This window comes from Pseudomonas sp. JC1203 (genome assembly GCF_056175065.1).
In genome coordinates, this window is record NZ_JBWCAM010000002.1 from 1 (window position 1) to 55944 (window position 55944).

At 66.9% G+C, this 55944-nt stretch carries 52 protein-coding genes, 1 tRNA gene and 1 riboswitch (1 of these 54 only partly in view); of the genes, 31 read left to right on the forward strand and 22 right to left on the reverse strand.

What is annotated here, in order from left to right; all coding sequences use genetic code 11:
• Positions 1–288: 288 nt before the first annotated feature.
• The 3 genes from selA to AC0SZ7_RS03240 all read left to right on the forward strand — a co-directional run bounded on the left by selA (position 289) and on the right by AC0SZ7_RS03240 (position 3696).
• A complete protein-coding gene (selA, locus tag AC0SZ7_RS03230; protein ID WP_475503381.1) occupies positions 289–1680 on the forward strand; it encodes an L-seryl-tRNA(Sec) selenium transferase in 1392 nt (463 codons plus the stop codon).
• Entirely contained in the window at positions 1677–3590 is a 1914-nt protein-coding gene (gene selB / locus AC0SZ7_RS03235) for a selenocysteine-specific translation elongation factor (protein ID WP_475502985.1), read from the forward strand. Before selA ends, selB begins: the two co-directional genes overlap by 4 nt.
• Before the next feature lie 10 nt (positions 3591–3600).
• Positions 3601–3696: transfer RNA gene (locus tag AC0SZ7_RS03240), tRNA-Sec, on the forward strand.
• Positions 3697–3838: 142 nt separating this feature from the next.
• Here the strand turns inward: AC0SZ7_RS03240 and AC0SZ7_RS03245 are convergent.
• From AC0SZ7_RS03245 to leuC, 9 genes are all read right to left on the reverse strand, one after another.
• Complete coding sequence (locus AC0SZ7_RS03245) at positions 3839–4798, reverse strand: D-isomer specific 2-hydroxyacid dehydrogenase family protein (protein ID WP_475502986.1); 960 nt, start codon at positions 4796–4798, stop codon at positions 3839–3841.
• Positions 4795–5940 (reverse strand): acyl-CoA dehydrogenase family protein, encoded by a 1146-nt coding sequence (locus AC0SZ7_RS03250; RefSeq protein WP_475502987.1) that lies wholly within the window; start codon positions 5938–5940, stop codon positions 4795–4797. Before AC0SZ7_RS03250 ends, AC0SZ7_RS03245 begins: the two co-directional genes overlap by 4 nt.
• Positions 5937–7289 carry an LLM class flavin-dependent oxidoreductase gene (locus AC0SZ7_RS03255; RefSeq protein WP_475502988.1) on the reverse strand — a complete coding sequence of 451 codons (1353 nt, stop codon included), beginning with the start codon at positions 7287–7289 and terminating at the stop codon, positions 5937–5939. Before AC0SZ7_RS03255 ends, AC0SZ7_RS03250 begins: the two co-directional genes overlap by 4 nt.
• Positions 7290–7309: 20 nt before the next feature.
• The gene (locus tag AC0SZ7_RS03260; protein ID WP_475502989.1) at positions 7310–8266 is read right to left on the reverse strand and encodes an ABC transporter substrate-binding protein; all 957 of its coding nucleotides are present in this window, start codon (positions 8264–8266) and stop codon (positions 7310–7312) included.
• A gap of 211 nt (positions 8267–8477) precedes the next feature.
• Positions 8478–10061 carry a rhodanese-related sulfurtransferase gene (locus tag AC0SZ7_RS03265; RefSeq protein WP_475502990.1) on the reverse strand — a complete coding sequence of 528 codons (1584 nt, stop codon included), beginning with the start codon at positions 10059–10061 and terminating at the stop codon, positions 8478–8480.
• Complete coding sequence (locus AC0SZ7_RS03270) at positions 10058–10666, reverse strand: cysteine dioxygenase family protein (RefSeq protein WP_475502991.1); 609 nt, start codon at positions 10664–10666, stop codon at positions 10058–10060. Before AC0SZ7_RS03270 ends, AC0SZ7_RS03265 begins: the two co-directional genes overlap by 4 nt.
• A 14-nt stretch (positions 10667–10680) precedes the next feature.
• Positions 10681–11751: an LLM class flavin-dependent oxidoreductase gene (locus AC0SZ7_RS03275; RefSeq protein WP_475502992.1), complete on the reverse strand. Its 1071-nt coding sequence runs from the start codon at positions 11749–11751 to the stop codon at positions 10681–10683.
• 207 nt (positions 11752–11958) lie between these two features.
• Positions 11959–12564, reverse strand: a complete 606-nt coding sequence (gene leuD, locus AC0SZ7_RS03280) for a 3-isopropylmalate dehydratase small subunit (protein ID WP_475502993.1) — start codon at positions 12562–12564, stop codon at positions 11959–11961.
• 3 nt (positions 12565–12567) lie between these two features.
• Positions 12568–13989, reverse strand: a complete 1422-nt coding sequence (leuC, locus tag AC0SZ7_RS03285) for a 3-isopropylmalate dehydratase large subunit (RefSeq protein WP_475502994.1) — start codon at positions 13987–13989, stop codon at positions 12568–12570.
• 703 nt (positions 13990–14692) lie between these two features.
• Here leuC and AC0SZ7_RS03290 point away from each other — a divergent pair.
• Positions 14693–15619 (forward strand): site-specific integrase, encoded by a 927-nt coding sequence (locus AC0SZ7_RS03290; RefSeq protein ID WP_475502995.1) that lies wholly within the window; start codon positions 14693–14695, stop codon positions 15617–15619.
• A 195-nt stretch (positions 15620–15814) separates the two neighbouring features.
• On the opposite strand, the gene AC0SZ7_RS03295 is transcribed toward AC0SZ7_RS03290, so the two are convergent.
• Positions 15815–17926 (reverse strand): TonB-dependent receptor, encoded by a 2112-nt coding sequence (locus AC0SZ7_RS03295; protein ID WP_475502996.1) that lies wholly within the window; start codon positions 17924–17926, stop codon positions 15815–15817.
• A 109-nt stretch (positions 17927–18035) separates the two neighbouring features.
• A riboswitch (cobalamin riboswitch) is annotated at positions 18036–18241 on the reverse strand.
• 138 nt (positions 18242–18379) lie between these two features.
• Between AC0SZ7_RS03295 and AC0SZ7_RS03300 the strand changes: the two genes are divergently transcribed.
• On the forward strand, positions 18380–19369 hold the full coding sequence (locus AC0SZ7_RS03300; RefSeq protein WP_475502997.1) for a DNA-binding protein: 990 nt from the start codon (positions 18380–18382) through the stop codon (positions 19367–19369).
• Between the two features lie 7 nt (positions 19370–19376).
• Here the strand turns inward: AC0SZ7_RS03300 and AC0SZ7_RS03305 are convergent, their stop codons facing one another.
• Positions 19377–19808, reverse strand: coding sequence for a hypothetical protein (locus AC0SZ7_RS03305; RefSeq protein ID WP_475502998.1), 432 nt, complete (start codon positions 19806–19808; stop codon positions 19377–19379).
• Positions 19809–19944: 136 nt separating this feature from the next.
• On the opposite strand from AC0SZ7_RS03305, the gene AC0SZ7_RS03310 reads away from it, so the two are divergent.
• The 5 genes from AC0SZ7_RS03310 to AC0SZ7_RS03330 all read left to right on the forward strand — a co-directional run bounded on the left by AC0SZ7_RS03310 (position 19945) and on the right by AC0SZ7_RS03330 (position 25256).
• Positions 19945–20640: a fumarylacetoacetate hydrolase family protein gene (locus tag AC0SZ7_RS03310; protein WP_475502999.1), complete on the forward strand. Its 696-nt coding sequence runs from the start codon at positions 19945–19947 to the stop codon at positions 20638–20640.
• Positions 20641–20698: 58 nt separating this feature from the next.
• Positions 20699–21616 (forward strand): helix-turn-helix transcriptional regulator, encoded by a 918-nt coding sequence (locus tag AC0SZ7_RS03315; RefSeq protein ID WP_475503000.1) that lies wholly within the window; start codon positions 20699–20701, stop codon positions 21614–21616.
• Positions 21617–21676: 60 nt separating this feature from the next.
• On the forward strand, positions 21677–22636 hold the full coding sequence (locus tag AC0SZ7_RS03320; protein WP_475503001.1) for an alpha/beta fold hydrolase: 960 nt from the start codon (positions 21677–21679) through the stop codon (positions 22634–22636).
• Positions 22637–22898: 262 nt separating this feature from the next.
• The gene (locus tag AC0SZ7_RS03325; RefSeq protein ID WP_475503002.1) at positions 22899–24215 is read left to right on the forward strand and encodes an OprD family porin; all 1317 of its coding nucleotides are present in this window, start codon (positions 22899–22901) and stop codon (positions 24213–24215) included.
• A gap of 135 nt (positions 24216–24350) precedes the next feature.
• On the forward strand, positions 24351–25256 hold the full coding sequence (locus tag AC0SZ7_RS03330; RefSeq protein WP_475503003.1) for a LysR family transcriptional regulator: 906 nt from the start codon (positions 24351–24353) through the stop codon (positions 25254–25256).
• On the opposite strand, the gene AC0SZ7_RS03335 is transcribed toward AC0SZ7_RS03330, so the two are convergent.
• The 5 genes from AC0SZ7_RS03335 to AC0SZ7_RS03355 all read right to left on the reverse strand — a co-directional run bounded on the left by AC0SZ7_RS03335 (position 25228) and on the right by AC0SZ7_RS03355 (position 30464).
• Positions 25228–26643: an efflux transporter outer membrane subunit gene (locus tag AC0SZ7_RS03335; RefSeq protein WP_475503004.1), complete on the reverse strand. Its 1416-nt coding sequence runs from the start codon at positions 26641–26643 to the stop codon at positions 25228–25230. The two genes, AC0SZ7_RS03330 and AC0SZ7_RS03335, sit on opposite strands and share 29 nt — an antisense overlap.
• On the reverse strand, positions 26640–27695 hold the full coding sequence (locus AC0SZ7_RS03340) for an HlyD family secretion protein (protein WP_475503005.1): 1056 nt from the start codon (positions 27693–27695) through the stop codon (positions 26640–26642). Before AC0SZ7_RS03340 ends, AC0SZ7_RS03335 begins: the two co-directional genes overlap by 4 nt.
• A gap of 20 nt (positions 27696–27715) precedes the next feature.
• Positions 27716–29260, reverse strand: coding sequence for an MFS transporter (locus tag AC0SZ7_RS03345; RefSeq protein ID WP_475503006.1), 1545 nt, complete (start codon positions 29258–29260; stop codon positions 27716–27718).
• Between the two features lie 104 nt (positions 29261–29364).
• Complete coding sequence (locus tag AC0SZ7_RS03350) at positions 29365–29778, reverse strand: DoxX family protein (RefSeq protein ID WP_475503007.1); 414 nt, start codon at positions 29776–29778, stop codon at positions 29365–29367.
• A gap of 89 nt (positions 29779–29867) precedes the next feature.
• Entirely contained in the window at positions 29868–30464 is a 597-nt protein-coding gene (locus AC0SZ7_RS03355) for a HAMP domain-containing protein (protein WP_475503008.1), read from the reverse strand.
• Positions 30465–30615: 151 nt separating this feature from the next.
• Here AC0SZ7_RS03355 and AC0SZ7_RS03360 point away from each other — a divergent pair, with 151 nt between their 5' ends.
• The 4 genes from AC0SZ7_RS03360 (at position 30616) to AC0SZ7_RS03375 (ending at position 33094) form a co-directional block, all read left to right on the forward strand.
• Positions 30616–31659 (forward strand): hypothetical protein, encoded by a 1044-nt coding sequence (locus AC0SZ7_RS03360; RefSeq protein ID WP_475503009.1) that lies wholly within the window; start codon positions 30616–30618, stop codon positions 31657–31659.
• Complete coding sequence (locus AC0SZ7_RS03365; RefSeq protein ID WP_475503010.1) at positions 31649–32266, forward strand: trimeric intracellular cation channel family protein; 618 nt, start codon at positions 31649–31651, stop codon at positions 32264–32266. Before AC0SZ7_RS03360 ends, AC0SZ7_RS03365 begins: the two co-directional genes overlap by 11 nt.
• Before the next feature lie 187 nt (positions 32267–32453).
• On the forward strand, positions 32454–32684 hold the full coding sequence (gene vapB, locus AC0SZ7_RS03370) for a type II toxin-antitoxin system VapB family antitoxin (RefSeq protein WP_475503011.1): 231 nt from the start codon (positions 32454–32456) through the stop codon (positions 32682–32684).
• Positions 32681–33094 carry a type II toxin-antitoxin system VapC family toxin gene (locus AC0SZ7_RS03375; protein WP_475503012.1) on the forward strand — a complete coding sequence of 138 codons (414 nt, stop codon included), beginning with the start codon at positions 32681–32683 and terminating at the stop codon, positions 33092–33094. The genes vapB and AC0SZ7_RS03375 overlap by 4 nt, the downstream gene beginning before the upstream one ends.
• A 3-nt stretch (positions 33095–33097) precedes the next feature.
• On the opposite strand, the gene AC0SZ7_RS03380 is transcribed toward AC0SZ7_RS03375, so the two are convergent.
• Both AC0SZ7_RS03380 and gspG read right to left on the reverse strand, forming a co-directional pair.
• Positions 33098–34285: a type II secretion system F family protein gene (locus AC0SZ7_RS03380; protein ID WP_475503013.1), complete on the reverse strand. Its 1188-nt coding sequence runs from the start codon at positions 34283–34285 to the stop codon at positions 33098–33100.
• Positions 34286–34297: 12 nt separating this feature from the next.
• Positions 34298–34732, reverse strand: coding sequence for a type II secretion system major pseudopilin GspG (gene gspG / locus AC0SZ7_RS03385; protein WP_475503014.1), 435 nt, complete (start codon positions 34730–34732; stop codon positions 34298–34300).
• A gap of 189 nt (positions 34733–34921) precedes the next feature.
• Between gspG and AC0SZ7_RS03390 the strand changes: the two genes are divergently transcribed.
• The 15 genes from AC0SZ7_RS03390 to AC0SZ7_RS03460 all read left to right on the forward strand — a co-directional run bounded on the left by AC0SZ7_RS03390 (position 34922) and on the right by AC0SZ7_RS03460 (position 46131).
• Positions 34922–35542 (forward strand): transglycosylase SLT domain-containing protein, encoded by a 621-nt coding sequence (locus AC0SZ7_RS03390; protein WP_475503015.1) that lies wholly within the window; start codon positions 34922–34924, stop codon positions 35540–35542.
• Positions 35543–35684: 142 nt separating this feature from the next.
• Complete coding sequence (locus AC0SZ7_RS03395; protein ID WP_475503016.1) at positions 35685–36356, forward strand: SCO family protein; 672 nt, start codon at positions 35685–35687, stop codon at positions 36354–36356.
• 196 nt (positions 36357–36552) lie between these two features.
• Positions 36553–37086 carry a response regulator gene (locus AC0SZ7_RS03400; RefSeq protein ID WP_475503017.1) on the forward strand — a complete coding sequence of 178 codons (534 nt, stop codon included), beginning with the start codon at positions 36553–36555 and terminating at the stop codon, positions 37084–37086.
• Between the two features lie 83 nt (positions 37087–37169).
• Positions 37170–38876, forward strand: a complete 1707-nt coding sequence (locus tag AC0SZ7_RS03405; RefSeq protein WP_475503018.1) for a GspE/PulE family protein — start codon at positions 37170–37172, stop codon at positions 38874–38876.
• The gene (locus tag AC0SZ7_RS03410; protein WP_475503019.1) at positions 38857–39645 is read left to right on the forward strand and encodes a hypothetical protein; all 789 of its coding nucleotides are present in this window, start codon (positions 38857–38859) and stop codon (positions 39643–39645) included. The genes AC0SZ7_RS03405 and AC0SZ7_RS03410 overlap by 20 nt, the downstream gene beginning before the upstream one ends.
• A gap of 1 nt (position 39646) precedes the next feature.
• Positions 39647–40198 (forward strand): PilN domain-containing protein, encoded by a 552-nt coding sequence (locus tag AC0SZ7_RS03415; RefSeq protein WP_475503020.1) that lies wholly within the window; start codon positions 39647–39649, stop codon positions 40196–40198.
• A complete protein-coding gene (locus tag AC0SZ7_RS03420) occupies positions 40185–40724 on the forward strand; it encodes a GspMb/PilO family protein (protein ID WP_475503021.1) in 540 nt (179 codons plus the stop codon). Before AC0SZ7_RS03415 ends, AC0SZ7_RS03420 begins: the two co-directional genes overlap by 14 nt.
• Positions 40724–41224, forward strand: a complete 501-nt coding sequence (locus AC0SZ7_RS03425; RefSeq protein ID WP_475503022.1) for a hypothetical protein — start codon at positions 40724–40726, stop codon at positions 41222–41224. Before AC0SZ7_RS03420 ends, AC0SZ7_RS03425 begins: the two co-directional genes overlap by 1 nt.
• Positions 41221–43074, forward strand: a complete 1854-nt coding sequence (locus AC0SZ7_RS03430; protein WP_475503023.1) for a secretin N-terminal domain-containing protein — start codon at positions 41221–41223, stop codon at positions 43072–43074. Before AC0SZ7_RS03425 ends, AC0SZ7_RS03430 begins: the two co-directional genes overlap by 4 nt.
• A gap of 3 nt (positions 43075–43077) precedes the next feature.
• Positions 43078–43551, forward strand: a complete 474-nt coding sequence (locus AC0SZ7_RS03435) for a type II secretion system protein (protein WP_475503024.1) — start codon at positions 43078–43080, stop codon at positions 43549–43551.
• A gap of 4 nt (positions 43552–43555) precedes the next feature.
• Positions 43556–43930: a type II secretion system protein gene (locus AC0SZ7_RS03440; RefSeq protein ID WP_475503025.1), complete on the forward strand. Its 375-nt coding sequence runs from the start codon at positions 43556–43558 to the stop codon at positions 43928–43930.
• Positions 43905–44447, forward strand: coding sequence for a type II secretion system protein (locus AC0SZ7_RS03445; protein ID WP_475503026.1), 543 nt, complete (start codon positions 43905–43907; stop codon positions 44445–44447). The genes AC0SZ7_RS03440 and AC0SZ7_RS03445 overlap by 26 nt, the downstream gene beginning before the upstream one ends.
• Complete coding sequence (csgE, locus tag AC0SZ7_RS03450; protein ID WP_475503027.1) at positions 44444–44836, forward strand: curli production assembly/transport protein CsgE; 393 nt, start codon at positions 44444–44446, stop codon at positions 44834–44836. Before AC0SZ7_RS03445 ends, csgE begins: the two co-directional genes overlap by 4 nt.
• Positions 44833–45240, forward strand: coding sequence for a curli assembly protein CsgF (locus tag AC0SZ7_RS03455; RefSeq protein WP_475503028.1), 408 nt, complete (start codon positions 44833–44835; stop codon positions 45238–45240). The genes csgE and AC0SZ7_RS03455 overlap by 4 nt, the downstream gene beginning before the upstream one ends.
• A 30-nt stretch (positions 45241–45270) precedes the next feature.
• Positions 45271–46131, forward strand: a complete 861-nt coding sequence (locus tag AC0SZ7_RS03460; protein ID WP_475503029.1) for a CsgG/HfaB family protein — start codon at positions 45271–45273, stop codon at positions 46129–46131.
• Positions 46132–46495: 364 nt separating this feature from the next.
• On the opposite strand, the gene AC0SZ7_RS03465 is transcribed toward AC0SZ7_RS03460, so the two are convergent.
• From AC0SZ7_RS03465 to AC0SZ7_RS03480, 4 genes are read right to left on the reverse strand one after another with little or no spacing between them, the layout of a single operon-like run.
• The gene (locus tag AC0SZ7_RS03465; protein WP_475503030.1) at positions 46496–47944 is read right to left on the reverse strand and encodes a curlin; all 1449 of its coding nucleotides are present in this window, start codon (positions 47942–47944) and stop codon (positions 46496–46498) included.
• 31 nt (positions 47945–47975) lie between these two features.
• A complete protein-coding gene (locus AC0SZ7_RS03470) occupies positions 47976–48434 on the reverse strand; it encodes a curlin (RefSeq protein ID WP_475503031.1) in 459 nt (152 codons plus the stop codon).
• A gap of 56 nt (positions 48435–48490) precedes the next feature.
• Positions 48491–50740 (reverse strand): Ig-like domain-containing protein, encoded by a 2250-nt coding sequence (locus AC0SZ7_RS03475; RefSeq protein WP_475503032.1) that lies wholly within the window; start codon positions 50738–50740, stop codon positions 48491–48493.
• Between the two features lie 35 nt (positions 50741–50775).
• Positions 50776–52122: a hypothetical protein gene (locus AC0SZ7_RS03480; RefSeq protein WP_475503033.1), complete on the reverse strand. Its 1347-nt coding sequence runs from the start codon at positions 52120–52122 to the stop codon at positions 50776–50778.
• Positions 52123–52363: 241 nt separating this feature from the next.
• On the opposite strand from AC0SZ7_RS03480, the gene AC0SZ7_RS03485 reads away from it, so the two are divergent.
• A complete protein-coding gene (locus tag AC0SZ7_RS03485) occupies positions 52364–53809 on the forward strand; it encodes a sensor histidine kinase (protein WP_475503034.1) in 1446 nt (481 codons plus the stop codon).
• A gap of 630 nt (positions 53810–54439) precedes the next feature.
• On the forward strand, positions 54440–55944 hold the 5' portion of the coding sequence (locus AC0SZ7_RS03490; RefSeq protein ID WP_475503035.1) for a multicopper oxidase domain-containing protein. The gene runs 1300 nt beyond the window's last position; the window shows 1505 of its 2805 coding nt (coding positions 1–1505); the start codon lies at positions 54440–54442; the stop codon falls past the right edge of the window.

Consider the following 55944-nt stretch of genomic DNA (forward strand, 5'->3'; position numbering starts at 1 on the left):
ATGTTCGAGGTCGGCTCGTTCAACTGTTCGGGCTTGTAGCCAGAGCGGAGAGGTGAATGGCGGTTCTGCTGCTACACGTGCTTATCAACACTGCTGCCGAACAACCTGCCATTCACCGCTCTCACCTTAGATTCTATTCCCTTCTCTAGACACAAGCTGCCGCAGGCTGCGTCCCCTAACCCCGCCGTTCCTGATGTTGCGCGGCGCCCCGGACGCGGCCTGGTGGCCGCTGCTACGCGCATCCTGGCTTCACCGGCTACGCTGTTGGGGTATTCACACCGGAGCCCCCTGATGCCACCGCGCCTGCCCTCGGTCGATAGCCTGTTGCGCCACGCTGCCTGCCTGCCTTTGCTCGACCGCTACGGCCGCCCAGCCACCCTGCAGGCGTTGCGCGGGCTGCTGGATGACGTGCGCCAGGGCGAGCCAACGCAGGCAGCGGAGCAAATGCCGGAGGTGCTGTTGGGCCGCGTCAGCGAGCGGCTGCACGTGCAGCATCAAAGCCGCATTCTCCGGGTGTTCAACCTCACCGGCACGGTGCTGCACACCAACCTGGGGCGGGCGCTGTTGCCCGAGGTCGCGATCGAGGCCGTACAGACGGCGGCGCGCTACCCGTTGAACCTGGAGTTCGACCTGGCCACCGGCAAGCGCGGCGACCGTGACGACCTGATCGAAGGCCTGATTCGCGAGCTGACCGGCGCCGAGGCGGTGACGGTGGTCAACAACAATGCCGCCGCCGTGCTGCTGGCCCTCAACAGCCTGGGGGCGCGCAAGGAAGGCATCATTTCGCGCGGCGAGCTGATCGAGATCGGCGGCGCCTTTCGTATCCCCGACATCATGGCCCGCGCCGGGGTTAAGCTGCACGAGGTGGGCACCACCAACCGCACCCACGCCCGCGACTACGAGGCCGCCATCAACCCGCGCAGCGGCCTGGTGATGCGCGTTCACACCAGCAACTACAGCATCCAGGGCTTTACCGCCCAGGTGCCCACCGCCGAACTGGCGCAGCTTGCCCACCAGCACGGCCTGCCGCTGCTGGAAGACCTGGGCAGCGGCAGCCTGCTGGACCTGACCCGCTGGGGCCTGCCCGCCGAACCCACAGTGCGCCAGGCCCTGGCCGACGGCGCCGACATCGTCACCTTCAGCGGCGACAAGCTGCTGGGCGGCCCACAGGCGGGGCTGGTCGTGGGCCGCAAGGACCTGGTCGCGAAGATCAAGAAGAACCCGCTCAAACGCGCGCTACGGGTCGACAAGCTGACCCTGGCGGCGCTGGAGGCGGTGCTGGGCCTGTACCGCGACCCCGACCGCCTGGCCGAGCGCTTGCCCAGCCTGCAGCTGTTGACCCGTGCACCTGAACAACTGCAGGCCCAGGCCGAGCGCCTGCTGCCTGCCGTGGCCCAGGCGGTGGGGCAGGGTTGGGCGGTGTCTGCCGTGCCCGCGCTGGGCATGATCGGCAGCGGCAGCCAGCCGGTGGCGCGCCTGCCGGGGGCGGCGTTGTGCCTGCGCCCGCAGGTGTCCAGGCGCCTGCGTGGGCGCCAGTTGCTTGAGCTGGAAGCGCGCCTGCGCGGCCTGCCGATTCCGGTGCTGGGGCGCCTGGACGATGACGCCCTGTGGCTGGACGTGCGCCAGCTGGACGATGAGCCGGCGTTCCTGGCGCAGCTGCCCGGGTGGGCCGCACCGTGATTATCGGCACCGCCGGCCACATCGACCACGGCAAGACCGCGCTGCTGGCGGCCCTCACCGGGCAGCCCGGCGACCGCCGCCGCGAAGAGCGCGAGCGCGGCATCACCATCGACCTGGGCTACCAGTACGCGGCGCTGGAGCGTGATGCGCCGCTGACCGGCTTCATCGACGTGCCGGGCCACGAGCGCTTCGTCCACAACATGCTCGCCGGCGCCCAGGGGGTCGACCTGGTGCTGCTGGTGGTGGCCGCCGACGACGGCTACATGCCGCAAACCCTGGAGCACCTGGCCATCGTCCAGCTGCTGGGCATTCCCCAGGCGCTGGTGGCCATCACCAAATGCGACCGGGTGCCGTTGGCGCGGGTGCGCGAGGTGCAGGGCCAGGTCGACCGGCTGTTGGCCGATGGGCCCTACGCGGCGGCGCGACGCATCCCGGTGTCCAGCGTCACCGGGGCTGGCATCGACACGCTGCTGAAGACCCTGGTGATGATGCAGCGCGAGATGCGCCAGGCTCGCGACACCGGTGGCTTTCGCCTGGCCATCGACCGCGCGTTCACGGTGCAGGGCGCCGGCATCGTGGTCACTGGCACGGCCATCGCCGGCCAGGTGCAGGTGGGTGATGCGCTGCTGCTGGGCGCCGAAGGCCGGCCGGTGAAGGTGCGCGGCCTGCACGCGCAAAACCAGGCGGCCGCACAGGCAGTGGCCGGCCAGCGGGTGGCGCTGAACCTCACCGGCGAGCGCCTGGCGCTGGAGCACATTCACCGCGGCGATTGGCTGGTGCCCGAATGGTTGTTCGCGCCCAGCCAGCGCATTGACATCGAACTGCAGCTGCTGGCCAGCGAAGCCAGGCCGTTCGAGCATTTCAGCCCGGTGCACGTGCACCTGGGCACCCAGGACGTCACCGCGCGGGTGGCGCTGCTGGAAGGCAGCAGCCTGGCCCCCGGCGGCAGCATGCTGGCGCAGCTGCTGCTGAACGCGCCCCTGCAACCGGTGCGTGGCGACCGCCTGGTGCTGCGCGACCAGAGCGCCCAGCGAACCCTGGGCGGCGGCCGGGTGCTGGACCCGTTCGCACCGTCACGCCAGCGCCGCAGCCCTGCAAGGCTTGCGCAGTTGCAGGTGCTGGCCAGCGCCACCAGCCTTGAAGGCGCCTTGCCGATGTTGCTGGCCCACAACGGCAGCGGCCTCGACCCGCAGCGCCTGGAGCGCCAGTTCAACCGCCAGCGCCAGACCTGGCGGCTGCCGCCCGGGGTGCGGGTGGTGGCCACGCGGCAGGGGCCGCTGCTCTTCAACGAACAGCGCTGGCAATCGCTGAAGGTAGCGCTGCTGGCGCACCTGGAGCGGTTTCACGAACTGGAGCCCGACCAGATGGGCCCCGACCGCGACCGGCTACGGCGCTTCGCGGCGCTGCCGGTGGAGCGCCCGGCGTACATCAGCCTGCTGGAGGAATTGCTCAACGAAGGGGCGGTACTGGCCAGCGGGCCGTGGTTGCACCTGCCCCGCCACCAGCCGCAATTGAACGCTGCGGACGATGCCTTGTGGCAGCACCTGCGGCCGTTGCTGGACGCGGGCGGCATGGACCCGCCGTGGGTGCGCGAGCTGGCCAGCGCCAGCGGTCACGACGACGCCAGCGTGCGCCTGCTGCTGCGCAAACTGGCGCGCCTGGGCCAGGTGCACCAGGTGGTCAAGGACCTGTTCTACCCGGACACCACGTTGCGGCAAATGGCGGCTATGCTGAGGCAACTGCAGGCGCAGGGGCCGGATATTCAGGTCACGGCATTCCGTGACCGGGTGGGCCTGGGCCGCAAGCGCAGCATTCAGGTGCTGGAATTCTTTGATCGCATCGGCCTGACCCGCAGGCTGGGCGAGCACCGCCGTCTGCGCCTGGAGAACCCCTTGGCGCAGGACGGCTGAGCCGTTTACAGGAAGGCAATCGCGCCCGGTGGCGCGGCCGGGCTTCAAACCCGGTTGGGGACGGCAGCCGTTCCCGGGCAGGTTCGACTCCGGCTGCCTTCCGCCATTTTCGTGTGGGCCCTGGGACGCAGCCTTCGGCAGCTGCTACGGGGGGATTTGGGTGGGGCTTGGACGCGGCCTTTGGCCGCTGCTACGGGGCTTCTCGTAGCAGCGGCCGCAGGCCGCGTCCGCAGGCAACGCGGTGTTGGTCAATACCCGCGTGCGCGGTCGGCAAGGTTGTGCAGGGGTTGCTCGTTGAGGAAACGGTCCAGGTTGTCCAGCAGGATGTCGGCGATCGCCTCGGCGCCCCGGGTGGAAATGGCCGAGGTGTGCGGCGACAGGCGCACCTTGGGGTGGCTGTAGAGGCGGTGGCCCTCGGGCAGCGGCTCGGGCTCGGTGACATCAAGCGTGGCGAAGCCCAGCGGCCCGTGGTCCAGGGCGTGCAGCAGCGCTTCCTGGTCCAGCAGCCCGCCACGGGCGATGTTGATCAGGTGCAGCCCGGGCTTGGCGCTGGCCAGTACCTGAGCGTTGATCAGGTGGCGGGTGTCGGGTGTCAGCGGCGCCGCCACCACCAGGTGGTCAGCCTCGGCGAACAACTGGTGAATGTCACGCGCCGCCTCCACGCCATCGACGCCCAAGGGCGTGTCGCTCTGGCGCAGGGCAATCACCCGTAGGCCCAGGGCCTGGGCTTTGTGCGCCAGGGCCGTGCCAATGGAGCCGAAACCAAGAATGCCCAGGGTCTGGCCCTTCACCGGCGTCAGCGCGGTGAACTGCCAGTCGGCGTTGTTCACCCAAATATCGGGCAGGTGCTTGTTGCGGGCGAAGATCGCCGCCAGGGCAAATTCGGCAATGGGGTCGCTGGCACTGCCGCGCGCGGTGGTCACCGGCAGGCCGTCGAACAGCCACGCCGGGTAGAAGTCGATGCCCGACGAGGCCAGCTGAATCCAGCGCAGGCCATAGGGCCAGCCCGGCGGCGGGGTGTCGGGCGCCTGGTAGCCGCGCACATTGATGGGCCGGCCCATGAGGATGCGCGCCTCGGGCGGCAGGTCGCTGGGCACCCCCACCGGCACTTCTATCACCTTCACGCCGGGGTGGGTCTTGGCCAGGCGCTCGCGTAAGGCCTGGTTGAACGGCGCGTCCAGCTGGCTGGCGATGACCAGGTCGCTCATGGCGTGACTCCTGTACTAAAAGCGGCGAAGGCGGCCTTGCCGACGCCGGTGAAAATGGCGTCGTTCTGCGGCGTGTGCACGCGGCTGCAGAGCACGTCGCGGTAGTGCCGCTGCAGCGGGTTGTGGCGCGACAGGCCGGGGTTGCCCGAGGCCTGAATGGCCAGTTCCACGGCGCGGATGGCGTTGTCGGTAACCAGGTACTTGATCTGCGCCGCGTGCTGCGGCGCGGTCAGGCCCTGGGCGGCGGCGTCCAGCAGGCTGCGGTTGTTGAACAGCAGGGTATCGATCTGGCCCACGGTTTCCTGGAAGCGCGGCAGGCTCGACAGCGGCGCGCCAAGGTTGGACGGGGTGCGCTCGGTGAGCCACTGCACCAGCCAGTCGCGGGCCGCCTGCGCCACGCCGTCGTACACGGCGGACAGCAGCACGGCCATCCACAGCAGGCCCTGCGCGTCTAGCTCAGCCGCAGGCGCGCTGGCCGGGCTGACGCTGACGGCGTGGTCCAGCGGCACCAGCACGTTGTCGAAGGTGACCTCGTGGCTGCAGGTGGCGCGCATGCCCAGGTGGTCCCAGGTGTCGACGATGGCAATGCCGGGAGTGTCGCGGTGCACCAGCCAGGCGCCCACCAGCGGGTCGGCGTCGTCACTGCGTGCCCACACGCTGTACCAGGCCAGGCCGTGGCTGCCGGTGGAGTAGATTTTGGTGCCGCTCAGGCGCCAGCCTTCCGGCGTGCGCCGGGCGATGGTCGCCGGCAGGCCGCCGCGCGCCGGCGTGCCCAGGTCGGGCTCCACGCGCAGGGCATTGATCAGCGCGCCGTTGCGCACCGCGTCCTCGCTGACCTGTTGGCGCAACGCCTCGGGCCAGTGGCTGAACGGCAGCCGCGCATGCTGCAGGTATTGCATCACCAGGATCAGCGCCGTGGACGGCTCGCCACGGGCCACGGCGGCGATCACGTCGCGCGCCTGGGCCAGGGTGGCGCCGCCACCGCCGTAGGCCTTGGGCACGGTAAAACCCAGCAGGCCGTGGCGGTGCAGCAGGGCGAAGTTGGCCGCCGGGAACTGCCCGGTGCGGTCGTGCAGTTCGGCGCTGGCCGCCAGTTGCGCGGTCAGCGCCGGCAGCAGGGTGCGGTAGCTGAATTCGCTCATGCCAGTTCTTCCTCGGCGGGCGCCTTGGCAGCGTACGGCGCGGCGTTGCGGTTGGCCGGCACGGCCAGGCCCAGGTGCTCGCGCAGGGTGGAGCCGGTGTAGGCGTCGCGGAACAGCCCGCGCTGCACCAGCACCGGCACCACCAGTTCGGTGAAATACTGCAAGCCATCGGGCAGCACCGAGTTGATGATGAAACCATCGGCGGCGCCGGCCTTGAACCAGTGTTCGATGTGGTCGGCAACCTGCGCAGGCGTGCCGACGAAGTCACGTTTGGGCCGCGAGAAATACAGCGCCACCTCGCGCAGGGTCCAGTCGTTCTCGCGTGCCAGTTCGATGATGCGCTCGCTGCTGCCCTTGTGGCTGTTGGCGCCCAGGTGGCCGACGTCGGGGAACGGCGCGTCCAGTGGGTACTGGCTGAAATCGTGGTCGTTGAACGGGCGGCCGAGGGCGACGATGGCGTCCTCGATGCTCACCAGTTCCACGGCCTGCTGGTAGCGGCTTTCCACCTCGGCCTCGTCGCGGCCAACGATGGGGCGAATGCCGGGCAGAATCGCCAGCTTGTGCGGGTCACGGCCAGCCTCGGTGGCGCGGCGCTTGAGGTCCTGGTAGTAGGCGCTGGCCTGCTCGAAGTTCTCGCCGTGGACGAAGATCGCGTCGGCGTTGCCGGCCGCGAAGTTGCGGCCGTCTTCCGAGGTGCCGGCCTGGAAAATCGGCGGCTGGCCCTGGGGCGAGCGGGCGATGTTCAGCGGGCCCTTCACCGCGAAGAACTCGCCCTTGTGGCCCAGGGTGTGCAACTTGGCCGGGTCGAAGAATTCACCGGTCTGCTTGTCGTAGGTGAAGGCGTCGTCTTCCCAGCTGTCCCACAGGCCCTTGACCACGTCCACGTGCTCGCGGGCGATGCGGTAGCGGGTGGCGTGCGCCGGGTGCTCGGGCTTGCCGAAGTTGTCGGCGGTGCCGCTCAGCCACGAGGTCACCACGTTCCAGCCGGCGCGGCCGCCGCTGAGCTGGTCCAGCGAGGCGAACTGGCGCGCCACCTGGAAGGGTTCGGTGTAGCTGACGGTGACAGTGGCCACCAGGCCGATGTGCTGGGTGGTGGCCGCCAGCGCCGAAAGAATGGTCAGCGGCTCGAAGCGGTTGAGGTAATGCGGGCTGGATTTTTCGTGGATATGCAGGCTGTCGGCGATAAAGGCAAAGTCGAATTTCGCCGCTTCCGCCAGCTGCGCCTGCTGCTTGTAGAAGGCAAAACTGGTGCTGGCGTTGGGCAGCGCCTTGGGGTGGCGCCATTCGCCCCAGCCGTGGCCGACGCCGTGGATCATGGCACCGAGTTTGAGTTGGCGTTGCTGGGTCATGGTCATACTCCTTTGATCAATCACTGGGCGCTGGCGGCTATGGGGGTGCTGGCGTTGAAGCTTTCGTCGAAGCCGTTGGACACGTCCACCGGCTTGGTGAGGATGCCTTCGCTGCGGTACAGGTCGGCGGTCTGCTGCAGGCCCTTGATGACCTGGGCGTCGATGGGCACGCGTTCCATGTGGGTGTTCTGCGCGGCGGCCAGCTGGATCTCCAGCGGCAGGCCGGTGACCTTGGCCATGGCGGCGGCGTACTCGCGCGGGTGGCCGTTGGCCCACTGCCAGGCGCGGTCGACGCGGGCGACGAAGTCCTGCAGTTGCACGCGCTTGTCGGCGATGGCCTGGCTGGTGGCGGCCAGGTACAGGTGGTTGCTGAGCAACGTGGCGCCGCTGACCAGCACGCGCTCCTGGCCGCTGGCGGTGGCCACGGTGGTGTACGGGTCCCAGGTGGACCAGGCGTCGACGCTGCCGTTTTCCAGCACCACGCGCGACTCGCTGGGCAGCAGGAAGGCGAAGGTCACGTCGCTGGTTTCAAGCCCGGCTTCGTGCAGGGCCTTGATCACCAGCAGGTGGCCGATGGAGCCCTTGGTGGTGACGATGCGCTTGCCCTTGAGGTCGCCCACCTGCTTGATGGGCGAGTCCTTGGGCACCAGCAGGGCGGTGGTGAAGCGGCCGTCCATGTGGGTGATGCTCACCACTTTCAGCGGCGCACCGGCGCCCAGGGCGAACACGTAGGGCGCATCGCCCAGGGCGCCGACGTCAACGGCGCCTGCGTTCAACGCCTCGCCCAAGGGGGCGGCGGCTGGGAATTCGGAAAAGTCGATGGTGTAGGGCACATGCTCAAGCTCACCGGACACTTGCAGCAGGGCCTTGATGGTGGATTTCTGGTTGGCGACCTTAAGCGGTTGCAGGTCGGCGCCGTGGGCCAGGGTGGCGGCCAGGCACAGCAGGGCGGTGGACAGCAGGCGAGGGAAGGGCATGTGGGTGCTCCATAGGGCGTGTAGCAGCGGCCGCGAGTGTGGGAGCGGGGGGGGGCGCCCCGGCGGGGGGGGGGGGCAGCCGCGCCGGGGCCCCCCCCCCCACCATCGGGGGTGTAGCAGCGGCCGCGAGTGTGGGAGCTGGCTTGCCAGCGAGCTGTTGAGGCCGAAAAGCTCGCTGGCAAGCCAGCTCCCACATTTATTGCAGGGTTTTTTAGATCACATAGAAGCCATGGGTGCCGTCGCGGGCCAGCTGCGCCACCAGGCCGAACTCCCAGTCCAGGTACGCCTGCATGGCTTCGCGCGGGGCGTCGGTGCCTTCGTAGGGGCGGCGGTAGCGGTCGATGCGCGGCGACGCCAGGTGGCCTTCGCCGCTGTCGGTGGGCAGGCCCGCCGCCAACCAGCTGGCGGTGCCGTCGCGCAGCACGAACACCGCCTTGCCGGTCAGCGCCTGCACCTGGCTGACGGCGAAACGTGCCAACAGGCTGCTGCCGCAGGTGAGCACGTAGCGCTCGGCGGCCGGGACCTTCTTCAGCACGTTGGCAAGGTCTGCACGCAAGGCCCACCAGGCGCCGGGAATGTGCTGCTTCACATGGTTGGCGCTGGTGGTGAAGTCCAGCAGTTGGGTGTCGCCCTGGGTCAGCCAGTCGGCCAGGGTGTCCGGGCTGATGACTTCATAGGACGGCACCGCCGGCACCGCCGGTTTCCACGCACCGCGCTCGGTGAAGGCGCTGGCGTCGACACCGTCCAGCACCTGTACGTCCCATCCCAATTGGGCCAGCCACGAAGCGCTCATGTTGGCGCGCACGCCGTCGTCGTCCACCAGCACGATGCGCGCCCCGCGCACGCTGGCGTAATGGTCGGTTTCCTGCACCAACTGGCCGCCAGGGGTGGAGCGGGCGCCGGGCAGGTGCGCGGCCTCGAATTCCTGGGGGGTACGCACGTCGAACAGGTAGCTGGTACGGCCTGCCTCGGCCTGCCATTGCTGCCAGTCGGCGAGGCTCGCGCGCTTGACCCCGGCCTTGTCGGCCACGCGGCGGGCGTCGGCGCTGGCGACCTGGCGGGTGTCCTCGCTGGTGGCAGCGAATTGGCGGGCCTGGCCGTGGTCCAGGGTTTGCCCGGCCAACAGCCAGCCGATGGTGCCGTTGCGCAACGCCGAGATCGGGTTGGGCAGGCCGGCGTTGACCAGCGACTGGGTGCCGATGATGCTGCGGGTGCGCCCGGCGCAGTTGACGATGATGCGGGTGGCCGGGTCCGGCGCCAGTTCACGGGCGCGCAGCACCAGTTCGGCGCCCGGCACGCTGATGCCGGTGGGAATGCTCATGGTCTGGTATTCGTCGAAGCGCCGCGCGTCCAGCACCACCACGTCGGCCTGGCGGTCGAGCAACGCCTTGACCTCTTCGGCGGCCAGCGATGGCGTATGGCGCTCGTGCTCCACCAGTTCGCCAAAGGCCTTGCTGGGCACGTTGACGTCGATGAACAGCTCGCCGCCGGCGTCGCGCCAGCCCTGCAGGCCGCCTTCCAGCAGCGCCACGTCGGTGTAGCCCAGCTGCGCCAGGCGCTCCACGGCCCGTTGCGCCAGGCCCTCGCCGTCGTCGTAGACGGTAATGGCAGTGTTCAGCCGTGGAATGCGTGGGTAAACCTCCACCTCCAGTTTCGACAGCGGAATGTTGGCCGCGAACAGCGGGTGCGCCTGGGCAAACGGCGCCTCTTCACGCACGTCCACCAGCGCCACTTCCTGGCGTTGCAGCAGGGCGTGGCGAATGTCGGCGAAGGAACGAGTCAGGGGGTGGCTCATAGGCTGTGGTTCTCTTTGGAAAGGTCCCAGATGTTGGGTAGCGTGGTGTTCGAGTAGCCGGAAATGAACAGTTTTTCAGTGCCGTCGGGCTGGTACACGGCGCGGTGCACGGCGCCGATGTTGGCGCCGTACACGTGAATGCTGATGGATACCTGGTCGGCAAACGCGTTGCTCACCTGGTGAATATCGCCAACGCGTGGCGACAACGGCTCGACGTCGCCGGGCAGCAGGCGGATCGGCGCGCCGTCGGGCACCAGTGCGCCATTGTCGGTGCGGCGGTAGTTCTGCGAATCTTCGGCACCGCGCAGCATGCCGATCAGGCCCCACACGCGGTGGTCATGAATCGGCGTGCGCTGGCCCGGGCCCCAGACGAAGCTGACCACCGAGAAGCGTTGGCGCGAGTCGGCGTGCAGCAGGAACTGTTGGTAGCGTTCCGGCGACGGCTGCGCGTATTCCTCGGGCAGCCAGTCATCGAAACTCACCAGTTGCTGCAGCAGTTGGCCGCCACGGTGCAGCTTGTCGCCTTCGCGCGGGTCGCTGTCGAGCAATTCGGCCAGGGCGCCGATAAAGGCACGCAGGCGTTCGGGGTGACGAACCTGGGACATCTTCACTCCTTGCTTCAAGCCACCTGTGCTTGACGTTGGGCCACCAGCTGGCGGGTCAGCGGGATCAGTTTCCGGCCGTAGTCGATGGCGTCCTCCAGCGGGTCGAAGCCACGGATAAGGAAGGTGGTAATGCCCAGGTCGTAGTAGTCCAGCAGCGCTTCGGCCACCTGTTCCGGGGTGCCCACCAGCGAGGTGGAGTTGCCCTGCGCGCCCAGCAGGCCGGCGATGCCGGTCCACAGCCGCTTGTCCAGGCGCGAGCCTTTGGCGGCAGCGGCCAGCAGGCGGCGCGAGCCTTCGTTCGGTGGCTCGCGACGCACGAAGCCGCGCTGCTCGGCCAGGGCAGTGGCCTGGGCCAGGATGCTCTCGGCGCGGGCCCAGGCTTTTTCCTCGGTTTCGGCCAGGATAGGCCGCAGCGACAGGCTGAAGCGCACGGTACGGCCGTGCTTGGCGGCTTCGGCACGCACCTGGGTCACCACCTCTTTCACCTGTTCGTAGGTCTCGCCCCACAGGGCATAGACGTCGGCGTGTTTGCCCGCCACGGCGATGGCCGCAGGCGACGAGCCGCCGAAGTACAGGGGAATGGGTTGCGCGGTTTTCACCGCCGAATGGGCGCCTTCGAATTCGTAGTATTCACCCTTGAAGTCGAACGGCTTGTCAGCGCTCCATTCCTGGCGCAGCACGCTCAGGTATTCGTCGGTGCGCGCGTAGCGCTGGTCCTTGCCGATGAAGCTGCCGTCGGCGCGCATTTCCTTGTCGTCACCGCCGGTGATGATGTGCACGGCGGTGCGGCCACCGTTCAGCACGTCGAGCGTGGCGAACTGGCGGGCGGCGAGGGTAGGGGCGGCGAAGCCGGGGCGGTGGGCAATCAGGAATTGCAGTTTTTTGGTCACGCTGGCGGCGTGACTGGCAATCAGCGTGCTGTCGGGGCTGTTGGAGTGGAAGGCCACCAAGGCGCGGTCAAAGCCGGCTTCTTCATGGGCGCGGGCGACCTTCTCGATGTATTCGGCCTGCAGGACCGGGCCGCTGGCCGGGTGGATTTCAGAACTGTGGTGACCGCCGATGTAGCCGATGAACTCGATGCTCATGGGTGCTTCCTTTATGGATAGAGCGTTATCAAGGGCCTCCGCCTGGCGTGGGGTCGGTCGTTGATGAAGAACATAAAGGTAGGATGCGGCGCTGTGAAATTCGATTTACTTCTAAGGTAATTATTAAATATAGGAATTTAACGGAGAATGGATATTACATTTGTGCATATTCAGCGGCAGCCCTGACGCTGCCAGGGCCGCCCGGGTTCACAGCCAGGGGTTTTCCTCCAGGTGCCGCTGCTCGAACGCACGGATTTGCTCGGCCCGCTGCAGGGTAGTGCCGATGGCATCGAGGCCCAGCAGCAACGCCTGTTTCTTCAGCCCGTCAATGGCAAAGGCAATGACCGCGCCGTCGGCCAGGCGGATTTCCTGGCGCGGCAGGTCGACGCTCAAGGTGGCGCTGGCAGGGTTGCCGGCAGCGCTGGCAACCTGCGCCAGCTGCGCCTCATCCAGCTCGATGGTGAGCACGCCGTTGCGCTGGCAGTTGTCCTGGAAAATGCCGGCGAAGCTGCTGCCGATCAGCGCGCGGATGCCGCGTTGCATCAGGCCCCACACTGCGTGTTCGCGGCTGGAGCCGCAGCCGAAGTTGGCGCCGGTGATCAGGAAGCTTGCCTGTTCCCAGGCCGGCTGGTTCAGCACGAAGTCGGGGTTGGGCGCCCCCGAGGGCAACAGCCGCAGGTCGAAGAACAGCCCATGGGCCAGGCCGTTGCGGTCGATGCCCTTGAGAAACTGCTTGGGCATGATCACGTCGGTGTCGATGTTGGCGGCCAGCAGCGGCGCGGCGCTGCCGGTGACGATAGCGAAAGGTTGCATGGTTCAGGCCTCCGGGGCACAGGTGCGAACGTCGGTGAGGTGGCCGGCGATGGCGGCGGCCGCGACCATGGCCGGGCTCATCAGGTGGGTGCGGGCGCCGGCGCCCTGGCGGCCTTCGAAGTTGCGGTTGGTGCTGGAAGCGCAGCGGTCGCCGGCGGCCAGTACGTCGTCGTTCATGGCCAGGCACATGGAGCAGCCCGACTGCCGCCATTCAAAACCGGCCTGCTGGAAAATCGCCGCCAGGCCTTCGGCCTCGGCCTGTTCACGCACCAGGGTCGAGCCGGGCACGATCATCGCCCGTACGTGGGCGGCCACGCGCTTGCCGCGCACCACCCGCGCGGCGTCGCGCAGGTCTTCGATGCGGGCGTTGGTGCACGAGCCGATGAAGGCGTGGTTGATGCGCACCTCATTCAATGCCATGCCGGGCGCAAGGTCCATGTAGGCGAGGGCGCGTTGCAGGCCCTGGCGCAGGATGGGGTCGGGCTCGCGCGCCGGGTCCGGCACGTGGCCGGCGATGGGCGCGGCCTGGTCGGGGCTGGTGCCCCAGGTGACCATCGGGGTCAGGCTGCCGGCATCGATATGCACTTCGCGGTCGAACACGGCGTCGGCGTCGCTGTGCAGCAGCCGCCATTTGCTCAGCGCGGCGTGCCATTGCGCGCCCTTGGGCGCGCGCGGCTTGTCGGCCAGGTAGGCGAACACCTTGTCGTCGGGTGCCATGAACGCGCCGCGCGCGCCGGCTTCCACGGCCATGTTGCAGATGGTCATGCGCGCTTCCACGCTGAGGGCGTCGATGCCGGCGCCGGCGAATTCGATGGCATAGCCGGTGGCGCCCGAGGCGCCTATACGCGCGATCAGGGCCATGATGATGTCCTTGGACACCACGCCCGGGCGTAGCTGCCCGTCGACGGTGACGCGCAGGGTTTTCAGGCGCTTGTATACCAGGGTCTGGGTGGCCAGCAGGTGCTCGATTTCCGAGGTGCCGATGCCGAAGCCGAACGCACCCAGCGCGCCGTAGGTGGTGGTGTGGCTGTCGCCGGCGGCCACCACCATGCCGGGCAGGATGAAGCCCTGTTCGGGCGCCACCACGTGCTCGATGCCCTGGCGGCGGTCGAGCACGTCGAACAGCTCGATGCCGAAGTCACGGCAGTTCTCGGTGAAGTAGGCCACTTGCCGCGCGCCACCGGCGTCGGGCATGGCGGCGGTGCGCAGCGGCGCGGTGGGGTTGACGTGGTCCACCACCGCCAGCGTCGCCTGCGGGCGCCAGGCCCTGCGGCCGGCCTGGCGCAGGCCGCTGAAGGCCTGGGGGCTGGTGTATTCATTGGCGACCTGGCGGTCTATATACAGCAGCACGTGGCCCTGGTCGTCCAGGGTGCAGACGGTGTGGCTGTCGATGTGTTTCTGGTACAGGGTGCGTGGGGTGCTCATGGGCAAGGCTCGTGGCGGTGCGGTGGCGTCCAGCATATTGCGTGGGTTTTTTGCATCAATGGCCCTTGGGGAATGGCAAAGACCACGAAACGTGGCCAATCCTGCGCGCCGCCAGGATTCGCTGCGGTGTGCCAGGGACAGCGCGGTGCCTTGGACGCGGCCTGCGGCAGCTGCTACAGGAACCGTGTTGCCTGCATCGCGATCAACGAGGTGCGCGCGGCCCCGTAGCAGCTGCCGCAGGCTGCGTCCGGATTCGCTGCGGTGTGCCAGGGACAGCGTGGCGCCTTGGACGCGGCCTGCTGCCGCTGCTACAGAAACCGTGTTGCCTGCATCGCGATCAACGAGGTGCGCGCGGCCCCGTAGCAGCTGCCGCAAGCTGCGTCCGGATTCGCTGCGGTGTGCCAGGGACAGCGTGGTGCCTTGGACGCGGCCTGCGGCAGCTGCTACAGGAACCGTGTTGCTTGCATCGCGATCAACGAGGTGCGCGCGGCCCCGTAGCAGCTGCCGCAGGCTGCGTCCGGATTCGCTGCGGTGTGCCAGGGACAGCGCGGTGCCTTGGACGCGGCCTGCGGCAGCTGCTACAGAAACCGTGTTGCCTGCATCGCGATCAACGAGGTGCGCGCGGCCCCGTAGCAGCTGCCGCAGGCTGCGTCCGCGCCGCACAGGTATACTGCCGAGCTGTCCCCACTCACAGGCCCACCCCATGGTTTCCGAGGTTGACCGCTACATCGCCGCCGGCACCCGCGAAAACACCCGGCGCAGCTACCAGTCGGCCATCGAGCACTTTGAGGTCACCTGGGGCGGCTTCCTGCCGGCCACCAGCGATGCCATCGCGCGTTACCTGGCGGACTTCGCCGGCAAGCTGTCGCTCAACACCTTGCGCCTGCGCCTGGCCGCGCTGGCCCAGTGGCACGGCAGCCAGGGCTTCCCCGACCCGACCAAGAGCCCGCAGGTGAAGCAGGTGATGAAGGGCATCCGCACCCTGCACCCGCAACAGGAAAAGCAGGCCGCGCCGCTGCAGCTGCTGGGCCTTGAGCGCTGTGTGCGCTGGCTGGACGGGCAAATCAACGACGCGCTGGCGGCCGCCGACGGCAAGCGCCTGCTGCGCTGCCGGCGCGACAAGGCGTTGATCCTGGTGGGCTTCTGGCGCGCGTTCCGCAGCGAAGAGCTGTGCCGGCTGGACGTGCAATTCATCCAGGCACGGCGCGGCGAGGGCCTGCAGATTTTCCTGCCCTGGAGCAAGGGCGACCGCGACAACCGTGGCAGCACCTACGCCGTACCGGCGCTGGAACGGCTGTGCCCGGTGGACGCCTACTGCGACTGGCTGGAAACTGCCGGCATTGCCCATGGCCCGGTGTTCCGTGGCATCGACCGCTGGGGGCGGCTGGGCGACAGCGCCTTGCACCCGTACAGCGTGATGCACCTGTTGCGCGAAGCGTTGATGGGCGCGGGGCTCGATGGCGAGGCCTACAGCAGCCACTCCCTGCGCCGTGGTTTCGCCAACTGGGCCAGCCAGAGCGGCTGGGACCAAAAGTCATTGATGAGTTATGTGGGCTGGAAAGACAGCAAGTCGGCGCTGCGCTACGTGGATGCGCGGGCCGATTTCCGCTTGCCGCCGGCGGGTATTTGAAGCACAGGTGGGGTGGCCGGACGCAGCCTTCGGCAGCTGCTACGCGAATGCGGATACCCCATGGACCGCGTCGCCTGCATCGCGGCCAAGGCCGGCTCCTGCCACGTACGGCGTAGGAGCCGACTTTAGTCGCGATGCAGGCGACACCATTTCAAGACAGTTGCTGCTACAAGGCTGTATCCCGGGCCACCACCGTCAGAACCGATAATCGGCCGTGACGAAGAATGACCGCGGCTGGCCCATCTGCCATTGCGCCCCGTCATTCTGCTGCGACACCGCATAGCGCCGGTCCAGCAGGTTGTTCAACTGCAACCCCAGGCGCACATCCGGCAGCGCCTGCCAGCCCAGGTTCGCATCCACCACCGTATACCCCGGCACCTGCGCGGTGTTGGCGGTATTGGCGTAACGCGCGTCCACGTAGCGCAGGCCTGCGCCGGCGTCGATGCGCTCGGTGAGGGCCTTGCTCAGCCACAGGTTCGCCGTGCGCCGTGGCACGTCGGTGGGGCGGTTGCCGGCGCGCGACAGCACCTGGCCATTCACCGCTTCGTCAAAATCGTCATAGCGGGCGCGCACCAGCGCGGCGTTGGCCGACAGCTGCCAATGGTCTGCCAGCGCCAGTTCCAGGCTGGCTTCCAGGCCGTTCGAGGACTGTTGGCCCACCTGCAAGGTGTCGCGGGTGATGGGGTCGGTGGTCAGTAGCTTGTTCTTGACGATGTGGTAGGCGGCCAGCGTCCACGCACCGCGCCCGTCCCAGAATTGCTGCTTGAGGCCCACCTCGGTCTGCTTCGCCCGGGCCAGGTCCAGCTGCTGCTGGCTGGGGTTCATGCTGATCAGGTCACTGACGCCGTCCTGGCTGGTGGAGTACTGGCCATACAGCGACAGTTGGTCCGTCAGCGCAAACACCAGCCCGGCGCGCCAGTTGCCGCCGGCCAGGCTGCGGTCGCTGCGAGTGTCGGCGCGCAGGTCGTCACGCTGGATATGGTTCTGGTCGCGGCGCACACCGGTCACCAGCGCCCAGCGCTCGGACAGTTGCAGGCGGTTTTCGGCGAACAGCGCGAAGGTCTGCGTGGTGCTCTGGCTCAGCGCCTGGAACGGCGATTGGCTGTGGAAGTAGCCAGGCGCCGGCGCCCACGGGTCGAGGTAGTCGCCGCCGACATCGGTGTAGGGGGAATTGTTGGCCAGGCCGAAGCGGATGCGGTTGTATTCGGCGCCCACCACGGTCTTGCTGGCCAGGCCGAACAGGCTGTGGTTGAAGGTGAAGGCCTGGCGGTCGCCCAGTTGTTCTTCGTGGTGCTTGATTTCCAGGTAACTGCCGCGCAGCAGTTGGCCCTGGCTGCTGTCCCAGCTATAGCTTTCGGCGTTGCGCCAGTGGCGGCGGCTCTTGATGTAGTACAGCTCGTTGCTGGCACTGACGGCGTCGCTCAGGGTCCAGTCGGTGGTCAGGCGCGTCCACTGGTCGTCGTAGTGCTGCACGGCGTTGCGCACGTTGTAGTTCTTGTCGCGCAGGCTGTCGCGGTAGTGGCCGTCGATCAGCGGCGTGCCCAGGTAGTTCATGGGCCGGCTGTCGCCCTGCTCATGGGCCAGGGTGACGCTCAGGTCGTCGCTGGCTTGCCAGCGCAGGGCGCCGCTGAAGGCCAGGCTTGAGGACTGGCCACGGTCTACCCAGCCGTTGCTGCTTTGCTGGTCCAGGGTCAGCCGGTAGCTGAGGCGCTCGCCCAGCGAACCGCCGCTGTCAAAGGCGGTCTGCTGGCGGTCGTCGCTGCCGTAACCCACGCGCAGGTGGTTGCTGATGGCGCCCTCGAAAGGCTTTTTCGGCACCACGTTGATCACCGCGCCAGTGGCGCCTTCGCCATACAGCACCGAGGCCGGGCCGCGGATTACGTCGATGCGCTCGACCATCCACGGGTCCACGGGGAAGGTCTGGGTGCCGGCGCCGGTGTACAGGCGCGCGCCGTCGAACAGGGTCATCACCGACTCATGGCCACTGAAGCCGCGCGCGGACAACGCGGTGTTGCCGTTGCCCGGCGCGGCGATGCTGGTGATGCCGGGGGCACGGGTAACCGCTTCCTGCACGGTGAGGTTGTTGCGGCCGTCGATGGCGGCCTCGTCGAGGCTGCTGATGCTGGCAGGGGTCTGCAGCGGTGTCAGGTTCAGGCGTGAACCGGCCGTGCCGGGCGTGGCCAGCGGGGTGTCGGCGCGTTCGCTGATGGTGGTCGCCGGTAGCGCCAGTTCATCGGCGTGGGCAGGCAAGGGCAAAAACAACGCCAGGCACGGGGCCAGGCTGTGAAGCAGGGAAGTACGGGACATGCTGTTCCAACTACAAGTCAGGAAAAGATGAACCCGGAGGGACACGCATGGCAAATCGCGGGCGCAAACGCCCACGGAAACCGGCCTGCGCCCGCCCACCGCGGGTTGCCAATCGAAGCGTTTGCAGGCCGGTCTCCGGGCTTGCGAGGGTCATGAACGCGTCGCCTTCCCATGCGGTGTGCACAGTGGCATATCAACGTGTTCGCTCGCTTACCGTTGCGGGGGCAGCGCCGGACTGATCACCAAAGTGACGCACCGGCTTCCCGTTTCACCCTGAGCACGGCGGCTGAGGGCACCTGAAACTGGCGCGCATTCGACCACCGATGTGGATCCAGGTCAATGTCTCAAAGCTGATACGGTGATATTGCCAAGCTCGGTGGTATATCCCAAGCACCGTGGTATATTGCGCGCCATTACAGAATACATACCGCAGTACACTTCACAGGAGCAGGCATGGCACGGGGCGGGATCAACAAGGCAGTGGTGCAAAAGGCGCGTGAGGCGCTGCTGGCCCGGGGCGAAAACCCCACCATCGACGCCGTGCGCGTGGCGCTGGGGAACACCGGTTCGAAGACCACCATCCACCGGTACCTCAAGGAGCTGGAGGAAACCGACCAGCGCCGCCAGGCCCCGCGCGAACACCTGACCCAGGAGCTGGGCGAGCTGGTAGGCCGCCTGGCCTTGCGCCTGAAAGAGGAGGGTGACGAGTACGTGCAGCAGGCTCAGGCCCGCTTCGACCTGCAAAAAGCCGTGCTTGAAGCCGACCTGGCCGAGGCCGCCAAGGCCCACGCCGCCCTGCAACAGCAGTTCGAGATTCAGGCCGAGGCGCTGGCCAGCGAGTCGGAACAGTTGGCCACCTGCCGCACCACCCTGCAGGCCGAGCACACCCGTAACGCGCGGCTGGGCCAGGAATGCAGCGACCTGCAACTGCGCGTGCAGGAAAAGGACGAGCACATCCGCTCGCTGGAAGACAAGCACCAGCACGCCCGTGACGCCCTGGAGCATTACCGCCAGGCCGTGAAAGAGCAGCGCGACCAGGATCAGCGTCGCCACGAAGGCCAGGTGCAGCAGGTGCAGGTGGAAGTGCGGCAGTTGCAGCAGAGCCTGATCGTCAAGCAGGACGAGCTGATGCGCCTTAACCGCGATAACGAACGCATGCTGGTGGAGGCGCGCCAGGCGCGCAAGGATCAGGACAACGCCGCCCAGGCCCTGGCCGACAAGGCCGCCGAAAGCACTGCGCTGGCCAGCCAGTTGGCCCAGGCCTTGGGCGTGCGCGAGGCGCTGGACCGGCAGATTGCCGTGTTCCGCGAAGAGCAGGCGGCGCAGGTTCAGGCCACCAAGGCCCAGGTACTGCGCGAGGCGCACCTGGAGCAGCAGCTGCAACAGGCCAACGCCACCCTGGCGCAATGGCGCGCCGACCGCGCGGCGGCCAGCGCCGAGTAACGCGTTTTCAGTCTTCGCTGGGCGTGTGGCCGGGGCCTACCGGCTGCAGGCCGCTGCGCAGGATGCGCTGTACCCGCTGCATCTTCTCCAGCGAGCCAGGCACGCCGTTGCTCATGTCGATCATGGCCTTGCCGCACAGCTTGGCCCGAAAGCCGTCCAGCTTGCTGAATTCCTGGCCCGAGACGTTAATGATGTTCATGGCCCAGGCCAGAATGTTCTCGCCCGGGTTCGGGCCGTTGAGGATGCCATTGAACATGTATTCCATGGCCTGGCGGTACTGGCCCTGGGTGCGGATGGCGGCGCAGTCGATGTCGGTGCCGGCGAAAGTCTGCACCATCAGGCGGCGCATGGTGTCGTCCAGCGGCTCGGGTTCGTTGCCGTCGTCCTCGAACACACGGGCGTTGCGCAGGGGGACGACGTTGTCGGTGTAATCGGTCATAGGTACTCCTTGTCATGACGCAGGTGGCGCAGTATGCGCCATTGCGTTGCCCAGTCCAAAATTCGCGCCGTTCTGTGCAAGCCAGCCGGGGTGCCGGCAGGCAGACTGGTGGCCTTTGAAACAGGAGTGCTGCCCCATGACCGACTACGTGATACCCCAGCCGCCCGCCGCCAGCGTTGCCATTGCCGGTGACAGCCGCCGCTTCCCCATTCGCCGGGTGTTCTGCGTGGGCCGCAACTATTCCGAGCACGCGCGGGAGATGGGCCATGACCCGGACCGCGAACCGCCGTTCTTCTTCTGCAAGCCTGCCGACGCCGTGGTGCCGGCTGAAGGCGTGATTGCCTACCCGCCATTGACCGCCGACCTGCACCACGAAATTGAACTGGTGGTGGCCATCGCCGAAGGCGGCGTCGACATCGCCCCCGAGCAGGCCCTGGGCCACGTCTGGGGCTACGGCGTAGGCCTGGACCTGACCCGCCGCGACCTGCAGGCCCAGGCCAAGAAGCAGGGCCGGCCCTGGGACTGGGCCAAGGGCTTCGACGAATCCGCGCCGTGCACCGCGCTGCTTCCAGCGGCCAGCCTGGGCCACCCGGCCAGCGGCGCCATCTGGCTGAAGGTCAACGGCGAGGAGCGCCAGCGCGGCGACCTGGCGGACCAGATCTGGGCGGTGCCGGACGTGATCGCCTATCTGTCGCGCTCGGTGGCATTGCAGCCCGGCGACCTGATTTTCACCGGCACCCCGGCCGGCGTCGGCGCCTTGCAGCCCGGTGACCAGGTCAGTGCCGGCATCGACGGCGTGGCGCAGTTCGAGTTGCGCATCGGCAAGCGCTGACAGCCGGCGCGCCGCGCTTTAGACTGGCGGCGTCTTTCCGGTCTTCGAGGTTGCTGCCATGCCGTCCCTGTCCCGCGTGCCCACCTATGGCATGCAGCAGCGCAGCAACCGCGAGGATTTCTACATCCGCGACAAGCAGGAGCGCGAGGCACTCACCGCGCCGCACCGCCACGAATACTTCCAGATCCAGGTCAACCTGGGTGGCGACACCGTGCAGCACATCGGCGGCGCGGTGCGGCCGTTTCCGCGCAACGCCCTGAGCTTTATCCTGCCGCACCGCCTGCATTTGATCCCGCACCCCGAGCACGGCAACTTCATGCTCATCAACTTCGCCCAGAGCTTCCTGCTGCCGCACCTGGCCTGCGACCCGCTGGACCTGGAAGACGTGCCCCTGGGCCAGGCGCCGGAGCTGGCGCCGTTCCAATGCCAGGAGCACCTGGACTTCATCCTCGACGACGAGGCCTTTGCCGAGATAGAAAGCGTGTTGATACGCCTGCGCGAACTGGACCGCACCCGTGACTTCGGCACCACCACGCTGCTGCGCGCAGGCCTGTTGCAGCTGATTGGCGTGGTCAGCCAGCGCTTCGCCACGGCCTTGCAGCAGTTGGCCTGCGACCGCGCCGCGCGCCGTGGCCGTCGCGACGCGCTGGCGCGGGTCACCGCCTATATTCGCGAGCACATCGCCAACCCCGAGCTGACGCTGAAGGACGCGGCCGCCGCCGCTTTCCTGTCGCCCAATTACCTTACGCACCTGCTGCGCAAGGACACCGGCAGCACCTTCAGCGAACTGGTGCTGGAACGGCGCATGCGCCTGGCGCGCACCCACCTGCTCAACGGCGACGAGCCCATCAGCCACGTCGCCCAGCGCTGCGGCTTTGCCGACGAGGCGTATTTCTCGCGGCGCTTCCGCCAGACCCAGGGCCTGCCACCGGGCCAATTCCGCCGGCAGCAGCGCGAGCATAGCGGCCATCAATGATGGTTAGCGTTGTGGCTGTGCTTTGCTAGGGTGTTGGAAACGGTCAGACGAGCATGGACGATGAAGGCCACACAGCAACGTACTTTGGCAGTCAATGGCATCACCCTGAGCGTGCACGTGGCCGGCCCCGAGCACGGCCGGCCGGTGTGGCTGCTGCACGGTTTTCCCGAATGCTGGTACTCCTGGCGGGCGCAGATCGCGCCACTGGTGGCGGCCGGCTACCAGGTGTGGGTGCCGGAGATGCGCGGCTACGGCGCCAGTTCCGCGCCCCAGGCAGTGGCGGCCTACGACCTGCTGACCCTATGCGCCGACATCCAGGGCGCCATGGACCTGGTGGGGCACACCCGGGCGTGCGTGGTGGGCCACGACTGGGGCGCGCCCGTGGCCTGGCACCTGGCGCTGCTGGAACCTGAACGCGTGCAGGCGGTGGTGGCCTTGTCGGTGCCTTATGCGGGCCGCCCGAAGCAGCCGGCGATAGAGCTGATACGCGCGCACTTCAAGGACCGCTTCAACTACATCCTGTACTTCCAGAACCCGGGGGTAGCCGAAGCGGAACTGGACGCCGACATCGCCCACACCTTGCGTATGTTCATGCAGGGCGGCGATAGCGGTGACCTGATCCTCAAGGAAAAACCCGCCAGCGCCACGCTGTTCGAAGGCATCAACCAGCCCGACCGGCTGCCGGCCTGGTGCAGCGCCGAAGCGTTCGAAGTGTACGTGCAGACGTTCGCCGGCCGTGGCTTTCACGGCGCGCTGAACTGGTACCGCAATTTCGAACGCAACTGGCAGCGCACCGAGCTCCTGGCCGAGGCCAACGTAGAGCAGCCGGCGCTGTTCCTGCTCGGCGAACTGGACCCGGTGGGGGTGCTGGAGGCGCACACGCTGCTGCGCATGCCCAAGCGCGTACCCAGGCTTGAGCAGCATATCGTCAAGCAGTGCGGGCACTGGATACAGAGCGAACAGCCCGGCATCGTCAACGGCCATTTGTTGCGCTTTCTGGCGAGCCATTATCCTGTATGACATGCACCTGTGGGAGCTGGCTTGCCAGCGAGCTTTTGGGCTACAACAGCTCGCTGGCAAGCCAGCTCCCACAATGAAGATTAATTTAACCTCACAACCCGTTGATCCATAACGCTTTGCCCAAAGCCGCGAACACCCTGCATATGCCTTTTCCCTAGCCACTTATGACCCCGCCCGGCATATCATTAGGCCAACTTCGTATTTTTGAACCAAAACGTACATTCCTACACTCCGCCGTCCCTGACCCCACCAAGGACGTCCGATGTACCGTCAAGCCTTTCCCCTGGCCCTCAGCGCCGCCCTGTTCAGCCAGCCCCTGTGGGCCGATGGTTTCCTCGATGACAGCAAGGCCGACCTGACCCTGCGCAACTTCTTCATCAACAACGACAACCGCAGCGGCACGGCCACGCCGTCCAAACAGCAGGAGTGGGGCCAGGGCTTTATCCTCAATTACGCCTCGGGCTTTACCGACGGCCCGGTGGGCTTCGGCCTAGACGCCCTGGGCATGCTCGGCCTGCGCCTGGATTCGGGTAAGGGCCAGGCCTACAACAGCGGCAGCAGCGGTGGCGGTATCGTCTTCCCCAGTGGCAGCGACGGCCGCGCGGTGAACGACTTCGCCAGCCTGGGCCTGACCGCCAAGCTGCGCTTCTCGAAAACCGAAGTGCGCCATGGCACCCTGCAGCCGCACCTGCCGGTGATCGGCATCAACGATGGCCGCCTGCTGCCGCAGACGTTCCAGGGCACCCAGGTGACCAGCCGCGAGTTTGACAACCTGACCCTGGTCGGCGGCAAGATCACCTCGGTGAAGGGCCGCAATTCCAGCAACCAGGCGTCACTGTCGATTGCCGGCGCCAACAGCCTTACCGGCCAGCGCAGCAACGCCTTCTACTACGCTGGCGCCGACTACAAGCTGGACCCGCACACCACCGCGCAGTACTACTTCGCCAACCTCGACGACTTCTACAACCAGCACTTCGTTGGCCTGACCCACAGCACCAAGCTGCCGCGCGGCACCCTGCAGACCGACCTGCGCGGCTTCATCAGCAGCAGCCAGGGCGAGAACGCCAGCGCGGCGGGGCGGGTGGCCGGCTATAAATCCAGCGGCGCCGTGGGCAGCAACGGCGAGGTCGACAACCGCACGTGGAGCGCGCTGTTCACCTACACCCTGGGCAGCCAGTCCCTGGCGGCGGGGTACCAGCGCGTCAACGGCAGCAGCGACTTCCCGTTCATCAACCAGGGCGACGGCAACGCGCCGTACCTGATCACCAGCCGCCAGATTGGCCGCTTCCAGCACGCCGGCGAGCGCACCTGGCTGGCCCAGTACAGCTACGACTTCGCCGGCCTGGGCCTGTCGGGGCTGAGCGCCTCGGTGGTCTACCTCAACGGTGACCACGTCCAGGCGGCCAGCACAGGCGGCGAATGGGAGCGCGACCTGGCGGTGAACTACGTGGTCAACCAGGGCCGGTTCAAGGGCGTGGGCTTCAGCTGGCTGAACGCCGCGTTCCGCACCGAAGTGACCGGCCAGCGCAGCCAGGACGAGAACCGCCTGATCGTCAGCTACCGCTTCGCCCTCCTGTAACCGCGATTGCTTATGTGGGAGCTGGCTTGCCAGCGAGTTTTGCTTGCCTCAACAGCTCGCTGGCAAGCCAGCTCCCACAGGCCCTTTGCAGCCGCGGATTGCAGGGCGGCCACTGCTGCTCTTATGCTTCGGCCCATGAAAAATCCTGACCTGAACCTGTTGTACGCTCTCGACATCCTGCTCGAAGAAGGCTCGGTAGCCGGCGCCGCGCGGCGCCTGAACCTCAGCGCGCCCGCCACCAGCCGCATCCTGGGCAGGATTCGCGATGCCTTCGACGACCCGATTTTCGTCCGTTCCCAGCGCGGCCTGGTGCCCACGCCCAAGGCCCTGGCCCTGCAACAGCAGGTGCGCGGCGCGGTGGAGCTGGCCCGTGGCGTATTCCAGCAAAGCCAGGGCCTGGACCTGGCCAGCCTGGAGCGCACCTTCAGCCTGCGCGCCAACGACGTGTTCATCGGTGCCTACGGCAGCGCCCTGCGCGAGCTGCTGCGGCAGGAATGCCCGCGCTGCGTGCTGCGCTTCGTGCCCGAAAGCGACCTGGACCACGACCCGCTGAACCAGGGCAGCATTGACCTGGTGATCAGCTCGCGGCGTGCATTCGGCCCCGACATCAAGGTGCAGCGCCTGTTCGACACCGCCTTCGTTGGCCTGGCCCGGCGCGGCCACCCGATCTTCCAGCAGGCGCCGGACCTGCACAGCTTCGTCGCCCACGACCACGTCACCGTGTCGCGCCGCGGCCTGGCACGCGGGCCGCTGGACGACGCGTTGCAAGCCCATGGCCTGAGCCGGCGGGTGGCGTACATCACGCCCACCTTCCACAGCGCGCTGTTCGCGGTGGCCGAGTCCGACCTGCTGCTGCCGATCATGCCAGTGAACATGCTGCCTACCCTGGAACGCCTGGGCCTGCCGCTGCAAGCCTTCACCTTGCCGGTCGCGTTGCCGAGCGTGGAGATTGTCCAGGCCTGGCACCCGCGCCTGGACAACGACCCCGCGCACCGCTGGCTGCGGCGCGCGCTCAAGCACCTGGCCGACCCGGCCCGGTAACCTGCCAGCCACCGCCCAGGCTGCGGTACACGTCCACCAACGCCAGGGAAACCTGGGCGCTGCTGGCCACCTGGGCGGCCTGGTTGTCCAGCAGCGCGGTCTGCACCGCCAGCACGTTGAGGAAATCGACACTGCCCTGGGCGTACTGCAACTGGGCGCTGCGCAGCGCGCGCTGGCTGGCGGCAACGGCTTGCCCGAGGCTGGCCTGGCGGCGTTGCTCGGCCTGGTAGGCGGACAGCGCATCGGCCACCTCATGCCAGGCGCCCAGCACCGTCTTGCGGTAGGCGATGGCCGCCTCCTGCTGGCGGCCTTCGCTCAGGTGCAGCGCGCCCTGCAACCGGCCGCCTTCGAACAGCGGCAGGCTCAACCCCGGGCCTGCGGCGAAGCTGCGCGAAGCCCAGTTGCCCAAGTTCGACAGCTGCATGGCCTGCAGGCCGACGTCGGCGCCCAGGGTGATACGCGGGTAGAAATCGGCCCGGGCCACGCCGATGGCGGCGGTAGCGGCGTGCAGCTGGGCCTCGGCCTCGCGGATATCCGGGCGCCGCTCCGCCAGCTCGCTGGGCAGCCCCGCCGGTACCTGGCTGGGGCCATGGGGCACCGGTGCCGCAACGCCCAGTTGCGCCTTGAGGCTGTCCGGGCCCTGGCCGATCAACAGGCTGAGGGCGTTGATCAGCACGCTTTCGCGTTGTTCCAGGGCCGGCAGCCGCGCCTCGATGGCCGCGCACAAGGCCTGGGCCTGGGCCACTTGCAGGTCGGTGGCCACGCCCTGGCTTTGCTGGGCCTGGGTCAGGGCCAGGCTGTGACGGGCGATGGCGAGGTTGTCGCGGGTTACCTGCAGGGCGCTCTGGCTGCCGCGCAGTTCTATGTAGTCGCGGGCTGTCAGGGCCACGATCGCCAGTTGCACGCCGTGCTGCTGTTCCTGCACCCCCTGCACGCTGGCGTCGGCGGCCTCGACGCTGCGGCGCACACGGCCCCACAGGTCGGCCTCCCAACTGATGGCAAGGCCGGTGTTCCAGACGCTGTAGGCGCGCTTGCCGTCGTAGCCGGAAATGTCCATCAGGCCATCCTGGCTGTTGCGGGCGCGCTGGTAGCTGGCGCTGGCGTCGGCGCTGGGCAGGCGGCCGGCGGCCACCGTGGCACGCAGGGCCTGGCTCTGCTGCACGTGGCTGGCGGCGATGGCGAGGTCCAGGTTGCCGGCCCGGGCCTGGGCGATCAGCGCCGACAGTTGCGGGTCGTTGAAGTTGTCCCACCAGTGCAGGTCGACTTCACCGCTGGCGGCGTCCCAGTGGCTTGGCAACTTTGGGGCAGGGCGCTTGAAGTTCGGGCCCAGGGTGCAGCCCTGCAGGGCGGTCATCACTAACAGCAAGGCCAGGCAACGACGGCTCATCGGGCACCTACCTGTACCTGCGCTTCGCGGGTGTCGATGCGCGCTTCCACCGACATGCCCACCCGCAGGCGCTGGGCCAGCGGCTGGTCGGCGTCGAGGACAATCTTCACCGGGATGCGCTGCACTACCTTGGTGAAGTTGCCGGTGGCGTTGTCCGGGGCAATGGCGGCAAAGGTCACCCCGGTCGCCGGGGCAATACTGTCGACGTGGCCGTGCAGGGCGTGGCCGGGGAAGGTGTCGACGGCAATCTCGGCACGCTGGCCGGGCACCACCTCGGTGAGCTGGTTTTCCTGGAAGTTGGCCACCACGTACGCCTGGCTGCGCGGTACCACGGCCAGCAGCGGGTCGCCGGGCTTGACGTAGCTGCCCACGCGCACGCTGCGCCGGCCCACTTCACCGTCCTGGGGGGCGCGCAGGTCGGTGTAGCGAAGGTCCAGTTGTGCCCGTTCTACCTGGCTTTGCGCTTGTTCCACCAAGGCCTGGGCGGTAGCTTGCTGGGCCTGCAGCACGTCGGTCTGCTTGCGCACGGCGGCCAGCCCGGCGCGGTGTTCGGCAGCCACGGCGCGCACGCTGCGCAGGCGCGCCTGGGCCTGCTGGAAGTTCTGCACGGTGCCCGCGCCTTGGCCGGCCAGGGCCTGGTAGCGCTGCTGTTCGTGCTCGGCAAAGGCCACCTGGGCGCTGTCGGCGTCGAGCACCGCGCGCGCCTGGTCCACCATGGCCTGCTGGCGCAGCAGCGTCGCCCGGGTGTCCTCGGCGCGGGCCTGGGCGGCGGTCAGGGCCGCCTGCGCCGCTTGCAGGGCGTTGCGGTAGTCGCGGTCGTCGATGTGCACCAGCGGCTGGCCGGCGCTGACCGGTTGGTTGTCGTCCACCAGCACGCGATCGACGATGCCCGCCACCTTGGGCGCCACCAGCATCAGGTCAGCCTGCACGAATGCGTCGTCAGTGCGCTGTACAGGGTCGTGGGCGCACAACAGGTAGCCGGCGCCGGCGGCCAGCAAGGCGCCACCCGCCAACAAGGCGGCCAGGGGTTTTCGGGAGGTGATTTCAGTCATGTTCAATGTCCACACAAGGTTCAGGAAGCGGCGCGTGGCGGGTAGACACGCGTCGGCAGTATCGGAATCAGCACGATCAACAGCAGCGCCAGCAGGCCCATGGCGCGGTACAGGTCGGCGGCGGTGAGCACTTCGGCCTGGCGGTGCAGGCGTGCGGCCAGGTCGCTGCCGGTGGCGCCCGGCCACAGGTTGCCCAGGCGGTCCACCAGCATCGTCGAGTGCAGGTGCAGGCGGTGCAGGCTGAGGGTTTCCAGGGTGCTGCCGGCGGCCACCGCGGCGAAGCCCTTGACGGTGTTGAACCACGCCGAGGCGAACGGCCCGTCGGCCGGTTGCAGGCCGCCGGTGGCCAGCATCAGCAGGGGGATCACGGCCATGGGCTGGGCGATAATCTGAATCATCTGCAGGGGGTAAAAGTCGCCGCGGTGCCAGGCCACCGTGAGCTGCGAGCCCAGGAAGCACACCAGCGCCATCAGCCCCAGGCCGGCGGCCAGCACCCAGCGGCAATCCACCACGCGGTTGTTCAGCAGGGCCACCACCAGCGGCAGCGAGATCAGTTGCGGCAGCGCCACCCACAGCAGCACCGGCGCCGTTTGCAGCGGCCGGTAGCCCTGCACGCCGGCCAGGTAATTGGCCGGGATGATGATCACCGCCAGCAGCACGAACAGCACGCCGCCCAGGGTGATCAACGCGTGGCTGAGGTTGCGCAGGCGCAGCATCTGCACCTTGAAGAAGGGCAACGGGTGAAACCATTCATTGATGAAGAACAGCACCAGCAGGCCCAGGCCACCGCCCACCAGGCAGCGGATCAACCCTGCGTCGAACCAGGCCAGGCGTTCGCCCTGTTCCAGGCCCAGCACCAGCATGATCAGCCCGGGCAGGCCCAGCAGCAGGCCGCGCCAGTCCAGTTGGCGCAGGCGTTCCAGGCGCGCAGGGTCCTGGGGCAGCCCCCAGGCCACGGCGGCCATGGCCAGCAGGGTGGCCGGCAGGACTTGCCAGAAGGCCCAGCGCCAGCCCAGGTACTCCACCGCCCAGGCGGCCAGGGGCAGGCCGAAGCTGGGGCCGAAGGTGGCCGTCAGGGCGTAGCCACCCAGGCCATACAATTTGATGCCGGGCGGCAGAAAGCGCAGCGCCACCGACATCAGCATCGGCGGCAGGGCACCGCCAGCGAAGCCCTGCAGAATGCGCAGCAGCAACAGGCTTTGGTAGTTGGGCGCCAGCGGGCACAGCAGGCCCAGCAGCGCGAAGGTGCCCATGGCCCAGAGGGTGAAACGGCGCAGGGTGAAGGTGGCGGCGCACCAGGGTGCGAATGCCATGGCGGCTACCGAGGTGGCGGCGTAGCTGGCCAGCAACCAGCTGGCCTCGTCGCGGCCGATGCCCATGGCCCCGCGTATGTCGGCCATGGCGAACTTGGTGACGCTGTCATTGAAGCCTGACAGCAGCACCGCCAGCAGCACGCCGACCAGGCCGGTGGCGATGCGCAAACCGAACGCCGCCGGCGCAGGGGCGGCGGTCGGCCGCACCGGCTCTGGCAGTAGCGTAGGAAGGGGCGCGAGGAGGGCGCTCATGAAGTTGCTCCGCAGTCAGTGACGATGCGGGCAGTCTAAGCAGCGCTCCCAATTACAAAAATTGCTGTTTTGGCACTTTCAACGTGCGTTTTTTGCATCTCGGCCTAGCGGCCGTCCACGGAGTAACGACCAGGGCCGCTGACCACCAGCAGCAACAGGCCGCCGATGATGGCCAGGTTCTTGAAGAAGTTGATCTGGTTGGTCATGCGCGCGGCGCCTTCCATGCTCCAGAACGGGTGGCCGATCAACGCGGTGCCCAGCACGAACAGCGCCATCAGGGCGGCCAGGGGGCGGGTGTAAAACCCTACTACCAGGAGGATGCCAACGAAAAACTCCATCAGCACGGCGATGGCCGCCGCCACCTCCGGCACCGGCGCGCCGAGTGACGCCATGTAGTTGACCGTGCCGGCGAACCCGGTGAGCTTGGCCCAGCCCGAGAGCACGAACAGAATCATCAACAGAATTCTGGCGGTAAGGATTATTTCATTGCTTTGGCGCGCGAACAGGTTGTAACGCATGGCATTTTCCCCGGTAGAGGTGTTGCCAATAACTGTAGCAGCTGCCGCCAGGCTGCGTCGGCGCCCGTGACGCGGCCTGGCGGCCGCTGCTACAGGGAGTGAGGCTTGTCGTGCAGGTAGTGCTGCGTGGCATCCAGCACTTTGACGATGGCGTCGATGTCCTGGGTAATGTCGGCCACAAGCCTGGGGTCGTCGACCATGGTCAGCCGCAGCTTGAGCCGCGACAGCGGCGTGCGCAGGTCGTGGGACACGGCGCCGAGCATGCGCCGGCGTTCGTCGAACTTGTCGCGGATGGCCTGCTGCATGCGGTTCAGCAGCCCCGCCACGTGGCGCGCCTCGACGCTGCCGGTTTCGGCCAGCGGCTGGCTGTCGAGGTCATCGCCCAGGCGCTCGGCGGCCTGGCTGAAGCGCTTGAGCGGGCGGGTCAGCGAGCGGCTGATGTACCAGGCCATGCCCACCAGCGCCAGGCCCTGGAACGCCAGCATCGCCTTGGGCCACACCAGCAGGTAGTGGGAGCTGGCCTCAAGCGCCAGCGCCGGGGTGTCGGTTTGCGGCGTTACCCCCAGGCGCGGCGGCGGCGGGATGCGGTAGTGCACGATCCACACGTAGGTCAGCGCATGGGCGAGGAATATCGCACCGAGCGAGACAGTGAACAGGCGGGCAAACAGGGTGCGGGACTTGATCATTGCGGGGGGCCAGGCAGGCGCTTTTTTAAAACCATAACACTCTCTGGGCACTTCGACGTATCCCGATGGTAACAGCGCCCATGTTCCCGTGGCCGTCGCCCTATACTGAGAATGACCCCTCTTGTAGCCAATTCGATACGGAGCTGCGGTGGTGACCCTGCGTGCATTGGTGGTTGCCCTTGTCCTGCTGCTGGCCGCCTGCGCTGGCGGCGGGCGCGTGGCACAGCAGGCACCGCCGGTCAGCCCGGCCGTCTGGCAGCAAGTGGACGAGCAGTTGCTGCGCGGCTCCAGCGACGCCCGCGAGCAGGCCCGGGTGTTTGCCCGCGGCTCCATGGAGCACTGGCGGCAGCGCGTCTACGACCAGACCGAGGAGGTGTTCATCCCCTGGTTCGACAGCTACTGGACCCAGGAATGGCTGTCCATGCGCGTGAGCTGGTACACCCTCAGCGGCACCAAGGGCGACGCCGACGCCTCGGCCAAACGCCTGGAAGCCTACCTGCAGGACCAGTACCACGACCGCGTGCTGGCGCCCGTGGCGGTAGAGATCGAGCCCAACGCCATCGCCGTGCAGGCCACCGACTTCTATGTGCAACTGATGACCACCCAGGTGCTGGCCATCGCCGAGCAGCATAAGCTCCCCAACGAGCAGTTCGCCCAGCACCTTGCGGGCATCAGCGTGCTGGGTAGCGCCAACCTGCAGCAACTCACCCACGAGGTGCCGACCACCAGGGTGCCGGCGTACGCGGCGCTGTTGCAGCGCCTGCGCGCTGGCGCCGAAGCCTCGCCCACGGGCCTGACCGAGGTGGCCAAGGCCACCAACACCCGGTTGCAAGGGCAGATGACCAGCCGCGGCGCCGGCGGGTTCGCCGCCGCGGTGGCCGGCAAGATAGTGGGGCCGTTGATTTCCCTGGGCATGGCCGGCATTCGTGCCATCGCCCACGCCGGCCAGCGGCCCGACAGCGAGGCGCAACTGCGCAAGAACCTGGGCGCCGCCTTCGACCAGGCCTGGTTCAAGGTGCTCAACGACCCCAGCGGCGGGGTGATGGCGGGCGTCTACAGCGTGGCCGATACCCTGGAGATCCAGCTGGCCGCGCGCAGCGTTGCGCAACGGCTTGATAATCGCTCAGGTGCGCCTGGCGGTTTTTCTGGCACCATGGCGCCCATCGCCGATTCAGGGAACGACCATGGGCTTTGAGGCATTCTGGTACATCGATTTGCTGGGCACCTTCGTCTTCGCCCTCAGCGGCGCGCTGGCCGCCATCGACCGGCGCCTGGACCTGTTCGGCGTGGTGGTGATCGCCTTCGTCACCGCCTGTGGTGGCGGGGTGATCCGCGACCTGTGCATCGGCGCGCTGCCGCCCGCAGGGCTGACCAACCTTGCCTACCTTGCCGTGGTGGGCGTGGCGGTGGCCCTGGCCGGCTGCTTCCAGACCCAACTGCTGCGCCTGGCCCAGCCCACGCTGTTCTTCGACGCCATCGGCCTGGGCTTCTTCGCCGCCTTTGGCGTGCACAAGGCCTATACCCTGGTGCCCGACATCGAACTGGCCATTCTGCTCGGCGTGGTCAGCGCGGTGGGCGGCGGCATCCTGCGCGACGTGCTGCTGGGCCGCGTGCCGGTCATCCTCAGCAAGGACATCTACGCCTCGGCAGCGTTGCTGGGCGCGCTGGTGCAACTGTGCGGTGAACTCAACTGGCTGGACCAGCACCTCAGCGCCTGGCTGGGGATAGGCCTGTGCACGGCGCTGCGGATGCTGTCGCTGCGCTATGGCTGGAACTTGCCGGCGATCAGGAAGGTGCAATGATTTGCGGGTGTTTCTGAAGAATCGCGGCGCCGGCGGACGCGGCCTTGCGGCCGCTGCTACGGACATCGTGTACACATATCCCTCAGCAGCTGCCGCCAGGCGCAGACGCTAGTCAAAGCCTATGCGTTGCATATGCCGAAGTTTGCGGCCATACTGCCTAGGTCTGACATAGGTCGAGGCCATCTCCATGCGCACAGTCTCCATTTTCAAGAACGGCAAGAACCAGGCTATTCGCCTGCCCAATGACATGGCTTTCGACGGCGTGGGGGAGCTGGAAATCAGCCGTGAGGGCGACACCATCACCCTGCGGCCCGTGAGGCCTTCGTGGCAGTCGTTTGCAGAGCTGCCCCATGCAGATGATGACTTCCTGCAAGACCGGCCAGACGTCATGGACGATGACGGCAGGTTCACCTTATGACGACTTACATGCTGGACACCTGCATTTGCTCGTTCATCATGCGGGAGCGTCCTGCCTGTGTGCTCCAGCGTCTCACGGAAGCAGCCATGCGTAACGATCGAATTGTTATTTCCGCCATCACCTATGCGGAAATGCGCTATGGCCAGATAGGCAAGAAGGCGTCGCCCCGGCACAAAACCCTGGTGGACGAATTCGTGAGACGGCTGGACGCCATTTTGCCTTGGGGGGCAGCGGCTATCGATCGAACCATCGAAATCAAGGTGCACCTCGCCGAGGCCGGCACCCCAATTGGTCAAAATGATACGGCGATTGCTGGCCATGCGTTGGCCGAGCAATGCACCCTGGTGACCAACAACACCCGTGAGTTTGCGCGAGTGCCGGGGCTGGTCTACGAAGACTGGGTTCACTAGCGCTCAATGAATACTCGAAGCCAACTCGAAAATCGGGATATACATCAATATCACGATCACCCCGATCAGCAGCCCGATGAAGGTCATCAGCAACGGCTCGAACAAGCGCACGAACCACTCGATCCAGCGGCCGATCTCTTCGTCGTAGAAGTCCGCGCTGCGCTCCATCATCTGCCCCACGTTGCCTGATTGTTCCCCCGCGCGCAGCAGCCGCAGCGACACCGGCGTCACCAACTGGTTGGCTTCCAACGCGGTGGACAGCGCCTGGCCTTCGCGCACCCGGGCGGCCGCCTGGTCCAGGCGCCGCGAGGATTGCGCGGTCAGCAGGCCGCGCGCCATGTCCATGGCGGTGAGAATGGGGATGCCGCCCTGCAGCAGAATGCCCAGCGAACGGTAGAACCGCGCCAGCTCGTACATGACGATGCGCTGGTGCACCGCCGGCACGCGCTCGACCAGCCGCCCCAGCGCCCGACGCACCACCGGTTGGCGCTGGCCCAGCGCCACGGCCAGGAGGATGGCCGCCACGACGCTGGCGAATTCGCCCTGGTGGCGGTGCAGGAACATGCCGCTGTTCATCAGCACCTGCGACAGCCACGGCAGGTTGTCGCCCAACCCCTCGAACACCAGGCTGAAGCGTGGCACCACGTAGCCCATCAGGAACAGCACCACGCCGCCGCCGACAATCAGCAACAGCAAGGGGTAGATCGAGGCGCTGACGATCTTCTGCCGCACCAGGTCCATGCGCTGCCGGTAGGAAACATAGCGGGTGAGGGCATCGCTGACCGCACCGGTCTTCTCGCTGGATTGCACCAGCGCCACGTACAGCGGCGGAAACACCACCGGCAGTTGGCTCAAGGCCAGGGAAAAGGACTTGCCTTCATATAACAGCCGCACCACCTCGCCCAGGGTCTTGCGCGCCTGGGCCGCGGTTTCCTTCTCGGCCAGGCTTTCCAGGGCGTCGATCAGCGGCAACCCGGCGTTGAGCAGGGTGCTCAACTCCTGGCTGAACAGCACCAGGTTGAACGTCTCGCTGCCTTGCGGCCGCCAACGGCGCCAGCCCTGTTCGGCGCGCACGCTGACCACACGCAGGCCCTGGTCCTCGGCGATGCGCCGGGCTTCGGCGGCGGCGGTGGCTTCGATGGCCAGGGACACCACGGAGCCCTTGCTCAGGGCCTTGAGTTGAAAGCGCATGGCAGGCCCTCGCTATTGCCAGTTGGTGACTTCGGCGTTCTCGCCGTCGCCGCCGGGCTGGCCGTCCTTGCCCAGCGACAGCAGGTCGTATTCACCGTTCTCACCCGGGTAGCGGTAGATGTAGTTGCGGCCCCAGGGGTCCTGGGGCAGCTTTTTCTGCAGGTAGGGCCCGGTCCAATGACTTTCCTCTGGCGGCGCGATGACCAGCGCCTGCAACCCCTGTTCGGTGGAGGGGTAATGGCCCACTTCCAGGCGGTACAGGTCCAGGGCCTTGCCCAGGCCCTCGATCTGCGCCTTGGCCACCTTGGTTTCCGAACGGCCCAGCTGGGCGAAGTACTTGGGCGCGACGATGCCGGCCAACAGGCCCAGCACCACCAGCACCACCAACAGTTCCAGCAGGGTGAAGCCGCGGTGGCGAGCACGCGGGCGCAGGCTTGTGTGTTTCATGATGACCTCGTGGGGGTTGTGCCGGTGCTGGGGTGATGCAATTGCCATGCTAAATCCCCAACCCTTCTACAAAATTGATTAAATTCAAATAGATACGAAATGGGCACGGCCCTTGCGTACACCCTCTGCAACCGCTGCCACTGGGGCATAACCCCCACTTTCCGGGGGGCGGAGCAGGGGAGAACGACCATGCGAATCACCCTTACGCTGTTGCTGGCCGGCCTGGCCATGAGCAGCGCGGCCCAGGCCGATATGTACGTGTCCCGCGATGCCCAGGGCGGTTATGTGCTGTCCAACGTGCTGCGCCCGGGGCGCCATTACGAGCGGGTCATCCGCGAGCCGGCCAGCACGGCCGGGGTTGCCGCCGCCATGCCCAGCGCTACCTCGGCGGTGCCGCAGATGATTGCCAGCGCCCCCTTTGCCGAGGCCGTGCAGGCGGCGGCGCTGGCCAACCAGCTGCCGGCGGCGCTGCTGCACGCGGTCATCGACAACGAGTCCCACTACAACCCCAACGCCCGCTCACCCAAGGGCGCCGGCGGCCTGATGCAGTTGATGCCGCAGACCGCGCGGGAAATGGGCGTGGATGACGTCTACGACCCGGCCGCCAACATTCGCGGCGGTGCGCGCTACCTCAAGCGCTTGATGACCTTGTTCGACAACGACATGGCCCTGGCGGTGGCCGCCTACAACGCCGGGCCCGAAGCCGTGCTCAGCCATGGGCGGGTGATACCGCCGTACGCCGAGACCCAGCGTTATGTGCCCAGTGTGCTGCGCCAATACCGCCGCCTGCAGGGCCTGGCCCAGGACTGAAAAACGGGGGAATGGGTGGGGCATATGCCCCAACGCATCAACAAGGGTTTGCAAGCGTTTGAATTGAAAGGTAATCGGCAGTGGCATGGCGATTGCGTAAACGTTTGCACAGACGCCGCTGCCATTGCCCGCGAGGTGCATCATGCCCAAGGCTCCATTTTCCTGGCTGTTGAGTGCCTGCCTGCTCGCGGGTGCTTGCGCCCCGGGCAACCGCCTGGAGAACACCCGGGTGAATTTCGTCGACGTGCCGCTGGTGGACCAGGCGGGCCAATTGGTGCGCCTGGAACGCGACCTGGCGCACAAGATCGTGGTGCTGGGGTTCGTCTACAGTCGCTGCAACGGCCCCTGCGCGCTGGTGCCCCAGGTAATGACGCAACTGCAGCAGGCGCTGGGCGGGCGGGTGGGCAACGAAGTACAACTGGTGTCGCTGAGCCTGGACCCCTGGCGCGACGACCCGCCCAGCCTTGCCGCCTACGCCGGGCAATTCGGCGCAGGCCCGGGGTGGCGCTGGCTGACCGGCTCGCCGCCGGCGGTGCAGGCCACGGTGCAAGGCCTGCTGGGCCGGCCGTTGCGCATGGACCAGGGCCTGCCGCTGATTCTGGTGGGGGACGGCGACAAGCCGCAATGGACCAGCTTCTATGGCCTTACCGAACCTGCGGCGCTGGTGCGTGAAGTGGACACCCTCAGCAGCCTCAACCGCCAGCGCCGGCGCACGGTGATAGCGCAAACGAACCAAGTCCCGGCGCCTTCGGTCAAAGTTTTTCAAATGCCCTGCGCAGGGCCGTCTATTTTGGATGAGGATTGTCCCCATTAGTGGGGAATATCATATGGCCATCACCGTGGTGTCTCCCCACTTTTGGGGGATGCCCGTGGGGCTGGTAACAGGTACCAATGAAATCAACGGGTTAGCGCGGTAAAAAACGTCATCACGACTGGCATGAAGTGTGCTCAAGCCTTATCAAGGGCGCGCTTCGACCGGTCTTACGACCTGAAGTTTCACGGAGTCGACCTTGGTTAACAGAATACTGGTTGTGGAAGACGAACAGATCCTTGCGCAGAACCTCGAGGTTTACCTCCAGGCGCAAGGCCTGGATGTCCGTGTAGCCCACGACGGGGCGAGGGCCATAGGCCTGGCCGAAAGCTTCGCCCCCGAGGTGATGGTGCTTGATTACCGCTTGCCCGATATGGAAGGTTTCCAGGTACTCGATGCCGTCCGCCAGAACAGGAAATGCTTTTTTGTGCTGATCACCGCTCACCCGACCACCGAGGTCTGTGAGCGGGCCCGCGACCTGGGGGTCAGCCACATCCTGTTCAAACCGTTTCCATTGGCGGAACTGGCCCGAGCCGTGTGTGACCTGCTGGGCATGAAGCGCGAGCCCAGAGCAGGGGTGACCATGTCCGAAGGCTTCGTCGAACGCCGCCAGAGCAAGAACGAGAGTTTCCCGCTGCAGTTGTACGACGGCAGTTGGGTGTTGGGGGATCGCCGCCGTCATGGCGCGCTGAACCTGGCATCGGACGACGGACAATTGCTCACCGGGGATTAGTGACGCGCTCGGACGTTCCGGCCTAGGCCGCATGCCCCGACGCGTTGTGCGGGCCATGGGCCCCGGGCGTTGGAGAGCAGGTCATGGAACGTTTGTCGCTTGCCGTGGAGCCGCCGTTGCCGGCCCCCGCACCTACCCGATTCAGCCGTGAACAACTGGCCTTGGCCAAAACCGATGCCGCCCAATCGGGCGAGCGCATGCTGCACACCCTGCACAGCTTGAGCGAACTGCCCGGCGCCGCCTTCGTCGACTGCCTGGGGCACACCCTGCATTACCCGGTGCTGGGCACCGACAGCCTGTTCGCCGCCACCCCCTCGTTCGAGCGCATCAGCCTGGCCCAGGCGATCAAGCGCGAATTCGTCCTGCTGCACCATGGCGACCAATTGATCGGCGTGTTCGCCGACCCCTTCGACCCCGCGCGCCTGGCCTGGATCGACGACGCCCTGCGCGGCGCGCCGCTGTACCTGGCGCAGGCCGATGACCTGAAAGCCTACCTGGCCCGGCACGAGGAAAGCTTCCACGCGGTGGACGCGCTGGACGCCCAGGCCGAGGCGGGCGCCAGCAACGACAGCCTGCACAGCCTGTCGCTGGCCAGCATCAGCGAGGACGCCAGCGTGGTGGTGAAGCTGGTGAACTCCACCCTGTACGACGCGCTGAAAATGCACGCCAGCGACATCCACCTGGGCACCACCGGCACCGGCCTTGCCATCAAGTACCGCATCGATGGCGTGCTCAACAACATCAGCAAGATTCAGGGCACCGAGTTCGCCGAACAGGTGATCTCGCGGGTCAAGGTCATGGCCGAACTGGACATCGGCGAGAAGCGCGTGCCCCAGGACGGCCGCTTCAAGGTGGGCATCAACGGCCGCCAGATCGACTTCCGTATCTCCATCATGCCCAGCATCTTCGGCGAGGACGCGGTGCTGCGGGTGCTGGACAAGCAGGACCTCAGCGACAAGGTCAGCGGCGTGCAACTGCAGGCCCTGGGGTTTGCCGACCAGACCCTGCACAGCCTGCGCCGCCTGGCCGCCGAGCCCTACGGCATGGTGCTGGTGACCGGCCCCACCGGCAGCGGCAAGACCACCACGCTGTACGCGATGATCACCGAGATCAACCACGGCGTGGACAAGATCATCACCATCGAAGACCCGGTGGAGTACCAGCTGCCGGGCGTGCTGCAGATCCCGGTCAACGAGAAGAAGGGCCTGACCTTCGCCCGTGGCCTGCGCTCCATCCTGCGCCACGACCCGGACAAGATCATGGTGGGCGAGATCCGCGACCCTGATACCGCGCAGATCGCCGTGCAGTCGGCGCTCACCGGCCACCTGGTGTTCACCACCATCCACGCCAACAACGTGTTCGACGTGATCGGCCGCTTCACGCAGATGGAGATCGACCCCTACAGCCTGGTCTCGGCGCTTAACGCAGTGCTGGCGCAGCGCCTGATCCGCCTGGTGTGCAGCCACTGCAGCGCACCGGTCACGCCCAGCGACGAGCAGTTGCAGGCCTCGGGCCTGGACCCGGCCCGCGTCGGCCATTACCACTTCGTGCACGGCAAGGGCTGCGGCCATTGCCGCGGCACCGGCTACCGCGGCCGCACGGCCATAGCCGAGTTGCTGCACCTGGACGACGAGCTGCGGCAGATGATCGTCGAGCGCCAACCCATCGCCCGCATCAAGGCCCATGCCTGCAGCCGCGGCCTGCGCCTGTTGCGCGAGTCGGCACTGGAACTGGTCTGCGAAGGCCGCACTACGCTGGAGGAGATCAATCGTGTCACTTTTGTCGCGTGATCAAGTGATTGCCGTGCTCGGCGCCAGCAGCGTCGGCCTGGGCCTGCGCAGCGGCAGCCAGTTGCGCTGGCTGGGCAGCGTCGGCTTTATCGACGAAGGCCCGGGCGCCTGGACCGTGGCCCTGGACACCCTGCAACGGCTGCTGGGCGAGCACGCCCCGGCGCGCGCCGCACTGCACGTGGTGCTGTCGGCGCAGGCCTGCCGTTTCTGCCGGGTGCCCTGGAGCGATCAGATCCAGCGCCCGGCCGAGCTTGTCGCCTTCACCCATGCCTGCCTGGAAGACCTGTACGGTGCCCCGGCCCAGGCCTGGAGCGTGGCCGTGTCGGCGGCGCCTGCCGGCCACGACCGCCTGGCCTGCGCCATGCCCCAGGCGCTGCTCGACCAGCTGCGGCAGATGGCCAAGGCCCGCCGCCTGCGGCTGGTGTCGGTGCAGCCGTACCTGATGGCAGCGTTCAACCGCTTCGTGCGCCCGCAGGCCGGCGATGACTTCCTGTTCGTGCTGGCCGAGCCGCAGCGCAGCGTGCTGCTTAGCGTGCAGCAGCGGCGCTTGGCCAGCGTGCGCTCGGTGGGCAGCGCCGACAGCGACGCCGCACTGGCCGCGCTGATTGGCCGCGAAAGCCAGCTGCAGGGCAGCCAGCACCTGTACCTGCACGCCCCGGGCCGCCTGGAGGTGCCGCCGCAACTGCCCGACGTGCAGCTGTGCGGCCTGGCCGACAGCACTGTGAACGCCCGTGACGGCTTGTACGTCATGGCGCGGGCGGTGGCCTGACATGCGCGCCCTGAACCTGGACTTCCAACCCCACCCACGCTTTGCCGGCCTGGGCTGGTGCCTGCTGGCTGCAGCCGTGGCCCTGGGCCTTGGCTGCGCCGTGGCCAGCCAGCAGCTCGACGGCCTGGCCCACGCACAGCAACAGCACCTGCACCAGACCCGCCAGCAGTTGGGCGACGACACCGCCGCCAGCCTGAAAAGCAGCCTCACGCCTGCCCAGCAGCGCGAACAGGAGCAGAACCTGGCAGAGATGCGCAAGGTCTCCCAACAGTTGCGCCGCCCTTGGGAACGCCTGTTCGCCATGCTTGAAGCGCTGCCGCGGGCCGATGTGGCGCTGCTGAGCCTGACCCCCGACGCGCGCAAGGGCCAGGTGCGCATCACCGCCCAGGCCCGCAACCTGGAGGCGATGCTGGCATTCCACCGGCAGTTGGAAGCCAGCGACGAGCTGCGCGACGTGTCGCTGCTCAACCACGAGATCGACACCGAGGCGCCCGAGCACCCGGTGCAATTCAACCTCTCTGCCACCTGGGAGATCGGCGATGGCGCTCTCTAGACTGATCGTCCACGAACACCTCAAGGGTCTCGGCGCCGCCGGCCTGGCCGGGGTGGCCTTGCTGCTGGCGGTGGCCGCCTACGCGGTGCTGACCCTGATGCCAGGCTGGCAGGCCCTGCGCGAGCAGAGCCGCCAGGCCGATGACTTCCTTGCGCGGGTGGAGCAGGGCAGTGCCACCGCCCCCGTGGTGCCGCAGCGCCAGCTGGACGAGTTCCACCGCCGCCTGCCGGCCCAGCCTGAAGCCACGGTGGCCATCGACAAGCTGTACGCCCTGGCCGCAGAGGAACACATCACCCTGGCCCGTGGCGACTACGCCCTGGGCATCGACCCCAAGACCCACCTGGCGCGCTACCAGATTCTGCTGCCGGTGAGTGGCAGCTACCCGCAATTGCGGCGTTTCCTCCACGCGCTGCTGGGCCAGCTGCCGGCGGTGGTGGTGGAAGACCTTGAGCTGCAGCGCAAGCGCATCGGCGAAACCGACCTGAGCGGAAGGATCCGCATGACCCTCTACCTGTCGAGGTCATGATGAATACCCACCGCATCCTGGGTTGGGGCGCTTTCTTCGCCCTGGCCGCCGGCCTCGCCTGGTACCCCGACCTGTTCCTGCACCAGGATGACCTGGAGCCGGTGGCCGCCAGCCGTGCGCCGGCCGCCACCCGCAGCAGCGCCGCCGCCCCTTCGGCGCCGCTGCGCGACCTGGCCCCGGGCGCCGACCTGTTCGCCGCACAGACCTGGGCCGTGGTAGCCCCGGCGCCCACCGCCGAGCAACTGGCCGCACTGCAACAGCAACAACCGGCGGCGGCGCCCCCCAGCGCGCCACCGCTGCCGTTCCAGTTCATCGGCCGGCTGGCCGATAGCCGCGACCTGCAAGTGTTCCTGCAAAACGGAGAAAAACTATACGTCGTGCGCAAGGGAGATGTGATCGACGACACCTGGCGGATCGAGAGCATTAACGACAAGGCCCTGAGCCTGGTCTATCTGCCGTTGCATTTGACCCAGACCTTGTCTGTGGGGAGTAACCCATGAACGCACCTCGCCTGATGCTCAGCAGCCTCGCCCTGTGTGTGGCGCTGGCCGCCTGCAGTACCGCCAAAGTCGCCAACCAGGAAGGCAATGACCTGATCGAGCACGGTCAGTACGAAGCCGGCCTTGCCCGTATCGAAGAAGGCCTGCGCGAAAACCCGCGCGACACCCAGCTGCACCTGGCCCTGAGCAACGGCCGCGTGCGCTCGGTGAAGGAATTGATGCGCCAGGGCGACGTCGCCCGCGCCGACCATGACGTGGCCAGTGCCCGCCAGGCCTACGGCCGGGTGTTGAACATCGAACCCAACAATGGCCGCGCCAAGGACGCCCTGACCCAGCTGGACTACCTGCGCACCCTGGATGAAAAGCTGGAGCTGGCCCGTGGCGACCTGCGCCGTGGCGACATATTCAGTGCTGACCGCCAGGTGCGGCAGATCCTGGAACTGGACCCGCGCCACGAAGGCGCGCTGGAGCTGCGCAGCCAGATCCAGCTGGTGCAGAGCCGCACCGAAATCACCTACCCACAGCTGCGCACGCGCCTGGACCGGCCGGTGACCCTGGAATTTCGCGACGCCAACATCAAGTCGATCTTCGAGGTGCTGTCGCAGGTGGCCGGGCTGAACTTCATTTTTGACAAGGACCTGCGCCCCGACCTCAAGGCCACCATCTTCGTGCGTGACGTACGCATTGAAGACGCGGTGCAGATGCTGCTGTCGCAGAACCAGTTGCACCAGAAGGTGGTGAATGAAAACACCTTGCTGATCTACCCGGACTCGCCGCAGAAGGTCAAGGATTACCAGGAACTGGTGATGCGCACCTTCTACCTCACCAACATCGACGCCAACACCGCGCTGAACATGGTCAAGACCATGCTCAAGACCCGCGACGTGTTCGTCGACGAGCGCCTCAACACCCTGACCATGCGCGACACCGAAGACGCCATTCGCATGGCCGAGAAGCTGCTGCAGGCCCAGGATCAGTCCAACCCCGAGGTGGTGCTGGAAGTGGAAGTGATGGAGGTGGCGCGCCAGCGCATCCTCGACCTGGGCATGCAATGGCCCAGTACCTTCGGCATCGTCAATGGCGACGGCAGCGCGGTCAGCGTGTTGTCGCAGCTGCGCGGCATCAACGCCGGGCGCATCTCTATCTCGCCGTCGCCACAGCTGAAAATCAACGCCCAGGACAACGGCGTCAACACCCTGGCAAGCCCGGTTATCCGCGTCAGCAACCGCGAGCAGGCGCGCATCCACATCGGCCAGCGCGTGCCGATCATCAGCGCCACCTCGGTGCCTTCCACCCAGGGCCCGGTGATCACCGAGAGCGTCACCTACCTGGACGTGGGCCTGAAGCTTGAAGTGCAGCCCATCGTGCACCTGAACAACGAGGTGGCGATCAAGATCGCCCTCGAAGTCAGCAACGCCACCCCGCTGGAGCCGACCCGCCAGGGCACCATTCCGGTCCAGGTGGACACCCGCAACGCGCAGACCACCCTGCGCCTGCACGACGGCGAAACCCAGGTGCTGGCCGGCCTGATGCGCAACGACCACGCCGACACCGGCAACAAGATCCCCGGCCTGGGCGACATTCCCGGCATTGGCCGGCTGTTCGGCAGCAACAAGGACACGTTCGCCAAGTCCGAGCTGGTGCTGTCGATTACCCCGCGCATCGTGCGCAACCTGCCGTACCAGAGCCCGTCGGACATGGAGTTCTCCACTGGCACCGAGACCAGCATGCACGTGCAGGCGCCGGACCGTTCCATGCAAACCGCCGAACAGCCCCGGGCGTTGCCAGCGCGCAGCGCAGCGACGCCGGTGGTGGTGAACGTGGCGGCGCCTGCCAGCGAGAGGCCCTGAGCCATGAAGCGCGCAGCGGGCGGTTTCACCTTGATCGAGGTGGTGGTCACGCTGGCCCTGATCGGCCTGCTGGCCGGTATGGCCGCGCCACTCACCGAGACCCTGGTGCGGCGTGGCAAGGAACAGGACTTGAAAAACGCCCTGTACCAGATCCGCGACGGCATCGACGCCTACAAGCGCGCCTACGACGCCGGCTACCTGGAGAAGACCCTGGATGGCAACGGCTACCCGCGCAACCTGGAGATGCTGGTGGAGGGCGTGCGCGATGTGCGCAGCGCCAAGGGCGCCAAGTTCTACTTCCTGCGCCGCATACCGCGTGACCCGTTTGCCACCGGCAAGCACAACGACAACGGCGGCTGGGGCTTGCGCAGCTACGACAGTTCGGCGCAGAACCCGCGCGAGGGCGAAGACGTGTTCGACGTCTACTCCCAGGCGCGCGGTACTGGCCTCAATGGCATCCCTTACCGGGAATGGTGAACCTATGCGCCGGCAAACAGGTTTTACCCTGATTGAATTGATGGTGGTGATGGCGATCATCGCCACCTTGATGACCATCGCGCTGCCTCGCTATTTCAACAGCCTGGAGGCGTCGAAGGAAACCACCCTGCGCCAGAGCCTGTCGTCCATGCGCGAGGCCCTGGACCATTACTACGGCGACACCGGGCACTACCCCGACTCGCTGGAGCAGCTGGTGGAGCAGCGTTACCTGCGCAATGCGCCGGTGGACCCCATCACCGAACGCAGCGACCAGTGGGTGCTGGTGCCACCGCCCGCCGGTGTGGCCGGGGGCGTGGCAGACGTGAAGAGTGCTGCAGACGGGAGGTCGCGCGATGGCAGCCCGTACGCTCAGTGGTAAGGCCGCCAGTGCCGGGTTCACCTACCTGGGCGTGCTGGTGCTGATCGCGATCATGGGCGCCTCGCTGGCCAGTGCCTGCCAGCTGTGGTCGACCCTGGCGCGCCGCGAGCACGAGCGCGAGCTGCTGTGGGTGGGCAGCCAGTACGCCGAGGCGCTGCGCAGCTACTACCGCGCCTCGCCGGGGCTGGCCCAGTACCCCAAGGACCTCGATGACCTGGTGGTCGACAAACGCTTCCCCAGCCCGCGGCACCACCTGCGCCGGCTGTACCCGGACCCGATCACCAACAGCGCCGACTGGGGGTTGTTGCGCGGCCTGGACCAACGCATCACCGGCGTCTACAGCCAGGCCCAGGAGCAGCCGTTGAAACAGACCGGGTTTGCCGCGCAGTGGTCGGAATTCGATGGCATGGAGCACTACGCCGACTGGCAGTTCGTGGCCGAGAAAGCCACCGCCGACGCCGACACCCATCCGGCTGCGGCGCCAGCTGCCGGCGCGCTGAAAGGGCTGTCGCCATGAAGCGCCTGGCCGTGGTGCTGCTGCTGGCAGCGGTGCTGGGCGGCGTGGCCCGCGCTGACGAAGAGGACGAAATGATGGGTTTCGTGGTGGATGACGCCATCTCCCACGTGGGCCACGACTTCTACTACGCATTCACCGAACGCCTGCGGGCCACCAGCCGCATGGATTTCAACCTGGTGGTGCGCGAACGCCCCGACCCGCGCTGGGGCAGCCTGATTACCGTGGAATACCAACAGCGTGTGATCTATCGGCGCTTCCTGCCGCCGAACACCGTGGACTTACAGGAGACGGCCTCCGAAGCCGCCGACCTGGTCAAGGGGCAGATCATCCAGCACAAGCTGGAAACCTTGCTGCAGGACACAACCGACCTTGAGAAGGACGAACTATGAACAAGAAAACCCTCTCTGCCTGCGCCTTGTCCTGCCTGCTTGGTGTGGGCGCCGCCCAGGCCACCGAACTGGTGTACACGCCGGTCAACCCCTCGTTCGGCGGCAACCCGTTGAACGGCACCTGGCTGCTGAACAACGCCCAGGCGCAAAACGACTTCGACGACCCGGACCTGAAGAAGTCCACAACCACCGGCACCACGGCCCTGGAACGCTTCACCAGCCAGTTGCAGTCGCGGCTGCTGGGGCAGGTGCTGGACAACATCTCCACGGGCAATTCGGGGAGCCTGTCCACCGATGCCTTCATCGTCAACGTGGTCGATAACGACGGCGCGCTCAGCATCAACGTGACTGACCGCAGCACCGGCGAAGTGTCGGAAATTCAGGTTAATGGCCTCTCCCAGTAAGGGATTTGGGCTACTTGGGGAGTGTGCGTGATGAAAAAACTGATCCTGGCCGCGATGATCCTGGCCACCCTGCAGGGCTGCGGCCTGCGCGAACCAATGTCCGCCGAGCAGGACACCGAGACCCCGACGCTGACGCCGCGGGCTTCCACCTACTATGACCTGCTGAAAATGCCGCGGCCCAAGGGCCGGCTGATGGCGGTGGTGTATGGTTTCCGCGATCAGACCGGGCAGTACAAACCCACCCCCGCCAGCTCGTTCTCCACCAGTGTCACCCAGGGCGCGGCGAGCATGCTGATGGACGCCATGCAGGCCAGCGGCTGGTTCGTGGTGCTGGAGCGCGAAGGGCTGCAGAACCTGCTGACCGAGCGCAAGATCATCCGCGCCTCGCAGAAAAAGCCCAACGCACCGCTGAACATCGCCGGCGACCTGCCGGCGCTGCAGGCGGCCAATTTAATGCTGGAGGGCGGCATCATCGCCTACGACACCAACGTGCGCAGTGGCGGCGAGGGGGCGCGCTACCTGGGGATCGACCTGTCGCGTGAGTACCGTGTGGACCAGGTCACCGTCAACCTGCGCGCGGTGGACGTGCGCAGCGGCCAGGTGCTGGCCAACGTCATGACCACCAAGACTATCTACTCGGTCAGCCGCAGCGCCGGGGTGTTCAAGTTCATCGAGTTCAAGAAACTGCTGGAAGCCGAAGTGGGCTACACCACCAACGAACCGGCGCAATTGTGCGTGCTGTCGGCCATCGAAGCGGCCGTGGGCCACCTGGTGGCCCAGGGCATCGAGCGGCGCATGTGGACCGTGGCGGGCGACAACAGTGGTGCCAACAACGAAACGCTGGACCGCTACCTGAGCCAGAACCACCCGCAGGCCCCGGAAGAAGAATAAGCCAGCCCCAATCCCCCCCAGCGCCCCCGAACCGGGGGGCGCTTCGCTTACCTGCGTAATACCCCCTGGACGCGGCCTGCGGCCGCTGCTACGGGATTGCGGTGCGCGTAGCAGCTGCCGAAGGCTGCGTCCGGCACCGACACGGTATTCCCGAAAACACGCGGCGCCCCTGGACGCGGCCTGCGGCCGCTGCTACGGGATCGAGGTACGCAGCGAGGTTGTTGTGGGAGCTGGCTTGCCAGCGAGTTGTTGGGCCCCTAAAAACTCGCTGGCAAGCCAGCTCCCACAAGGACAGGTGCTGCTACGGGATTTGAGCGCAAAAAAAACCGCAGCCCTGGGGCTGCGGTTTTTTGGCGTGCGGGTGTCAGCGCTGCAACACGGTCGCCTGGTTTGCCCCGCCATATTGCTGCACGTTCGCGCTCTGTGCCTGGCCGGCCTGGTCGACGCTGGCTTTGTTGCCGGTGCCGCCCTGGGTGACGTAGGCCACGTTCATGCTGTCAGCCTGCTTGACGGTGATCTGGTTGTCGCTGCCGTACAGCTGCGCGGTGTAGGCCTGGTTGTTGTTGCCGGCCTGGTCGAAGCTGGCGCTGTTGCCGCTGCCGGCCTGGGTGCCCTGGGCCAGGTTGCTGTCGCCGCGCTGGTCAGAGATAAGGATGTTGTCGCTGCCGTTCTGGTCGAAATACAGCTCGTTGTAGGTTTCCGCCTGCTTGACGGTGGCCTGGTTGCCCTGGCCGGTCTGGTTCAGCTGGGTGACATGGCTGACGCCATCCTGGGTGAGGGTGGCGACGTTCTGGTTGCCGTTCTGGTTCAGGTAGGCGCGTTGCCCGGTGCCGGTCTGGCCGCCCACCTGGGTGCCCTGGTAGAGGTTGGCGTTGAGCTTGTTGCCGTTGCCGGTGGTGCTGGCGCTGATGAACTGGTTGCTGCCGGTCTGGTAGGTGTAGTGGGCGTTGCCATTGCCGCTCTGGTACAGCGACAGCGCCGCGCCGGTGGCCTGGAAGTGGTCGGCATAGATCGTGTTGAGGTCGCCCGATTGCAGGATCTGCGCGCTGTTGTCATGGCCGAAACTCTGGTCCACGGTGGTGTCGTTGAGGCTGCCGTACTGGCTGACGCTGGCCTGGGTGCCACCGGTCTGGCTGTCCTGCCACACGGTGGCGGCGTTCTGGTAGCCGCCCTGGTCGATGCTCAGCGTGCCGCCGATGCCATCGCCCTGTTCGCCATAGGCGATCTGGCCGTCACCGCTCTGGTTGATGTTGATCTGCCCACCCACATGGTCCAGGTGCTCGGCCCGGGCGCTGTGGTTGTCACCGTGCTGGTTGACCACCGCCGTGTTGCCGATGCCACCGTATACCTGCTGGATGCGCGCGCTGTTGTTGGTGCCCGCCTGGCTGGTGCTGGCCTGGCTGCCATTTTGGCTGTCCTGGTACACCTGGGCGTAGTTGCTGTCACCACTTTGCTGCTGGTTGATGTGGTTGCCCTGGCCGCTGGACTGGCTGGCATCGACGCTGTTGTAGTTGCCGTTCTGCTGCTGGTAGAGGTGGCTGCCGACCTCGTCGATCTGCTCGGTGTAGCCGCTGTTGTAGGTGCCGTCCTGGTTCATCTGCACCAGGCTGTCGGTGCCTTGCTGGAACGCATTGGCGTAGTTGCCATCACCCTGTTGGGTTTGCGTGGCCTTGGCCTGGGCAGCCTGTTGCTGCTCGACCGTGGCAATGTTGCCGTTGCCGTTCTGGGTCTGGGTGGACGCGCTGTTGCTGGCCATGGCCTGGGCGCAGCCAATGGCCAGGATCGCCGCGGCGAGAGGTTTGAGAATGAACATGGTGATGCCTCCTGAGGACTTCAAAGGTCTTTCAGCGGTACTGCTTGATGGAAACGCTCATACCGTTGCCTGACTGCGTGACGGCGCTTTGCAGCCCCGTGCCGGCTTGCTCGATGCTCGCGTTGTTGTTATTGCCGTTCTGATCGATCTGCGCGCGGTTACTGCTGCCACGCTGGTTGATGCTGGCGACGTTCCCCGAACCTTGCTGGTTGATCGACGCCATCAAATCGTTGCCCTGTTGCAGGATGTACGCCTCCTGGTTGCTGCCGGCCTGGACGATGTTGCCCAGCAGCGACTGCCCCTGCTGTTGCACGTGCGCCTCGTTGGCCTGGCCCTGTTGGTTGATCAGCGCCTGCTGGCCCACCGGCGGCGGCAGTTCGCCCAGGTCGCTGGCGGGGGCCAGGTCGCTGTTGTCCATAAGGTCATCGGCCAGGCACAACGGCGCCTGGGCGGCGAGCAGGCAGAGCAGGGCGGTGATCAGCAGGCGCATGGTCGAACTCCTGGTTGGGTGGCTGCCCGCCAGCGCGAGGCTGGCGGGCAGGCGGGCTACAACGTGGTCACCGACACCGTGCGTACCGAGCCTTGCGAGCTGCGGATAGTGGCGGTGGCGTTGGCCGAAGGCGCCACGGTGCTGTTGTTGACGGTGAGGCGCCAGCGCCCGGTGGCCGGTACCGTGGTAGTGCCCAGGGTGACCAGGCCGGTCGGGGTCGTGACCTGCACGGTGATGGTGTTGCCGGTGACCACCGACGAGGTGCCGGCGAAGTCCCAGACAAAGCGGTTGCCCGATTTCGCCTGGACGCTGGCGGTGGTCACCGTGAAGGTTTCCGCCGCCGGTTTCGGCGATACCTGCAGCGTCACCGTGGCCGGCGTCGACAGGGCGCCGAAGCTGTCCCGGGCGACGTAGGTGAAGGTGGTGGTGAAGGCGGCCGTGACCGTGGCCGGCGGGGTATAGGTGACCTGGGTGCCGTCGGTGGTCACCGTGCCGCGGCCGGCAGCCGGTTGCGTCAGGCTGGCCACGCCCAGGGGCACGTTGCCTTCAGGGTCGGTGTCGTTGGCCAGCACATTGATCACCAGCGGTACGCCCAGGGTGGCGCCGGTGTCGGGGTTGGCGACCGGCGGCCGGTTGGGCGCGACGTTGACCGTCACCGTGGCCGGCGTCGACGCCAGGCCCTTGCTGTCCTGGGCCATGTACGTGAAGGTCGCGGCAATGGGCGCGTTGACCACCGCAGGTGGCGTGTACACCACTTGGGTGGTGCCGTTGAGGGCGACGGTGCCCTGGCCGGTGGCCGGCTGGGTCAGCCCGGTAACGCTGAGGGGCGTGTTGCCGTCGGGATCGCTGTCGTTGGCCAGCACGCTGAGGGTGATCGGCACGCCGAACCCGGTGGAGGCAGTGTCGGCCACGGCAACCGGCGGTTGATTGTCCCCACTGTTGGGGGCGTTGCCCACCACCTTGACCCACTCGGTGTCGCTGCCGCCGGCGGCAGACTTGACGCTGACGCTGGCTGGCGGCTGCGCCAGGTCGGCCACGGTCAGGCGCTGCAGGGTACCGTTCTTGGACAGCCGGCCAAAGCCTGCCGCCACCATGTCAGGCACGCTGACCTCGTCGCTGGACGTGGCCTCGATCACCAGGGTCTTGGTGCTCCAGGTGTAGGTAGCGGTCTGGATCTTCACCAGGTCAGTGAGTTTGCTCGACACCGCTGTCGGCCGCGTGGTGCCGGCGGCGTTGCTGGCGGTGACCACCACCACCGATGGCACGGTGTTGCCAGCCAGCAGGTGCTGGCCGAAGAACAGGCCGTTGTTGTCGCCCACCATGGGCGTCTGGCACGGCGTGGCGGGTGGGCCTGGCAGCAGCGCCAGGGTTTCGCGGAAGCACAGGGTGGAGCTGTTCGGCGAGCTGGCGAACACCTCGACGCGGGTGCTGGGGCTGCCGCCATTGCTGGTGCGCCGGTAGGTGACGCGCTGGGCATCGACGGCGGTCTGGGTACGCGGGTCGTAGACCTTGCCGCTGAGGTTGAACAGGCTGGTCTGGATAGTGCCGGCCGGCCCGCTGATGCGCACGAAGTTGTTGCCACTGGGGCTGCCGACTACCGCTTCCGCAAGGTTGGGGTCGCCGATGTAGGTCTCGGCGGTGCCGGTCTCGGGGTTCACTTCCACGTAGGGGCCATTGACGCTGCGCAGGAACGGCCCGATCGCGCCGCCCAGGGCACCGGCGAAGTTGCCCGGCGCACCCACGCCGATGTCACGGGTGACGTTGATGGCGCGGCGGCCCGGCGTGGTCACGGTGAAGGTTTCTTCGCCGTAGGGGTGCGTCACGGTGTAGGTGCCGGCCACCGGCACGTTGATGCGGATGCGGATACGCGCGAAGCTGATCTGCTGGCCGTCGGTGGGCTCTTCGGTGGTGAAGGCCGCCTCGATGCCGGCCACGTAGGCTTCCAGCGCATAGCCGCTGTTGCCCACCGCCGGGATGGTGGTCTCGGCCAGGGTCCAGAAGGCTTCGGGCGGCCAGTTGTCGGGGAAGACGATGGGCAAGGTGTCATCGAAGATCCCCGGCTCCGGCAGGATGGTGCACATGTACGACGGCGCACCGGCGGCGCCCGGCACCCGCGAGCTCACGGCCTTGGACTGGCACAGCTCCAGTTGCAGGTTGTTGGCGTCCTGGTACCACGCCGGGTAGCGCCCGGTGGCGGCAGTGTAGGGGCCGGTGTCGTAGGCGGGCAGCACCGCGCTGGCGGTGCCCGACAGGGTCATGAGGGTGATCGCCAGGGCGCTGAGGGCCAGGCTTGGGGGTGTGTTCATGGTGCCTCCTGAAGCGAATCTGGGCCGGTGAGCGTTCATTGCACGATGACCACTTCTTCGGTGTCGCTGCCGCCGTTGGACGACGTCACGCGGACCTTGGCCGGCGGGATGGGCGAGATGCTGGTGGCCAGGGTCTTGACCGCGCCGTCGCCACCCAGGGCGCCAAGGGTGGCCCCGCCTTCGGTGGTGGCAGTGAGCACCGGCGGCGAGGTTTCGTCGCTGGTGGCGGCCACCACGGTCAACTGGCCATTGCTCAGGCTGTATTCGGCGCGCTGGATAATCACCAGGTCGGTCAGGGGCATGCCCAGGCTGGTCGGGGTGCTGGTGGCGATGGCCAGGTGGTTGTCGGCGGTCAGCTGCAGCACGCTGGGCAATGCCGGGTTGCTGGCGGACTGGCCGTACCAGTTGCCGGTGGCGGTGGTTTCGCCCAGGGCCAGTGCCGGGTCGTTGCTGGTCAGGGTGACGGTGCCGGGTGCCGGCGGGGCCTGCACGAACACGTCCTGTTGGGCAATGGGCGCGCTGGTGCCCGCGCGCCGCGAGTAGGTGCCGCGCTGGGTGATCAGCGGGGTGGGCCTGACCACCGTCGACAGCTTGCCGGAGATGGCGAACAGGGTGGTGCGCAGGTCGATGCCGCCCGGGCCCTCGATGCGCACGAAGTTGGTGTTGTAGGGGCTGCCGGTGGCGGCCTCGGTGAGGTTGGGGTCACCGACGAAGCTTTCGGCGCTGCCGGTCTGCGGGTTGGTCTCGGTGTAGGGGCCGTTGACGCTGCGCAGAAACGGGCCGACGTCGCCCTTGAGGGTGCCGGTGTATTCCTTGGGCGTGCTGATGCCGATGTCGCGGGTCATGTTGATGGCGCGACGCCCCGGGGTGGTGACGTTGAACGCCTCCACGCCGTAGGGGTGGGTAATGATGTAGGTGCCGGCGGTGGGCACGTCGACGCGGATGCGGATGCGCGCAAAGCTGGTCTGGTCGCCGTCCACCGGCAGCTCTTCGCTGAACGCCGCTTCAATCGCCGAGCCGTAGCTGAGGTTGACGCCGCGCGCAGCGTCCACCACGGTGGCATCGGCGGTGAACCAGAAGGCCTCGTCGGGGAAGTTGGTGGGGAAGACGATCGGTTTGGTGTCGTCGAATACCCCGGGGGTGGGGATCAGCGAGCACATGTACGATGGCGCGCCGGGCGTGCCGGCCACCCGCGAGCTCACGGCCTTGGACAGGCACAGGTCCAACGTGCGGCCGTGGGTGTCCTGGTACCAGCCGGCGAAGAAGCCGTTAGCCGCCTGGTACGGACCAGGGTCCACGTCGAACAGCGCCGCCCGGGCCACACCTTGGGCGAGACAGGTGACCACCAGTACGGTGGCAGTTCTAGACAGTAAAGGGTGCATGTTTTTTCCCTCTGGCAAAGGCCCTGTCCCGTGGGGATGGGTCAGTTGCACTGGTGTGGGCAACTCCCATGCCATAGGTCACCAAAGCCGCGTGCCAGAGCCCCGGCAGGCCTATGGGCGGGCGGGGTGGGCGGGCGCGCCTGGGGTGTTTGCCCCAACTGTGGGGGGCAACTGCGGGCAGTCGGGCAATTGGCTGGGGGTGGTCTATACCCATAGGGTCAGAACGGGAAAACACGCACACATGAAATGGCCCTTCCAGCGGTCTCCCACCGTGCAGGCGGACGCCTCGGCGCCTGCCCCGACCTTCAACCTGTTGCGCTCTTTCTCGGTTACCAGCATGGCGATCATTGCCCTGGTGGCGTTGGGGCTGGGGGCGGTATCCACGCGTTTCGTGGTTGGCCAGAGCGTGGAGCGCGACGCGCTGCTGACCGCGCAGTTCGTGCAGTCCATCGCCGCTACCGAGGTGCGCCACGCCGACATCGCCGACGTGCCGCCCATGGGCGAGCTGCTGGACCCGCGCCAGGACGGCAAGTTTCCGGCCATCGCCCCGGAACTGCGCGACCGGGTGCGCGGTGAATTTTTCGACCACCTGGCCCAGCTGCCCGACGTGCTGCTGGCCAATGTCTACGCGCCGGACCGGCAGGTTATCTGGTCCACCAACCCCAGCTTGATCGGCAAGCACATCCTGGGCGACGACGACCTGGACCGCGCCTTCGAGGAAAAAATACCGGTGTCCAGCAGCTACCACGACATCGACGACGGGCGCATGGAGCAGAAATTCATCAGCCCCCCGGACTTCATTTTCCTGGAGAACTACGTGCCGCTGTTCAACGCCACCGGCGACCAGGTGATGGCCATGGTGGAGATCTACAAGGAACCCAAGGACCTGATCGGCCGCATGGAGCGCGGGCTGCTGCTGATCTGGCTGGCAACCGTGGCCGGCGGCGTGCTGATTTACCTGGGGCTGTACTGGATAGTGCGCCGCGCGGCGATGTTGCTGGCGGTGCAGCAGCAGAAACTGGTGACCAACGAGACCTACGTGGCCTTGGGCGAGATGTCCTCGGCGGTGGCCCACAGCTTGCGCAACCCGCTGGCCACCATTCGCTCCAGCGCCGAGCTGGCGCTGGAATTCGACAGCGGCGCGGCGCACAAGAACATCGGCGACATCATCAACCAGGTCGACCGCATGTCCACCTGGGTACGCGAGCTGCTGCAATCGCTGCGGCCGCTGAGCGACGTGCCAGAGCCGGTGAACCTGGTGGCTTGCGTGCATGACAGCCTGCTGGCCTTCGAACAGCAGATAGGCCGCGTGCAGGCCCACGTGGTGTTCGAGGCACGGCAGACGCCGCTGGTGATGAGCCAGCAGGTGCAGGTAACGCAGATCCTCAACAGCCTGCTGGCCAATGCCCTGGAGGCCATGGGCAAGGGCGGGACGCTGACCATCGTGGTGAGTTGCCCGGACAGCCGCTGGGTGTGCCTGAGCGTCGCCGACACCGGCAAGGGCATGACCGCCGAGCAGCGCGGCATGGCGTTTCGGCCGTTCTTCACCACCAAGCAGGGTGGGTTGGGGGTGGGGTTGGTGCTGGTGAAACGGATCATGGAACGGTTTGGCGGGCGGGTGGAGTTGCAGAGCCAGGAGGGGGAAGGGACGTGTGTGAGTTTGATGTTTCGGGTGGTGGGTGGGTAAGGCAGCGCGTCGACACCCGTCTGCCGCCCTACAAACAAGGCGGGCACGGGAGATACCACTGGAATGGCACGCTGAAAACAAACGGTAGGACCGGGCTGCGCCCGGGAAGCGCCGCGCGGGCGGCGCACGGTCTCATGGGCGCAGTAAGAACATCGACAAGCGCATGGCGGCCATGACGCATAGTGATGTGAATGCTTTTGGACCCGGCGCGATGGCCCTGCTTGAAGAGTACGGAGGGCTAGGGGGCATGTCGTGGTATCGAGGGGCGGCCACCAGGTGCTAGCCGATGTTGATCTTGCGCCCATGAGACCGCGCGCCGCCCGCGCGGCGCTTCGCGGCCGCAGGCCGCTCCTACTGTTTGTTTTCAGCGTGCCGTTCCAGGGGTATCTCCCGGGGGCGCCTGGTTTGTTTGGCAGGTGATTTGGCGTTGGCGACAAGCGGTGCGCATTGCTCCTGGAAATGGGTGTGAACTTTCCCCGCAAGCGGGTGTCATTCCCCAGTCACACCGCCCACCCACCACCCCTCACACCGCCTAACACCCTGTTTTAAAAGCCATTACCCAGCGCGCTAAAACATGGCCAACTAATTGCTCCAGCGTCATCACCCCTTCACCCTTTGAGGCGGATGACGATGAACACAACGCAATGGCTTTCTTTCAGGCGGATAGCCCGGCTGACTCCCTTGAGCGTCGCCCTGGCCCTGGCCATGACTTGTCATGCCAGTTGGGCCAGCCCGATCGACGATGAGAGCCAGCCGCCCAGCTACGACCCCTCGGCCTATCAGGACGAACCAGCTGACGAAACTTCAGCGCTGAACGCTATCCTTACAGAGCCCGAGGCCAACGAAGACGCCCTCGACCTGCCCGACACCGTCAAGGGCACCAAGGCCACCACCCGGATTGAAAACGTGCTGCCGCCGGCCGCGCAGACCAGTTTCAACTACCCCACCAACGGCAAGCCAAGCCCGTTGTACGGGGCGCAGCCGTTTACCCAGCAGCTCACCCTGTTCGAGGAATTCGGTCCGGAAAAGCTCGACCCCACCACGCCGCCCGGCCCGCTGCCGTTCCCGGCGCCGGTGAAGGGCCCGGCGCCGCAGCAAGATCCGCTTACCGATGCCCGCAGCGGCCCGCCCAGCGCCGCGCTGGATGCCTTCTTGCGGCAGCCGGGGCTGACGCCGTTCCCCAGCCAGGTGTCGAACACCGTTGACCGCAACCCCTGGCAGGCGCAGATCGAGATTTTCCTCAACCGCCACATCGGTTCGTCCGCCGAAGGCCGGCCACCAGGAAAGGGTTGGTCGCACCAGCGCTGGAACGAGTTCTACCCGCAGAACGCCTACAAGACCGTGCAAACCGGCGTGCGCACCAATGGCGGCCTGCGCGACAGCAAGCAGCGCCATGGTTACCAGGTGGGCGAGTTCGGCATTGGTGGGTTGTACCACAACGTGGCGGGCGTGCCGGCCACCGACGGCACGTCCAAGGGTGTGGACGCGCGCTTCCACCCCAACATGCCGGTGCAGAACCACAACTCGGTGTGGACCTTCGACGGCACGCTGCCGCCCAAGCTGCTGATGGTGCGGTACGGCCAGCCGGTGCTGATGCGCCATTACAACGGCCTGCCCATCGACCCGTCGGCCAACAAGGGCTTCGGCCTGCACACCATCAGCACCCACGAGCACAACGGCCATGCGCCGGCGGAAAGCGACGGCTTTGCCAACGCTTTCTTCTTCCCCGGGCAGTATTACGACTATCGCTGGCCGATCCAGTTGGCCGGCTACGACACCATCAACACCAATGCCCAGGACCCACGCGCAGCGTTCCCCTGCTCGCCGGGTGAAACCCTGTGGGTGAATGACGCCACCCCCGGCATGAAGACCTGCGACAAGGGCAGCATCAAGATTCGCGGCGACTGGCGCGAGACCATGAGCACCCACTGGTTCCACGACCACATGCTCGATTTCACCGCGCAGAACGTCTACAAGGGCAACGCGGCGATGATGAACTACTACAGCGCCCTGGACCGCGGCAACGAGGCGGTGGACGACGGCGTGAACCTGCGCTTCCCCAGCGGCAGCGGCCTGGCATGGGGCAACCGCGACTATGACGTCAACCTGGTGGTGGCCGACAAGGCCTGGGACCA

Excerpts from the sequence above, each read along its gene's own strand:
- AC0SZ7_RS03245 (WP_475502986.1), bottom strand. The coding sequence starts at position 4,798 with ATGAGCGACCTGGTCATCGCCAGCCAGCTGGACGCGCCGTTCAACCAG.
- AC0SZ7_RS03315 (WP_475503000.1), top strand. The coding sequence starts at position 20,699 with ATGCCGTCCCTGTCCCGCGTGCCCACCTATGGCATGCAGCAGCGCAGC.
- AC0SZ7_RS03300 (WP_475502997.1), top strand. The coding sequence starts at position 18,380 with ATGGCACGGGGCGGGATCAACAAGGCAGTGGTGCAAAAGGCGCGTGAG.
- AC0SZ7_RS03335 (WP_475503004.1), bottom strand. The coding sequence starts at position 26,643 with ATGAGCCGTCGTTGCCTGGCCTTGCTGTTAGTGATGACCGCCCTGCAG.
- AC0SZ7_RS03480 (WP_475503033.1), bottom strand. The coding sequence starts at position 52,122 with ATGCACCCTTTACTGTCTAGAACTGCCACCGTACTGGTGGTCACCTGT.
- AC0SZ7_RS03325 (WP_475503002.1), top strand. The coding sequence starts at position 22,899 with ATGTACCGTCAAGCCTTTCCCCTGGCCCTCAGCGCCGCCCTGTTCAGC.
- AC0SZ7_RS03270 (WP_475502991.1), bottom strand. The coding sequence starts at position 10,666 with ATGTCCCAGGTTCGTCACCCCGAACGCCTGCGTGCCTTTATCGGCGCC.
- AC0SZ7_RS03405 (WP_475503018.1), top strand. The coding sequence starts at position 37,170 with ATGGAACGTTTGTCGCTTGCCGTGGAGCCGCCGTTGCCGGCCCCCGCA.
- AC0SZ7_RS03295 (WP_475502996.1), bottom strand. The coding sequence starts at position 17,926 with ATGTCCCGTACTTCCCTGCTTCACAGCCTGGCCCCGTGCCTGGCGTTG.
- AC0SZ7_RS03380 (WP_475503013.1), bottom strand. The coding sequence starts at position 34,285 with ATGCGCTTTCAACTCAAGGCCCTGAGCAAGGGCTCCGTGGTGTCCCTG.
- AC0SZ7_RS03310 (WP_475502999.1), top strand. The coding sequence starts at position 19,945 with ATGACCGACTACGTGATACCCCAGCCGCCCGCCGCCAGCGTTGCCATT.
- AC0SZ7_RS03250 (WP_475502987.1), bottom strand. The coding sequence starts at position 5,940 with ATGAGCGAATTCAGCTACCGCACCCTGCTGCCGGCGCTGACCGCGCAA.
- leuC (WP_475502994.1), bottom strand. The coding sequence starts at position 13,989 with ATGAGCACCCCACGCACCCTGTACCAGAAACACATCGACAGCCACACC.
- AC0SZ7_RS03415 (WP_475503020.1), top strand. The coding sequence starts at position 39,647 with ATGCGCGCCCTGAACCTGGACTTCCAACCCCACCCACGCTTTGCCGGC.
- AC0SZ7_RS03345 (WP_475503006.1), bottom strand. The coding sequence starts at position 29,260 with ATGAGCGCCCTCCTCGCGCCCCTTCCTACGCTACTGCCAGAGCCGGTG.
- AC0SZ7_RS03395 (WP_475503016.1), top strand. The coding sequence starts at position 35,685 with ATGCCCAAGGCTCCATTTTCCTGGCTGTTGAGTGCCTGCCTGCTCGCG.
- gspG (WP_475503014.1), bottom strand. The coding sequence starts at position 34,732 with ATGAAACACACAAGCCTGCGCCCGCGTGCTCGCCACCGCGGCTTCACC.
- AC0SZ7_RS03365 (WP_475503010.1), top strand. The coding sequence starts at position 31,649 with ATGGGCTTTGAGGCATTCTGGTACATCGATTTGCTGGGCACCTTCGTC.
- AC0SZ7_RS03485 (WP_475503034.1), top strand. The coding sequence starts at position 52,364 with ATGAAATGGCCCTTCCAGCGGTCTCCCACCGTGCAGGCGGACGCCTCG.
- AC0SZ7_RS03390 (WP_475503015.1), top strand. The coding sequence starts at position 34,922 with ATGCGAATCACCCTTACGCTGTTGCTGGCCGGCCTGGCCATGAGCAGC.
- AC0SZ7_RS03260 (WP_475502989.1), bottom strand. The coding sequence starts at position 8,266 with ATGCCCTTCCCTCGCCTGCTGTCCACCGCCCTGCTGTGCCTGGCCGCC.
- vapB (WP_475503011.1), top strand. The coding sequence starts at position 32,454 with ATGCGCACAGTCTCCATTTTCAAGAACGGCAAGAACCAGGCTATTCGC.
- leuD (WP_475502993.1), bottom strand. The coding sequence starts at position 12,564 with ATGCAACCTTTCGCTATCGTCACCGGCAGCGCCGCGCCGCTGCTGGCC.
- AC0SZ7_RS03275 (WP_475502992.1), bottom strand. The coding sequence starts at position 11,751 with ATGAGCATCGAGTTCATCGGCTACATCGGCGGTCACCACAGTTCTGAA.
- AC0SZ7_RS03350 (WP_475503007.1), bottom strand. The coding sequence starts at position 29,778 with ATGCGTTACAACCTGTTCGCGCGCCAAAGCAATGAAATAATCCTTACC.
- AC0SZ7_RS03265 (WP_475502990.1), bottom strand. The coding sequence starts at position 10,061 with ATGAGCCACCCCCTGACTCGTTCCTTCGCCGACATTCGCCACGCCCTG.
- AC0SZ7_RS03435 (WP_475503024.1), top strand. The coding sequence starts at position 43,078 with ATGAAGCGCGCAGCGGGCGGTTTCACCTTGATCGAGGTGGTGGTCACG.
- AC0SZ7_RS03290 (WP_475502995.1), top strand. The coding sequence starts at position 14,693 with ATGGTTTCCGAGGTTGACCGCTACATCGCCGCCGGCACCCGCGAAAAC.
- AC0SZ7_RS03340 (WP_475503005.1), bottom strand. The coding sequence starts at position 27,695 with ATGACTGAAATCACCTCCCGAAAACCCCTGGCCGCCTTGTTGGCGGGT.
- AC0SZ7_RS03420 (WP_475503021.1), top strand. The coding sequence starts at position 40,185 with ATGGCGCTCTCTAGACTGATCGTCCACGAACACCTCAAGGGTCTCGGC.
- AC0SZ7_RS03445 (WP_475503026.1), top strand. The coding sequence starts at position 43,905 with ATGGCAGCCCGTACGCTCAGTGGTAAGGCCGCCAGTGCCGGGTTCACC.
- AC0SZ7_RS03305 (WP_475502998.1), bottom strand. The coding sequence starts at position 19,808 with ATGACCGATTACACCGACAACGTCGTCCCCCTGCGCAACGCCCGTGTG.
- AC0SZ7_RS03470 (WP_475503031.1), bottom strand. The coding sequence starts at position 48,434 with ATGCGCCTGCTGATCACCGCCCTGCTCTGCCTGCTCGCCGCCCAGGCG.
- AC0SZ7_RS03255 (WP_475502988.1), bottom strand. The coding sequence starts at position 7,289 with ATGACCCAGCAACGCCAACTCAAACTCGGTGCCATGATCCACGGCGTC.
- AC0SZ7_RS03465 (WP_475503030.1), bottom strand. The coding sequence starts at position 47,944 with ATGTTCATTCTCAAACCTCTCGCCGCGGCGATCCTGGCCATTGGCTGC.
- AC0SZ7_RS03330 (WP_475503003.1), top strand. The coding sequence starts at position 24,351 with ATGAAAAATCCTGACCTGAACCTGTTGTACGCTCTCGACATCCTGCTC.
- AC0SZ7_RS03430 (WP_475503023.1), top strand. The coding sequence starts at position 41,221 with ATGAACGCACCTCGCCTGATGCTCAGCAGCCTCGCCCTGTGTGTGGCG.
- AC0SZ7_RS03320 (WP_475503001.1), top strand. The coding sequence starts at position 21,677 with ATGAAGGCCACACAGCAACGTACTTTGGCAGTCAATGGCATCACCCTG.
- AC0SZ7_RS03355 (WP_475503008.1), bottom strand. The coding sequence starts at position 30,464 with ATGATCAAGTCCCGCACCCTGTTTGCCCGCCTGTTCACTGTCTCGCTC.
- AC0SZ7_RS03460 (WP_475503029.1), top strand. The coding sequence starts at position 45,271 with ATGAAAAAACTGATCCTGGCCGCGATGATCCTGGCCACCCTGCAGGGC.
- csgE (WP_475503027.1), top strand. The coding sequence starts at position 44,444 with ATGAAGCGCCTGGCCGTGGTGCTGCTGCTGGCAGCGGTGCTGGGCGGC.
- AC0SZ7_RS03375 (WP_475503012.1), top strand. The coding sequence starts at position 32,681 with ATGACGACTTACATGCTGGACACCTGCATTTGCTCGTTCATCATGCGG.
- AC0SZ7_RS03440 (WP_475503025.1), top strand. The coding sequence starts at position 43,556 with ATGCGCCGGCAAACAGGTTTTACCCTGATTGAATTGATGGTGGTGATG.
- AC0SZ7_RS03475 (WP_475503032.1), bottom strand. The coding sequence starts at position 50,740 with ATGAACACACCCCCAAGCCTGGCCCTCAGCGCCCTGGCGATCACCCTC.
- AC0SZ7_RS03425 (WP_475503022.1), top strand. The coding sequence starts at position 40,724 with ATGAATACCCACCGCATCCTGGGTTGGGGCGCTTTCTTCGCCCTGGCC.
- AC0SZ7_RS03455 (WP_475503028.1), top strand. The coding sequence starts at position 44,833 with ATGAACAAGAAAACCCTCTCTGCCTGCGCCTTGTCCTGCCTGCTTGGT.